The organism is Embleya sp. AB8 (assembly GCF_049739465.1).
In the GTDB taxonomy this organism is placed as follows: domain Bacteria; phylum Actinomycetota; class Actinomycetes; order Streptomycetales; family Streptomycetaceae; genus Embleya.
In genome coordinates this window covers 1-40,615 of the sequence record NZ_JBMHHY010000051.1, presented here as the reverse complement: position 1 = coordinate 40,615, position 40,615 = coordinate 1, and the positions used below count along the sequence as shown (strand labels likewise).

General features: G+C 72.7%; 29 protein-coding genes. 9 read left to right on the top strand and 20 right to left on the bottom strand.

The window, feature by feature from the left end:
* Positions 1-367 precede the first annotated feature (367 nt).
* The 6 genes from ABIA38_RS43830 to ABIA38_RS43805 all read right to left on the bottom strand — a co-directional run bounded on the left by ABIA38_RS43830 (position 368) and on the right by ABIA38_RS43805 (position 9,419).
* A complete protein-coding gene (locus ABIA38_RS43830; RefSeq protein ID WP_424644641.1) occupies positions 368-2,596 on the bottom strand; it encodes a HelD family protein in 2,229 nt (742 codons plus the stop codon).
* Positions 2,597-2,920: 324 nt separating this feature from the next.
* Positions 2,921-4,492: a putative Ig domain-containing protein gene (locus ABIA38_RS43825; protein WP_424644640.1), complete on the bottom strand. Its 1,572-nt coding sequence runs from the start codon at positions 4,490-4,492 to the stop codon at positions 2,921-2,923.
* 898 nt (positions 4,493-5,390) lie between these two features.
* Positions 5,391-6,407, bottom strand: a complete 1,017-nt coding sequence (locus tag ABIA38_RS43820; protein ID WP_424644639.1) for a TIGR03617 family F420-dependent LLM class oxidoreductase — start codon at positions 6,405-6,407, stop codon at positions 5,391-5,393.
* On the bottom strand, positions 6,404-7,309 hold the full coding sequence (locus ABIA38_RS43815) for an SDR family NAD(P)-dependent oxidoreductase (protein ID WP_424644638.1): 906 nt from the start codon (positions 7,307-7,309) through the stop codon (positions 6,404-6,406). The genes ABIA38_RS43820 and ABIA38_RS43815 overlap by 4 nt, the downstream gene beginning before the upstream one ends.
* 167 nt (positions 7,310-7,476) lie before the next feature.
* A complete protein-coding gene (locus tag ABIA38_RS43810; protein WP_424644637.1) occupies positions 7,477-8,109 on the bottom strand; it encodes a response regulator in 633 nt (210 codons plus the stop codon).
* Positions 8,106-9,419 (bottom strand): sensor histidine kinase, encoded by a 1,314-nt coding sequence (locus tag ABIA38_RS43805; RefSeq protein ID WP_424644636.1) that lies wholly within the window; start codon positions 9,417-9,419, stop codon positions 8,106-8,108. The genes ABIA38_RS43810 and ABIA38_RS43805 overlap by 4 nt, the downstream gene beginning before the upstream one ends.
* A gap of 208 nt (positions 9,420-9,627) precedes the next feature.
* Between ABIA38_RS43805 and ABIA38_RS43800 the strand changes: the two genes are divergently transcribed.
* Complete coding sequence (locus ABIA38_RS43800) at positions 9,628-10,185, top strand: GlcG/HbpS family heme-binding protein (protein WP_424644635.1); 558 nt, start codon at positions 9,628-9,630, stop codon at positions 10,183-10,185.
* A 146-nt stretch (positions 10,186-10,331) separates the two neighbouring features.
* Here ABIA38_RS43800 and ABIA38_RS43795 read toward each other — a convergent pair whose 3' ends face one another.
* Positions 10,332-10,535, bottom strand: a complete 204-nt coding sequence (locus ABIA38_RS43795) for a hypothetical protein (protein ID WP_424644634.1) — start codon at positions 10,533-10,535, stop codon at positions 10,332-10,334.
* A gap of 265 nt (positions 10,536-10,800) precedes the next feature.
* The gene (locus ABIA38_RS43790) at positions 10,801-12,141 is read right to left on the bottom strand and encodes a GH1 family beta-glucosidase (protein WP_424644633.1); all 1,341 of its coding nucleotides are present in this window, start codon (positions 12,139-12,141) and stop codon (positions 10,801-10,803) included.
* Positions 12,142-12,396: 255 nt separating this feature from the next.
* Between ABIA38_RS43790 and ABIA38_RS43785 the strand changes: the two genes are divergently transcribed.
* Entirely contained in the window at positions 12,397-16,275 is a 3,879-nt protein-coding gene (locus ABIA38_RS43785) for an ABC transporter ATP-binding protein (protein WP_424644632.1), read from the top strand.
* Positions 16,276-18,017: 1,742 nt separating this feature from the next.
* Here the strand turns inward: ABIA38_RS43785 and ABIA38_RS43780 are convergent.
* Genes ABIA38_RS43780 through ABIA38_RS43770 form a run of 3 tightly spaced genes read right to left on the bottom strand, consistent with a single transcriptional unit; the run spans position 18,018 to position 22,065 of the window.
* A complete protein-coding gene (locus ABIA38_RS43780) occupies positions 18,018-20,558 on the bottom strand; it encodes an FtsX-like permease family protein (protein ID WP_424644631.1) in 2,541 nt (846 codons plus the stop codon).
* A gap of 5 nt (positions 20,559-20,563) precedes the next feature.
* Positions 20,564-21,382, bottom strand: a complete 819-nt coding sequence (locus tag ABIA38_RS43775) for an ABC transporter ATP-binding protein (RefSeq protein WP_424644630.1) — start codon at positions 21,380-21,382, stop codon at positions 20,564-20,566.
* Entirely contained in the window at positions 21,379-22,065 is a 687-nt protein-coding gene (locus tag ABIA38_RS43770) for a DUF2269 family protein (protein ID WP_424644629.1), read from the bottom strand. The genes ABIA38_RS43775 and ABIA38_RS43770 overlap by 4 nt, the downstream gene beginning before the upstream one ends.
* Before the next feature lie 314 nt (positions 22,066-22,379).
* On the opposite strand from ABIA38_RS43770, the gene ABIA38_RS43765 reads away from it, so the two are divergent.
* Complete coding sequence (locus ABIA38_RS43765; RefSeq protein ID WP_424644628.1) at positions 22,380-23,768, top strand: sensor histidine kinase; 1,389 nt, start codon at positions 22,380-22,382, stop codon at positions 23,766-23,768.
* Entirely contained in the window at positions 23,765-24,439 is a 675-nt protein-coding gene (locus tag ABIA38_RS43760) for a response regulator (protein WP_424644627.1), read from the top strand. Before ABIA38_RS43765 ends, ABIA38_RS43760 begins: the two co-directional genes overlap by 4 nt.
* A 94-nt stretch (positions 24,440-24,533) precedes the next feature.
* Here the strand turns inward: ABIA38_RS43760 and ABIA38_RS43755 are convergent, their stop codons facing one another.
* The 3 genes from ABIA38_RS43755 to ABIA38_RS43745 form a co-directional block, all read right to left on the bottom strand.
* The gene (locus tag ABIA38_RS43755; protein ID WP_424644626.1) at positions 24,534-27,104 is read right to left on the bottom strand and encodes an FtsX-like permease family protein; all 2,571 of its coding nucleotides are present in this window, start codon (positions 27,102-27,104) and stop codon (positions 24,534-24,536) included.
* A gap of 2 nt (positions 27,105-27,106) precedes the next feature.
* Positions 27,107-27,940 (bottom strand): ABC transporter ATP-binding protein, encoded by an 834-nt coding sequence (locus ABIA38_RS43750; protein ID WP_424644625.1) that lies wholly within the window; start codon positions 27,938-27,940, stop codon positions 27,107-27,109.
* Between the two features lie 123 nt (positions 27,941-28,063).
* Positions 28,064-29,542, bottom strand: coding sequence for an MFS transporter (locus ABIA38_RS43745; RefSeq protein ID WP_424644624.1), 1,479 nt, complete (start codon positions 29,540-29,542; stop codon positions 28,064-28,066).
* A gap of 255 nt (positions 29,543-29,797) precedes the next feature.
* Between ABIA38_RS43745 and ABIA38_RS43740 the strand changes: the two genes are divergently transcribed.
* The 3 genes from ABIA38_RS43740 (at position 29,798) to ABIA38_RS43730 (ending at position 32,579) form a co-directional block, all read left to right on the top strand.
* Positions 29,798-30,286 carry a hypothetical protein gene (locus tag ABIA38_RS43740; RefSeq protein WP_424644623.1) on the top strand — a complete coding sequence of 163 codons (489 nt, stop codon included), beginning with the start codon at positions 29,798-29,800 and terminating at the stop codon, positions 30,284-30,286.
* Between the two features lie 98 nt (positions 30,287-30,384).
* Positions 30,385-31,494: an aminotransferase class V-fold PLP-dependent enzyme gene (locus ABIA38_RS43735; RefSeq protein ID WP_424644622.1), complete on the top strand. Its 1,110-nt coding sequence runs from the start codon at positions 30,385-30,387 to the stop codon at positions 31,492-31,494.
* A gap of 224 nt (positions 31,495-31,718) precedes the next feature.
* Positions 31,719-32,579, top strand: a complete 861-nt coding sequence (locus tag ABIA38_RS43730) for an AIM24 family protein (protein WP_424644621.1) — start codon at positions 31,719-31,721, stop codon at positions 32,577-32,579.
* Positions 32,580-32,585: 6 nt separating this feature from the next.
* On the opposite strand, the gene ABIA38_RS43725 is transcribed toward ABIA38_RS43730, so the two are convergent.
* Genes ABIA38_RS43725 through ABIA38_RS43715 form a run of 3 tightly spaced genes read right to left on the bottom strand, consistent with a single transcriptional unit; the run spans position 32,586 to position 34,268 of the window.
* A complete protein-coding gene (locus ABIA38_RS43725) occupies positions 32,586-33,428 on the bottom strand; it encodes a thioesterase family protein (RefSeq protein WP_424644620.1) in 843 nt (280 codons plus the stop codon).
* A 49-nt stretch (positions 33,429-33,477) separates the two neighbouring features.
* Positions 33,478-33,912: a proteasome activator gene (locus ABIA38_RS43720; protein WP_424644619.1), complete on the bottom strand. Its 435-nt coding sequence runs from the start codon at positions 33,910-33,912 to the stop codon at positions 33,478-33,480.
* 44 nt (positions 33,913-33,956) lie between these two features.
* Positions 33,957-34,268, bottom strand: a complete 312-nt coding sequence (locus tag ABIA38_RS43715) for a hypothetical protein (protein WP_424644618.1) — start codon at positions 34,266-34,268, stop codon at positions 33,957-33,959.
* Positions 34,269-34,750: 482 nt separating this feature from the next.
* Here ABIA38_RS43715 and ABIA38_RS43710 point away from each other — a divergent pair, with 482 nt between their 5' ends.
* On the top strand, positions 34,751-35,356 hold the full coding sequence (locus tag ABIA38_RS43710) for a PadR family transcriptional regulator (protein ID WP_424644617.1): 606 nt from the start codon (positions 34,751-34,753) through the stop codon (positions 35,354-35,356).
* A gap of 132 nt (positions 35,357-35,488) precedes the next feature.
* Here the strand turns inward: ABIA38_RS43710 and ABIA38_RS43705 are convergent, their stop codons facing one another.
* The 3 genes from ABIA38_RS43705 to ABIA38_RS43695 form a co-directional block, all read right to left on the bottom strand.
* Complete coding sequence (locus ABIA38_RS43705; RefSeq protein ID WP_424644616.1) at positions 35,489-36,901, bottom strand: SDR family NAD(P)-dependent oxidoreductase; 1,413 nt, start codon at positions 36,899-36,901, stop codon at positions 35,489-35,491.
* A 407-nt stretch (positions 36,902-37,308) separates the two neighbouring features.
* Positions 37,309-38,280 carry a ketopantoate reductase family protein gene (locus tag ABIA38_RS43700; protein WP_424644615.1) on the bottom strand — a complete coding sequence of 324 codons (972 nt, stop codon included), beginning with the start codon at positions 38,278-38,280 and terminating at the stop codon, positions 37,309-37,311.
* A 149-nt stretch (positions 38,281-38,429) separates the two neighbouring features.
* Positions 38,430-38,954, bottom strand: coding sequence for a GNAT family N-acetyltransferase (locus tag ABIA38_RS43695; protein ID WP_424644614.1), 525 nt, complete (start codon positions 38,952-38,954; stop codon positions 38,430-38,432).
* Between the two features lie 295 nt (positions 38,955-39,249).
* On the opposite strand from ABIA38_RS43695, the gene ABIA38_RS43690 reads away from it, so the two are divergent.
* The gene (locus ABIA38_RS43690; protein ID WP_424644642.1) at positions 39,250-40,464 is read left to right on the top strand and encodes a pyridoxal phosphate-dependent aminotransferase; all 1,215 of its coding nucleotides are present in this window, start codon (positions 39,250-39,252) and stop codon (positions 40,462-40,464) included.
* The last annotated feature ends 151 nt before the right edge of the window (positions 40,465-40,615 follow it).

Here is a 40,615-nt window from a genome sequence, read left to right as displayed (position 1 = left end):
TGTCCTCAAACGCCGGACGGGCTGAAGGGACACAACCCAGGTCGCAGGGCACCCGGCCTGCGGCCCGCCTGTCCTCAAACGCCGGACAGGCTGAATCGATCAGATCCCGCTCCGACGCCTCCCGGACACGCCACCGAGAACGCGCACCCTCTTCAGCCGGTCCGGCGCTTGAGGACAAGCGGGCCGCAGGCCGGATGCGAGGCGACGGGGTCACACCCCCTTCAGCCTGTCCGGCGTTTGAGGACAAGCAGGCCGCAGGCCGGATGCGTTGCGACGGCGGCACACCCGACCAGCCCGGCCGGCGATTGAGGACAAAAGCCGGCCGTAGGCCAGGCATCGCCGCCGAGCCCCCCCGCACCACGCGCACCTACCTGGGTTCGATGCCGAGGAGGTCCGCCGTCCAGTCCGGGTCGGCCGTGACCACGCCGAGGAGCCTGGTGGCCCGAGTCAGCGCGACGTAGAGCGTCCGCAGGCCGTTGGGGGATTGTTCGACGATGCCGCGTGGGTCGACGATCACCGCCACGTCGAATTCCAGGCCCTTGGCGTCCAGCGCGTCCATCAGCTGGACGCGCGGGTCCAGGCCCGCCAGGTCCGCGGCCAGTTCGTCGGTCGCGCCGACCGGGGTGACCACCCCGATCGTGCCCTCCACCGTCGCCAGCAGTTCCCGGACCAGCTTGCGCACCACGGGACCCGTCCGCTCCCCCGAGGTCGCGTGCACGGTAGGCCGCTCACCCCCTGTGCGCACCGCCCGAGCCGGCCGCGCCCCCGGCACCGCCCGCACCAGCACGCGCGCCGCGACGTCGGCCACCTCGACCGGGTTGCGGTAGTTCGTGGTCAGTTCGAACTCGTACCGCCCCCGATCGCGCAACGCCGCCGCCATCGCCGCCGCCGACGCCCCCGGGTCCTCCCACGCACTCTGCGCGGGGTCCTCGACGATCGTCCATGTCGCGTGCATCCCGCGCCGCCCGAGCATCCGCCACTGCATCGGGGTCAGGTCCTGCGCCTCGTCGATGACGATGTGCGCGTAGCCGGCCGGCTCGTCCTCGTCCTCGTCGCGCGGCCGACGCGCGCCCCGCCCGGCGGCCATCCGGTCGGCGTAGGTGGTCACCTCGCTGATCTCGTCGGGGACGTCCCGGCCGACCGCCTCGCCGCTGAAGATGTCCCGCCCGTCCACCACGTACGGGTTGTCCTCGTCCGGGTTGCCGTAGGCCACCGTGCGCTTGCGCGGCAGCGGCCCGAGCAGCCCGGTCAGCTCGTCGAGCAGCGCCACGTCGTGGAAGGAGACCTCGCCGGTGCGCGCGGTCCGGGTCCACGAGTTCGCCAGCACGGCCACCTGCTCGGGGGTCAGGTCGCGCTCGTAGCGGCGCAGCCGGTCCGCGTCGGCCAGCCCGGCCAGCACGTCCACGGGCCGCTGCAGCGGCCACCACGCGCGCAGGAACGCGGCGAACTCGTCGCGCGCCGCGACGTCCTCGTGGAAGGCGTCCTTCTCCCCCCGACCGGCGCCGCGCGAGAGCAGCCGGCCCCACAGCTCGGTGAGGAGTTGGCGGGCCACCTGGAGGCGGGCGGTGTTGGGCCCGTTGCGGGTCTTGGCCAGCACCTCGCGGCGAATCCGGCGCAGCGCCTTGTGGTCGAGCACGATCCGGGTGCCCCGGTGCGAGATCACGAACTCGGTCGGCGCGCCGGCCGGCACGTCGGCCACCGCGCGCCGCAGCAGGTCGCTCATCGACGCGGCGCCCTTGAGCCGGGCCGCCGCCGCGTCGTCGTGGTAGGCCGCCTCGACGCCGTCGACCAGGTCGCCGAGCGAGCGCAGCACCGCGCCGCCCTCGCCGAGCGAGGGCAGGACACGTTCGATGTAGGCGGTGAAGCGTGGGTTCGGGCCGACCACGAGCACGCCGCGCGATCCGAAGCGGCGGCGGTGCTGGAACATCAGGTAGGCGACCCGGTGCAGTGCCACCGCCGTCTTGCCGGTGCCCGGTCCGCCGCGCACGATCACCGAGCGGTCGATCGGCGCCCGGATCGCCTCGTCCTGCTCGCGCTGGATGGTGGCCACGATGTCGTGCATCGAGCCGTCCCGGGTGCGTGAGAGCGCGGCCAGGAAGGCGCCGTCGCCGACGATCACCATGTCGCCGGCGGCGTCCGGGTCGAGCAGGTCGTCCTCGAGGTCGACCACCGAGCGGCCCCGGCAGTGCAGCACCCGGCGGCGCACCACACCGCGCGGGTCGTCGGGGGTGGCGCGGTAGAACGCCTCGGCGGCGGGGGCGCGCCAGTCGACGACGAGCACCTCGCTGTCCTCGTCGCGGATGCCGATCCGGCCGATGTGGCGAATCTCGCGGTCGAGCTGGTCGAGCCGGCCGAAGACGAGGCCGTCGTCGGCGGCGTCGAGCGAGCGGGCCCACAGTTCGGCGCGGTAGACCATGACGTCCCGCTCGACCAGCGCCGCGCGCGTGCCGACCTGCGCCTGCCGGTAGCCCTGTCGAAGCAGCGCCTGGGCCTCGTCGCGCATGTGTTCCAGGCGCGTGTAGGAGCGGTCGACGTGGACCTGTTCCGCGGCCAGCTCGTGTTCCTTGGCCTGGGGGTCGCCTGCCGGCGCGGGCATAGTGATGCTCCTTGTGACGTGACACAGGTCTGCGCCCACGGTGGACGAGGCGCCGACGATCGTATGCGTCGCCGGTGCCGTCCCCCGCGGGCCGATCCGCTCACGGGGGTTGCGGCTGGGGTCGGGGGAGGCTCCCCCGAGGGACACAGTATTCGGGACCCGTCCCGGTCTTCGCGACGCCCGTCCCCGGTCGGGCCGATCCCGGGCGACCGAAAACCGGCCGCGCCCGCCGGTCGGGCCCGCCCGTCGGCCAGGTCGGCCCTGCCCGGCGGGCCACCCCGGCCCGGCCCCGCGCACGGCCTCAGCCCTGCCCGGCGGGCAACCTCAGCCCTGCCTGGCACGCAGCTTGCGGACCGCGACGACCACACCGATCAGACCGAGGAACCCGAGTATCCCCCACAACCAGGTCGACGTGTCCGACCCGCCGCCGGCACCGTCGCCGCCCGGGGTGAGTGCGGCCCGGGCGGGTCCGGCGGGCGGCTCGGCGGCGGCCACGGTGATCCCGAAGCGGGCCTTGGCCTCGTGCTTGGTCGGCGCGTTGTCCGAGACGGTGACGCCGAACCCGGTCTCCCCGGGGGCGGTGGGGGTGCCCGAGATCGCCCCGGTGTCCGGGTCCAGGGTCAGGCCCGGCGGCAGCGGGTCGTCGGCGACCCAGTGGTAGGGGGCGGTGCCGCCCTGCGCGGCGAGCTTGGCGGTGTACGGCCGGCCGACGCCGGCCGGGGGCAGTGCGGCGGCGGGCAATACCAGGGCGGCGGCGGGCACGCCGTCGACGGGGGCGGACGGGTCGGATTCGCCGACCGCGTTGGTCGCGGCGACCGCGTACGAGTAGGTCGTGCCGTTGTCCAGGCCCTGGTCGGTGTAGGTCAGGGTGTCGGCGGCGAGCGTGGCCAGCGGCGCCGCCGAGCCGGGTTCGCCGTTCGTCGAGCGGCGGATCACATAGCCGGTGATCGTACTGTCCCCGGTGTCCACCGGCGGCATCCAGGACAGCACCACCTGGCCGGTGCCGGCCGTGGCGGCCAGGCCGCCGGGGGCGCCCGGCTTGCCGCTGCCCACGCCGGACAGCGTGACGGTACGGCTGCCGCCGGGGATGTTGCCGGTCAGCGTGAGCTTGCCGACGGCGGGGCCGCGCTTGGTCGGGGTGAACCCGATCGCGAACGAACACGAGGACCCGCCGGGCACGTTGGTGTCCGGACCGGACGCGCACGTGGTGCCCGCCGGGTCGATCGCGAACGGGCCCTCGACGGCCGCGGCGGCGATCATGAACGGCACGTCGCCACTCGTGGTGATCGGCAGGTTGCGGACGACCTTCTGCCCGACCGGGGACGGCCCGAAGTCGACGGCCGGCAACAACTCGCCCACCTGGGCGGCCGGCACGGTGAACGACAGCAGCGCGTGGCCGTCGCCGATCCCGCCCGCCGGGGAGGTCTGCGCGCCGGGGAACAGGACCGGGTCGGCGTAGGCCCCGGTGCCGCCGCCGGCAGGGGCGTACAACCAGGGCAGCGGCGCCGTCGCGGCGAAGACGCCGGAGCCGCTGTCGGCGATCCGTACCACCAGCGTCGAACCGGCCTGGAGCGGACCGTTCGCGACGACCGCGGCCGAGCCGGCCACCGACCAGCCCTGGGTGGCGCCGACCGCCTTGCCGTACACGGTCGCGGTCATCGCGGTCGCGCCCACCGGGACGGTCACCCGGTGGTCGCCGGTGCCGGTGACCGTGGTCTGCACCTGGGTGGTGCCGCTCGGCGCGGCCGGTGCGGCGGGCCGCGCCCGCACCGTACTCGGCGCGCCGGTGCGCGCGACGGCCGCCGGCGCGAGTGCGGCGAGCGCGCACACCGCCGCGAGCAGCCCGGCACCGAACGGTCCCGGGCGCGGGATACGACGGCGAATGGCGCTGTGCATGGCGATGGACCCCCGGGTGCGCTGCGGCTGTCGATACCGGACGGCACCGAACGGCCCACCGCGGTCCCCGAGTCACGGGTTCGGCGGCTCCGCGCGCACGGCTGTTCCGGCAGCTCCTCAGCGCGGAGACTAGCGCTCACCGGAAGCGACCGGGAGTGCCCCCCGCGAGAAGATCACCCGTCGGAATTCGCGGGTGCGGGCTGCCCGTACGGGTCCCACCCGGCAAACCTGACCATCCGTCAGATATCCCGCCGGCGGGCGGCGTCGGCGGCTCGTCCGCGGCGGTCCGATCCGACGGACCGACCGCCGCCGGCACCCGCTGCCGCCGAGGCGCGCGCCAGTCCGCGCCGTCGCGTGTGTCGACGCCGAATCGGGGTCCGAGCACGGCGAGGACCACGAGCAACAGGACCAGGGACCACGCGACATACGCGTTCACGACACACTCCCGGCGGCGCGGTGGAATCGGCCTGCCGATCGGGCGGGCCAGTTGCCAGCTTGCGCGGCAACCGGCCTGCCGGCCAAGAGCCAATCACCGACGAGTGGACTGTGTTCGTGCACTCGTGGGGATCGGATATCGCGATCCTCCGGCGCGAAGGAGGGTCGACCCGGCATCGTGTCCTCAGGCTCCCGCCGGGCCCGGGACGGTACCGGCGGGGCAGCCGGCGGCGTGCACCTCCCCCCAGTGCGCCGCCGAGGAAGACGGGCCCGCGGGCATTCCCCCCGCTCGCGGGTCCGTCGCCCCGTACCGGGCCCGCCACCCGGCACCCGATCCGCCGACGCGCCCCGGCGCTCCCGGAGCAGCGCGGGCAGCTCCGGGTACGAGGCCGACGCCACCAACGCGCCTCGCCGGCCTGCACCTCCGCTCCCGGCCGACCACCGCACGCCCGATCCACTCCGCTCAGCGCAGCGCGAGCACGACGTCCCGAATCCGCCCGTCGTCCGCCGGATCCACCGGCAGCGGCACGGTCACCGCATCCGCCAACCCGCCCCAGCGCCCCCGGATCAGCGCGGGCAACCGCGCGTAGGACGCCATCGGCACCAGCGTGTCCAGCACCTCGTCGGTGACGTGTCGGCCCAGCTCGGCCCAGTCGTCCCGGCGGACCATCTCCCGTAACCGGTCCTGGAGTTCGCCCCACCCGTACAGGTCGAGCGTGCCGCGATAGGCGGGCGTCGAGTAGAGGAACGCGAACAGCCGCCGCTGCCGCTCGCGTTCCACCGCCAGTGCGGCAGGGTCGACGGCCGCGATCACCTGCGTGCCGGCCACGAGTTCGAACGCACGCGGGACCGCCGCCCGGGCGCGGCCCTCGGCCAGGGCCGGCCGCGCGACGGTCTCCAGGTAGCGCGGGCCGGAGTTGGTGGGGTGGGTCACCAGACCGTCGGCGAGTTCCCCGGCGAGTGCGCACATCGCCCGGCCGACCCCGCCGAGCAGGATCCGCGGCGCGCTCGTGTCCGGGTCCGGGCCTGGGTTGAAGTACGGCTGCATCCGGGTGAGTCGGTGGTACGGTCCACGATGCGCGGGCGGCTCGCCGGTCCGGAACGCCTCGAACGCGGCCCGCACCGCGCCCACGTAATCGCGCATCCGCGCCACCGGCGCCGACCACGGCATCCCGTACCGGTCCTCGATGTGCTGCTTCACCTGGCTGCCCAGGCCGAGTTGGAATCGCCCGCCGGAGAACGCGGCCAGGTCCCACGCGGCATAGGCGGTGAGCAGCGGGGAGCGGACGAAGGCGAGCGCGACCGAGGTGCGGACCACGATCCGCTCGGTGTGTTCGAGCGCGAGCAGCGCCACCGCGAACGGGTCGTGCACCGTCTCGGCCACGTGCAGCCCGTCGAACCCGGCCGCTTCGGCCCGCCGCGCGTGCGCCGGCACCGCGCGCAGCGGCAGCCTCGGGTCCATCCCGGTGTAGACCCTCACCAGGCGAACTCCGCGCCCACCAGGCCCTCGGACAGCGTCCACAGCCGGCCGGCGTCCGCCGCGTCCAGGGCCCACGGAGCGTGTTCGGTGCTGATCGCGCAGTCGGCGAGGTACACCCCGCCCACGGCGGCGAGTTCGGGCGCGGTCGCCGCCCAGACCTGGGTCGCCGCGCCGTTGGCGACCTGCTTGAGCGGCGGCATCCGGGCGGCGGTGACCTTCTTCGCCAGGTCCCGCCCGGCGGCCGCGGTCATGTGTCGGCCGAGGTTGGTGGCGACCATGCCCGGGTGTACCGCGTAGGACCGCACGCCGCGCCCGCGCAGTCGGCGATCGAGTTCGACGGTGAACAGGATGTTGGCGGTCTTGGCCGCGCCGTACGCCTTCCAGGGGTGGTACTCCTCGGGCGCGCTCGCGTAGTTCGGGTCCGCCCAGCGGATCCCCGACGCGACGTGCCCGGCGGAGCTGAGGTTGACCACCCGCGTGCCCTCGCCGAGGGCGGGTACGAGCAGGTTGGTCCACAGGAAGTGGCCCAGATGGTTGGTGCCGAACTGGAGCTCGAAGCCGTCGGCGGTCCGCCCGAACGGGGTGGCCATCACCCCCGCATTGTTGACCAGCACGGCCAACTCGGGGAAGCGCTCGCGCAGTTCGCCGGCGGCGGCGCGAATCGAGGCGAGCGAGGTCAGGTCGAGCACCACGTGGTCGACCCGCCCCGGCAGTTCGGCGACCACCGCCCGACCCTGCTCCGCGTCGCGCGCGGTCAGCACGACATGCGCGCCGGCCGCGGCGAGGGCGCGTGCGCTCTCCCGGCCCAATCCCGAGGTACCGCCGGTGATCACGATCGTCCGGCCGCTCGGATCGAGGTCGGCGAGGACCTCGTCGGTGGTGGTGTCGGGTCCGAAAGGCATGGCACACTCCGCCCACTAAATGCTTGACTTTGTTTAGCACTATGCGGGGTGGGAGTGGGGTTGGCAAGGCGCCCCGGCCGATTGGTGACGGAGCGTCAGATCAGTCACGCCAATCACGCCAATCAGGTCGATCGGGTCGGTTGGGTCGGTTGGGTCGGTCACCTCGATCAGGTCAGTCGGATCAACCGGCGCTCGGTGGCCACGCTGACCGCGGCGGTCCGGGTGTCCACGCCGAGCTTGGCGTAGATGTGGCCGAGGTGGGTCTTCACCGTGGCCTGCGAGATGAACAGTTCCTTGGCGATCTCCGCGTTGCCGACGCCGCGCGCGAGCAGGTGCAGGATCTCCACCTCGCGCGTGGTCAGCGCGGTGTCCGGGCGGCGCATCCGGTTGAACAGACGCGCGGCCACCTCCGGCGACAGCACGGTCCGGCCCGCCGCGGCATCGCGCACCGCGCGGAACAGGTCCTCGGGGCTGCCCGCCTTGAGCAGGTAGCCGGCCGCGCCCGCCTCGATCGCGCGCGAGACGTCCGCGTCCGTGTCGTACATGGTCAGGACCAGTACGTGTGGCGGCTCGGGCAGCGCGAGCAGTCGCCGGCAGGCCTCGACGCCGTCGATCCCGCCGACCAGTTGCAGGTCCATCAGCACCACGTCCGGGCGCAACGCGGCGGCCAGCCCGACCGCCGCCTCGCCGCTCGCCGCCTCCCCCACCACCTCGATCCCGGCCTCACCCGCGAGCAGCGCGAGCAGCCCGGCGCGCACCACGGCGTGGTCGTCACACACGATCAGGCGAATCGAGGTCACGAGGTGGCTCCCGGGTCGGACTCGGCGGCGGAATCGGCGGAATCGGCGCGGTGGGCAGGGTCGGCGGCGTCGCGGATGGTCGCGGCCAGCGCGGTGCCCTCGCCGGGGGTGCTTTCGACGGCGAGTTCGCCGTGCACCTCGGCGAGCCGGCGGCGCAGCGACGGGAGGCCGTAGCCGCGCAGGTCGGACGCGCCGGTCGGGCCGGGGGTGCGGCCGGGGACGAAGCCCACGCCGTCGTCGCGGATGTCGAGGGCGACCCGGTCCGGGAGGTAGGTGAGGGTCACGTGCACGGCGCGGGCGCGGGCATGCTCGCGGACGTTGGCCAGTGCGCCCTGGGCGGTCCGGGTCAGCGCGGCCTCGATCGGCTCGGCCAGCGGGCGCGGTCGTCCGGCCACGGCCAGCGTGATGCTCGGCCCACCGTCGGCCCGAAAGCGCTCGACGACTCGGGCCAGCCCGCCCGCCAAGCCCGGATCACCGGCCAGTTCGGCGGGCGCCAGGTCGCGAACGAAGCGGCGGATCTCCTCGACGCCGAGCGCGGCCACCCGCTCGGCCCGCCGCACATGCGCCCGGGCGGCGGCGGGGTCGGTGTCCCAACCGCGTTCCGCGGCCTGGAGCAACATCCGCAGACTGGACGTGCCCTGGGCGATGGTGTCGTGGATCTCCCGGGACAACCGCTCGCGTTCGGCCAGGACCCCCGCCCGGCGCTCGCTGACCGCGAGTTCCGCGACCGTCTCGCGCAGCCGTTCCTCGTCGCTGCGCATCCGGGTGAACACCGCGGTGGCGATCGCGGCCACGGCCGGCGGACCGAGGAACAGGCTGGGGTCGACGGTGTCGGCGAGCCGGTACTGGGCGATCACGACGGCCGTGGTGAGCAGCACGACCGTACCGATCGCCGCCCGGGTGGAGAGCACCCGCAGGCCGGTGTACAGGAGCGGTACCGCGCACCACGCGAAGCTCGGCGCCACGGTGACCAGGGCCAGCCACGTGGCGAGCACCGCGGCCAACCAGGCCGGCCGGGCCGGCGAGCGGTCCGGTGGGAGGGCCAGGCCGGCCAGGTAGAGCACGGCGAGCAGCAGGGCCAGGCCGAACACCCATGGGGCTCGGCCGGCGGTGCCGTGCCGGACGAGGTAGCGCCCCAGCGACGCGGCGACCAGGAGCAGGAAGCCGGCGTGGATCACCAGGCCCGCGTGCCGCACCGGCCACGGCTCGGTCCGTTGCCCCGGTCGCCGCTCGGCCCGCTGCTCTGTTCGTTGCTCTGTGCGTTGTCGGGGCACGTCGTACCTGCTCCCGGTCCCGGTCGGCTCGATCACGCGCGGATCGACTCTCCCCTCCACCGTGGACCGGCCGGCACGAGCCCGGATCGGCCGATCGGTTGATCTTCGCACCGCCCGACCGGCGCGCCGGGACCGGCGGCATTGCCGATGGCGGCCGGACCCGCGGCCGGAAGGCTGGAGGCATCGGGGCAACCGCCCGGAACGACGCGAGAGAAACGTGAAGAACGTGAAAGAGGTACGGACGATGGGCAACTTTTCGACGCGCGGTCGGGTGCTGACCGGGGTCTTCTCGCTCGCCGCGGTGGGCGCGATCACCGCCGGGGTCGCCGCGGCCCAGGTGCCCGGCAGCACCGAGGCCAAGCAGGGCGAGCGCCCGGCCTCGGGTCTGGTGTCGGTCCGGACGCTGGGCGTGGACGCCGCGACCAAGGCCGCGCAGGCCGCCCTCGGGGCGGCCGAGAAGGACGGCCAGAAGGTCACCGTGGTCGTGGTGGCCCGGGACGGCTCGACGCGTGTGCTGCTCAAGGGCGACGGCGCCGGCCCGCAGTCCGAGGAGTCGGCCCGGCGCAAGGCCTACACCGCCGTGTCCTGGAACGCGCCGACCTCGGTGCTGGCCCAACGGGTGACCGCGCCGGGCGCCTCGCTCCGGGACATCCCCGGCACGTTGTTCCTGGCCGGCGCGGTCCCGGTCGCCGTGGACGGCGCCCCGATCGTGGGCATCGGGGTGGCCGGTGCCCCCGCCGGCGACTTGGACGAGAAGTACGCCGCCGAGGGCCTCAAGGCGATCGCCGGTCAGCTGAAGTAGCCGACCGCCGGGTGAAGTCGTCGACCGCCGGCGGTGCTCCCGAAGTGGTGGAGCGGAGGTCGCGGCCCGTGCGCCGCGACACCCCGCGCTTCGGGATCACCGCCGGCCGGAGGCAACTCCGGTAGCGAACGGAACCCGGCGCCGGCTCAGCCGAAGAGCATCGAGGCCTGCGTCCTGAACACCGCGCTCTGGAGGGGCAGCAGCAACTGCGCGGGCAGGAAGCTGTCCGGCATCAGCGGCTCGCGGGGCGTCTGCGCGGCGCGTGCCGCGGGGATGTACAGCGAGGCCATCGAACCGAAGATGACCGCCGTGATGATCACGGCCGCCTTGCGAAATCCGTGCTTGACCATGGAACTGCCCTTCACCGGGGACGTCGGGTTATCGAATCGGCGTCCTCCGCGCTCGGGAATTTCCGGGCAGGGCTCCGCCGCACCGCCCGGGGATTTCTTGGCGGCGCGGCAACTCTAAGGTTTTGTCGGCAAAGGAAAAGACACCGTTCGCCCTCCCGGGTGACGTCATCGGTTGGCCCAGGGCTCAGGACACGCAATTTCACTCGGAAGGGTGAGGATTGTGCGCCTGCGCGCTCCCGCACGTGTCCATGTCCCGTGCCGGGCGTTATTCGGGCCGCCCGGCGCCGATTCGTTCGCGCAGCCAGCGATAGGACGCCCTCGGTGTCCGGGTCCCGGTCGCGAAGTCGACATGGACCAGGCCGAACCGTTGGTGATAGCCCTCGGCCCATTCGAAGTTGTCCAGCAGGGACCAGACGAAATAGCCGCGCACGTCGATTCCGGCTTTGTGCGCCGCGCCCACCGCGGCGATATGCCCGGCCAGGAACGCGATGCGCTCCGGATCGTCGTACCCCTCGGCGGTCGAGCACCCGTTCTCGGTGATCCAGATCGGCGGCAGCGCGTCCGCGTAGTACGCGCCGAGTCCGGTGAGCAGCGTGGTCAGCCCCTCGGGCACCACCGGCCAGTCGAACGCGGTCCGCGGCACGCCGGTGATCTCGCCGATCGTGAACGGCAGCGGCGCGTCCGGGGCGCCGGCCGCGATCACCGTCGGGTTGTAGTAGTTGACCCCCAGTCCGGTCAGCGAGCCGCCGATCAGGTCGAGGTCGCCGGGCTCGACGAAGGGCAGCGCGGTGCTGTCGTGGCCGTACGCGCTCAGGTCGGGGTAGCGGCCGAGCAGCAGCGGGTCGGTGAGCAGCCGGTTGTGCAGCGTGTCGTACGCGGCGGCCGCCGCCCGGTCCTCGGCACTGTCGCTCGCGGCACGTACCGGGGTCAGGTTGTTGGCGACCAGGATCCGCTCGGCGCCGGCCGCGCGCAGCACCGGCGCGGCCAGACCGTGACCGAGCAGTTGGTGATGGGCGGCGGGCAGCGCGTCCAGGAGCAGGGTGTGGCCCGGCGCGTGTACACCCAGTGCGTAGCCCCAGGCCATGTGGATGAACGGCTCGTTGAGCGTGATCCAGGTCCGTACCCGATCGCCGAGCCGGGCCGCGACGTGTTCCGCGTAGTCGGCGAAGCGGGCCGCGGTGTCCCGGGCGAGCCAGCCGCCCTCGTCCTCCAGGGCCTGCGGCAGGTCCCAGTGGAACAGCGTCGGAGTGGGCGTGATGCCGCGCTCGATCAGCGCGTCGACCAGGCGGTCGTAGAAGTCCAGGCCGGCCGGGTTGGGCCGGCCCCGACCGGCCGGCTGGATCCGCGACCACGCGATCGAGAAGCGGTAGGCGTCCACGCCGAGGTCGGCCAGCAGTGCGACGTCCTCGGCCCAGCGGTGGTAGTGGTCGCACGCGATCGCACCGGTGTGCCCGTCGCGCACCCGTCCCGGCTCGGCACAGAAGGTGTCCCAGACCGAAGGGCCGCGGCCGTCCTCGGTGACCGCGCCCTCGATCTGGTAGGCGGCGGTGGCGGTCCCCCAGCTGAAGCCGGCGGGCAGGTCCCAGGGGGTGGTGGGGGACGTCATGGCGGCTCCGTGGGGTGGGCGGTGGCGTGGGCAGTGGCGTAGGCGGACCGGGGCGTGGCGGCGGATCGCGGCCCATGATGGCCCGTGGGGTGAGCGGGGTCCAGGGTTCGGCGGAGGGGGTTCGGGGACGGATCGACGATCCGCACGGCCACCCGATCCGCGCGGCTCGACACCGGCCGACACCGGCCGACGCCGGCCGACGCCGACTCGAAATCCGAACATCGTTTCCTGGGTTAACAATTAGAATGGTTGGCTATGACAACCGGATCCGCGCCAGGCCACCCCGAACACGGCTGGCTCCGCCGACTCATGGCGGCCTCGTGGCGGTATCGGAGCGCCGTGCTGATCGCGTTCGGCACCTCCCTCCTGGGGATGGCCGTCACCGCGCTGGTCCCGCTCATCCAGCGCCGGGTGGTCGACGACGCGGTGGCGGGCGAGGTCGGCGGGCTGCTGCCGCTGTCGTTGCTGCTGGTGGGCGCGGCACTGGTGGTCTTCGGCTGTACGTACGCCCGCCGCTATGTCGGCGGAAAGCTCTCCCTCGACGTCCAGTACGACCTGCGTACCCGGATCTTCGACGCGCTGTCCCGGCTGGACGGCGCGCGGCAGGACCAGTTGCAGACCGGACAGATCGTCAGCCGGGGTATCTCCGACGTGACGATGGTCCAGGGTTTCCTGTCGATGATCCCGATGATGACCGGCAACGTGTTGTTGTTCGTCATCTCGCTCGGCGTGATGTTCTGGTTGTCCCCGCTGCTCACGCTGGTCTCGTTGGCGGTCGGTCCGGGGCTGTTCGCCGTCGCCTACCTCTCCCGGAAGCGGCTGTTCCCCGCCACCTGGCAGGCCCAGCAGGACGCCGGCGCGCTGGCCGGGGTGGTGGAGACCTCGGTCACCGGGGTGCGGGTGGTCAAGGGCTTCGGGCAGGAGGAGCAGGAGTTGGACCGGCTGGAGACGGCCGGCCGCAAGTTGTTCGCGTCCCGGCTGCGTTCGGTGCGGTTGAACAGCCGGTACACCCCGACGTTGGCGGCGATCCCGGCAGCCGGTCAGGTCGGCGTACTCGCGCTCGGCGGCTGGTTGGCGGTGCGCGGCGAAATCACCCTCGGCACCTTCCTGGCCTTCTCCACCTATCTCGGCCAATTGGTCGGTCCGGTCCGGATGTTGTCCAGCCTGTTGACCTTCGGCCAGCAGGCGCGGGCCAGCGTGGAGCGGATCTTCGAGGTGATCGACTCGCAGCCGATCGTCACCGAGAAGCCGGACGCCGAGGTGCTGCCCGTGGTGGCCGCCTCGGTCGAACTGGCCGACGTGCGGTTCGGCTATGTCGCGTCCCGGCCGGTGCTCGACGGGCTGTCGCTGCGGGTGGAACCGGGCGAGACGGTGGCCCTGGTGGGCACGTCCGGTTCGGGCAAGTCGACCGTGTCGATGTTGCTCCCGAGGTTCTACGACGTGCAGTCCGGCGCGATCCGGGTGGACGGGCACGATGTGCGGGACCTGACCTTCGACTCGCTGCGGGCCGCGATCGGGTTGGTGATGGAGGACAGTTTCCTGTTCTCCGACACGGTGCGGGCCAACATCGCGTACGGCCGGCCGGACGCGACCGACGAGCAGGTGCTCGCGGCGGCGCGGGCGGCCGAGGCCGACGAGTTCATCCGCGAACTGCCCGCCGGCTACGACACGGTGGTCGGCGAGCAGGGCCTGACCCTGTCCGGTGGGCAGCGGCAACGGGTGGCGCTGGCCCGGGCGTTGATCACCGATCCGCGAATCCTGCTGCTCGACGACGCGACCTCGGCGGTGGACCCCAAGGTCGAGGCGGAGATCCACGCCACGCTGCACCGGGTGATGGCCGGGCGAACCACGATCCTGGTCGCGCACCGCCGCTCGACGCTGCAACTGGCGGACCGGATCGCGGTGTTGGACCGAGGTCGGCTGGTGGACGTGGGCACCCACGACCAGCTGAACGCCCGCTGTCCGCTGTATCGCCTGCTGCTGTCCGGTCCCGGAGACGACGCGGAGGGCGTGGACGCGCACCCGCCACTGTCGCTCGCACCCGTGTCGGTGGCTCCGCCTGCGGCGGCTGCGCCGGGGTCCACGTCCACGATCGTGCCCGCAGTCACGCCCTCGGTCGCGGCCTCGGTCGCGCTCGCCGGCTCCGAGTCGGTCGACGGGGGCGGCGTCACGGCCGCGTTGTGGGACCGGTCGAAGTCGACCGATCGGGTAGTAGTGGCGGCCGCCGCGAGTCCGGTCGCCGGAGGCCGGCCCGGTGGCGGTCCGGGCGGCTGGACGGCGATGCTTCAGGCGACGCCCGAACTGCTCGCCCAGGTGGACAGGTTGCCACCGGCGACCGACGTGCCGAACGTGGACGAGGCCCAGGCCCGCCGCTCGGACCCGGCCTTCGATCTGCGTTCGCTGCTGCGGCCGTTCCGCTGGGCGCTGCTGCTCGCCTTCGTACTGGTGATCCTGGACACCGGCGCCCAGCTCGCACTGCCGGCGCTGATCCGGAACGGTATCGACCGGGGCATCGACCACGGCGCCACCGGCGCGATCATGACGGTGTCCCTGATCGCCGTCGCGATCGTGGTCGCGGACTGGTTCGTCAACGTCGCCCAGGCGATGATCGCGGGCCGCACCGGCGAGCGCTTGTTGTACACCCTGCGCGTGAAGACGTTCGCCCATCTGCAACGGCTCGGACTGGACTACTACGAACGCGAGTTGTCCGGGCGCATCATGACCCGAATGACCACCGACGTCGACGCGCTGTCCACGTTCCTGCAAACCGGACTGATCAGCGCGGTGGTCAGCGTGCTGACCTTCTTCGGGATCATGGTCGCGCTCCTGGTCCTGGACTGGGAGCTCGGGCTGATCGTGATGAGCGTGCTGCCGCTGCTGATCGCCGCGACGGTGGTATTCCGGTCCAAGTCGTCGAAGGCGTATACCGAGGCGCGCGAGAAGGTCAGCGTGGTCAACGCCGATCTCCAGGAGAATGTCGCGGGGTTGCGGGTGTCCCAGGCGTTCCGCCGCGAGGAGCGCAACTCCGAGCGGTTCGCCGAACGCAGCGACGACTACCGTTCGTCCCGGCTGCGGGCCCAGCGCTATATCGCGCTCTATTTCCCGTTCGGCCAGTTCCTGTCCAGCCTCGCGGCGGGCATCGCGCTGATCGTCGGCGCGCATCGGGTGGGCGGCGGGACGCTGTCGGCGGGCGCGCTGATCGCGTACCTGCTCTACATCGACATGTTCTTCTCGCCGATCCAGCAGTTGTCCCAGGTGTTCGACGGCTACCAGCAGGCGGCGGTGGGCCTGCGCCGGATCCGCGACCTGCTGCGCACGCCCACCACGACGCCGCCGCCGGCCGAGCCGGTACCGGTGCCGGCGAGCGGGCTCAAGGGCGCGATCAGCTTCGAGGACGTGCACTTCGCGTACCACGCGCCCGCGCTCGGCGCCGCCGCGCCCGAGGTGTTGTCCGGGGTGACGCTGCACATCGCGCCGGGCGAGACGGTGGCCCTGGTCGGGCAGACCGGCGCGGGCAAGTCGACCCTGGTCAAGCTGGTGGCCCGGTTCTACGACGTGACCTCCGGCGCGGTCCTGGTCGACGGGGTGGACGTGCGCGACTACGACCTCGCGGCCTACCGCCACCGCCTGGGCATCGTCCCGCAGGAGGCCTACCTGGCCCCCGGCACGGTCCGCGACGCCATCGCGTACGGCCGCCCGGAAGCCACCGACGCCGAGGTCGAGTCCGCGGCCCGAGCGGTGGGCGCCCACACCACGATCGCCGACCTGGCCGACGGCTACCTCCACGACGTGGGCGAACGAGGCCGCAACCTGTCGGCGGGCCAACGCCAACTGATCGCCCTGGCCCGCGCCTACCTGGTCGACCCCGACATCCTCCTCCTGGACGAGGCCACCGCCGCCCTCGACCTGGCCACGGAAGCCGCCGTCACCAAAGCCACGGAAGCCCTGACCGGCCGCCGCACCACCCTGGTGGTGGCCCACCGCCTGACCACGGCAGCCCGAGCCGACCGAATCGCGGTAGTCGCCCAGGGCCAAATCATCGAAACCGGCACCCACGAGGACCTCCTCACCAATAACGGCCCGTACGCATCCCTATGGAAGGCCTTCACCGGCAACTCCGAACACGCCGCATAACCCCCACCTCCACCGGCCCACTCCCACGACTCCCACGACGGGAGCCACCGTGCCCCTCACCACACCCGATCCGGCCACCCTGCTCCGGGAGTCGCCGGTCTGCTGCGTGGCTGTTGCTGCCCTGGGCGGCTTGGGTGGTTCGTGGTCGGGGGCGGTCGGCCGCCTTGGCGTCGTGGGGTTGGGCTGGTGTGTGGTTGGTCCCGGGTCCGTTCGGCGGGCCGGGTCGTGGCGGGTGGCCGCCGTCTCGTCGTTGCACGTCCCCTCCGGGGCCGGGGTTTTGCTTGGTGCTTCGCATCCGTTGTTGCCCGTCCACTACGTGGCCGCTGCCGCCCTCGACGGCTTCCCTGACTCGTGGTCGGGGGCGGTTGGCCGCTTGGCGTCGTGTTGTTGAGCTGGTGCGTGGTGGCCCTGGGTCCGTTCGGCGGGGCCGGGTCGTGACGGCTGCCACCGCCTCGTCGTTGCACGTCCCCTCCGGGGCCGGGGTCTTTGCTTGGTGCTCCGCATCCGTTGTTGCCCGTCCACTACGTGGCCGTTACCGCCCTCGTTGGCTTCCTCTGACTCGTGGTCGGGGGCGGTCGGCCGCTTGGCGTCGTGCGGTTGGGCTGGTGCCGTGGTTGGTCCCGGGGCCGTTCGGCGGGGCCGGGTCGTGGGGGTGGCCGCCGTCTCGTCGTTGCACGTCCCCTCCGGGGCCGGGGTCTTTGCTTGGTGCTCCGCATCCGTTGTTGCCCGTCCACTACGTGGCCGTTACCGCCCTGGTCGGCATCCCCCGACTCGCGGTCGGGGGCCGTTGTCCCGGCGGCGGCCCCGAGAGCCGGGGCCAAGCTCGTTCCACAGCCCGCCACGGCTCCCGTCGGGTCCAAAAACCGGATCGCGACGCGACTCCCATGGCTTGGGACTGTCCGTGACCTGCGGCTTTGCCTGGGGCCCGGGCTGCGCAGGCCGGCGAGTGCGGGTTTCGTGCTCCCTGAGCCGAAACCGAGGCACGACAAGGCAGAAAAGGCCGCGCACCACGCTGGAAACCCAAGCACCGGACACACACCTGACCCAAGACCCCGAGCCGGCGCTCCACACGCACACCGCAAGACCTGCGACCCAACCCAGCGAGGCCCGAACGCCTGCGCAGCGGCCGAACCCCCCGACGCCAAGGGACAACGGCCCCCGACCACGAGTCAGAGGAAGCCAACGAGGGCAGTAACGGCCACGTAGTGGACGGGCAACAACGGATGCGAAGCACCAAGCAAAAACCCCGGCCCCGGAGGGGACGAGCAACGACGAGACGGTGGCCACCTGCCACGACCCGGCCCCGCCGAACGGACCCAGGGCCACCGCGCCAGCAGCCCAACACCCCGACGCCCAAGCGGCCGACCGCCCCCGACCACGAGCCAGCAAAGCCGACCAGGGCAGTGACGGCCACGTAGTGGACGGGCAACAACGGATGCGAAGCACCAAGCAAAGACCCCGGCCCCGGAGGGGACGAGCAACGACGAGACGGCGGCCACCCCCACGACCCGGCCCCGCCGAACGAACCCAGGGCAACTGCGGAGAGGGTGCGCCGCACGACGCCAAGCGGCCCACCGCCCCCGACCACGAACCAGCCAAGCCAGCCAGGACGGCAACGGCCACCGGCCAGGACCAGCCCACCGCCACGCCGAGCCACGACGCCGCCCGCCAACCACCAACCACCAACCACCAACCAGACCACGTCGCTTGCGGCCCGCTGGGGGGTCGTGGGTGGTGGTCGGCTACTCCGTTGCTATCGAGCGGAGGATCGGGAGGCGGGCTGCCTTGGCTGCGGGTCTGGCGCCGGCTGCCAGGCCGCCGAGTGCTCCTACCGTCACCAGCACCGCCAGTTGGACCGTGGGCACCGCGAATGGCAGGGTCGCCCCCGTGTTCGCGCCGCCGATGGCCCGGATCGCCACCCAGCCCAGGAACAGGCCCACCGCGAGACCCGCGCCCGCGCCGATCACCGCGACCAGCGTGGACTCCCAGCGCAGGGCCGACCGGATCTGCGCCCGAGCCGCGCCGATCGCCCGCAACAGGCCCAGTTCGCGGGTGCGTTCGTAGGCGGCCAGGGACAGTGTGTTGGCGATCCCGCCCAGCGCGATCACCAGGGCCAGCGCCAGCAGCACGTAGACCACCGCCACCAGCGTCTGCAACATCGCGGCGTTTGCCTCCACAAACCCTTCCCGGTCCCGCACCGGCGGTGCGCCGTAGTCCTTGGCCAGCCGCTGCACCTCGGCCCTGACCGTCCCGGTCGAGACCCCCGGCGCCAACCGCAACACCGCCGCCGAGTCCAGCGCCGCGTCCGCGTGCGGTTCCCACGCGGTCCGGTCGATCAGGTAGTCGCCGACCACCGCCGTGCGGTCGTAGAGCCCGATCACCGTGAACGACGTTCGCGCGCCGTCCGGGAAGGTGACCTCGGCGGTCGAACCGAGCCGCCAGCCGCGGTCCTTGGCGGTGGCCGCCGACACGGCCATGCCGTTCGGACCGAGTCCGGTCACCCGTCCCTCGGTGACATCCAGGTCGAACAACCGGTCCAGCCGGGCCGAGTCGACGGCGAGCAATTGCCGGCTGTGCCCGTCCACGAGCGCGCCCGCGTTGCGGATCCCGGTGGCCGCCTCGACATCGGGCAACTCGGCGGCCCGGCGGGTGAGTTCCGGGCTGTGTCCGCCGCCGGCCCAGGTGCCCGGCGACGAGCCGCCGATCACCAGCTGCCCGGCGATCACCTTCCGGGTCTGGTCGCCCGAACCCTCCTTGAGCGAGGCCGCGAAGACCGCGAACAGCGTGACGATGGCGATCCCGAGCAACATCGCGGTGGCCGCGCCGGCGGTCCGCCGCGGACTGCGCAGCAGGTTGCCCCGAGCCAACGCACCCGGCGCGCCCCGCAGCCGCGGCAGCGGCGCGGTGAGCGGACCGCCGACCGCACGGATCCCCGCCGGCGCGATCAGCAGTACCCCGGCCGACAACACCGGCGCCGCTACGGCCAACCCCACCATGCCACCACCCGCGATACCCACCGCGAGCCCCGCCGCGAGCAGTACCAGGCCCACCACCAGCCGGCGGCGCGGCAGTTCCGTACGCTCGGCGCCGGCCCCGCGCAGCGCCGTCACCGGCGCGACCCGCGAGCCGCGCACGGCGGGCACCAGCGCCGCGAACGCCGTGACCAGGATGCCCACCGGCAGCACGGTCAACGCGGTGGACGCCTTGAACGTCAGCCCGCGCGCGGGCAGCGTGAAGCCGAACCCGGAGAACAACTCCTTGAGCCCGGCGGCCAGTCCGAGTCCCGCGGCCAGCCCGGCCGTCGACGCGATCACGCCGATCACCAGTGCCTCGATCAGCGCCTGCCGCAACATCTGGCTTCGGCTCGCGCCCAGTGCCCGCAACAGCGCGACCTCCCTGGTGCGTTGCGCGGCCACCACGGAGAACGTGTGGTTGATCGAAAAGGCCGCGACGACCAGCGCGATCGCCGCGAACACGGTCAGGAAGGTGCGGAAGATCTTCAGGAAGCCGTCCTCGACGGCGGACACCGCCTCGCTGGTGGCCGCCTTGCCGGGCAACGCCTGGGTATCGGCCGGCAGTGCCCGCTGGATCCGCCCGGCCAACTCCCGCTGATCGGTGCCGGCCACGGCCCGTACCGCGATCGTGCCGATCTTGCCGGGGTCGCGCTGTACGTGCTGCCGCGCGCCGTCGAGACTGAACGCGGTGTACGAGCCGCCGCCGAAGGCGTCCAGGTCACCGAAGGTGGCGATGCCGACGATGGTGACGGGAACCGGTCCGGGGGTCAGTACGGTGACCCGGTCGCCGGGCTTGAGGTGCCCCTGTTTGGCGGTGGCCCGGTCGATCACCACCTCGTCGGGCGTCGCCGGTGCCCGGCCGTCGGCCAGGCGATAGGGCGTCAGCGCCGGGTCCGGTATCCAATTGCCCGCCGTGCGGGGGCCGTTGCCGGTCAGCGCCGTGCCGTCCTTGCCGACCACCTGGCCGTAGCCCTGGATGACCGGTTGGGCGCCCGCGACGCCCGGCACCGCACGGACCCGGTCCACGAGCGCGGCGTCGATCCCGCCGCGCTGGGTGCCGGGCCGGTCGGTGACCGAGGTCGCGTTGCGCACCACCACATCGGTACCCGCGCCGCTGTCGCGGATCAGCCCGCCGATGGAGGAGCTCATCGTGTCGGCGAGTACGAGCGCCCCGGAGAGGAAGGCGGTGCCGAGCAGCACGGCCAGGGCCAGGCCCACGAGCCGACGTTTGCGGGCCCACAGGTTGGCGAGCGAGAGCCGGATCAGCATCGCGGTCACTCCCCTCGGGCGCCGGCACCGGCACCCGCGCCGGCGGCGACTCGATCGAAGGCCTTCATCCGGTCCAGCACACGGTCCGGGGTCGGTGCCTCCATGTGGTCCGCGATCCGCCCGTCGGCGAGGAAGACCACGCCGTCCGCGTAGCCCGCCGCGACCGGGTCGTGGGTGACCATCAGGACGGTCTGGCCGAGTTCGTCCACGGCGTCGCGCAGCAGCGCCAGCACCTCGGCGCCGGAACGCGAGTCGAGGTTGCCGGTCGGCTCGTCCGCCATCACGATCTCCGGCCGCCCGACCAGTGCCCGGGCCACCGCGACCCGCTGTTGCTGACCGCCGGAGAGCTCGCCCGGTCGGTGCCCCAGCCGTTGGCCCAGGTCGACCGCGGTGACCACCTTGTCCAGCCAGTCGAGGTCGGGCTTGCGGCCGGCCAGTGACGCGGGCAGCACGATGTTGTCCAGTGCGGTCATCGTGGGCAGCAGGTTGAACGCCTGGAAGACGAACCCGATCCGGTCCCGGCGCAGCCGGGTGAGCTGCCGGTCGGTCAGCGAGCCGAGTTCGGTCCCACCCAGGTGGACCGCGCCCTCGGTGATGTCGTCGAGCCCGGCCAGGCAGTGCAGCAGCGTGGATTTGCCGGACCCGGAGGGGCCCATCACGGCGGTGAACCTGCCGCGCGGGAAGCCGATCGTGACGTCGTCCAGGGCGCGCACGGTGGTGTCCCCGGCGCCGTGGACGCGGGAGAGGTGCACGGCGCGGGCCGCGTACCGCACGGCGGGATCGGTGCGATCGGTGGGGTCGGTGGAGTCGGTGCTCGTGGTCATGACGATCCTCGTGAGGAGAGCGAGCTTGCGGAAGGAGACGGTTCGGGCTCGGCGGCACGACGGCCGGCGCCGGCGCGCCCACGTGCGGCGGTGGTCGCCGGTTCGGGCCCGCCCGGCGTGGCGGCCGGGTCGCCGACGGCGCCGACGGCGGTGCGGCGCAGCCGGGTTCGGCTCCGGGTGCGGTCACCCGAGGGCTTGAACACGGACAGCGCGGTCGCGGCGATCAGCGCGAGCAGTTGGCAGATCACCACGACCAGGTGCCAGGTCTGCACCGGCGGCAGCGCGTCCGCTTTTCCCCCGGGGGCCGAGTCGGCGATCAGTCGCTCGGCGAACTGGCCGACCACCCCGGCGCCGGCCGCGATCACCGCGAGCAGCAGCACGATCTTGACCTTGATCCACAGGTGCTGCCACAGCCCCCAGGGCGTGAACAGACACAGCAGCACGCCGGTGATCAGGGAGAGCAGCGCGAACGGAACGCCGCCGGCGAAGACGAAGACGCGCATCAGCCGATAGGCGCTGTGCCGCAGCGTGTCGTCGTTGGTCATCCGGGCCAGCACGGCGATCAGCAGCATGACCCATTCGACGCCCAGGAGACCGACGGCGAACACGACGTGTGCGGAGTTGACCGCTCTGCGCACGCGCCTCGAGAAGCGCCGGTTGCCGGTCGTCGGCGACGCGTTCACGGTGTCCTCCTGGGGTGGTTGCGGATCGGACGCGGCATCGGGCGAGGGGCCCGGGCCCGGCCGGCGAGGGGTGGGATCCGGTCGGTTCCGACGCCTCGTCGACGGGTTCAACTCTTCCGATTCGCGGCCCGGCCGGCGTCCGGCCCGGGGATGCACTCCACCTGCTGCCGTGGCAGGTCGGCAGGCCCGCTGACCGGCGCTTTCCTGCTCCCTGGGAAGCAGTCCCCAGGGGGTGATCTGCTCCCCCGGGAGCATCCGACAAGCCCTCGGCCGGCCGACGCGCGAGGCCCTCGACTCCCCCTACCGTTGATCGCATGAAGTGCCCCTCGAATCCGTCGACCCGGCACCCGGGCGCGTGGCCGGGACCGCCGTGGTTGCGGACGTCCCGCCCCGGCGCAAACTGGCTCGCGCACACGCTCGACCCGGTTCCGCGCGTCGTGCGCGACGTCGCGCTCGCGCTGCTGGTGTGCGCGGTGCAACTGGGCGGGATGGTGTTCGCGGCCCGTCATCAGGCGGCCACACCTCGGGGGCTGGACGCGTGGGGCGTCGTGCTGATCGTGCTCGGCCCGCTGGCCCTGATCGTGCGCCGCCGCTACCGCGTCGGGGTGCTGTTGGTCGCGGTCGGCTCGGCGCTGCTCTACGCGATGCTCGACTATCCGCGCGGGCCGATCTTCCTCGCGATGATCATCGCGCTGTGGGGCGCCTTCGCCGCCGGCCTACGCCTCCTGGCGTATGTGGTGCTCGCCGTGGGCTACGCGGGCTTCGTGTGGATCACACCGCTGGTGACCTCCGAGCCCGGCCCCACGCTCGGTCTGGCGTTCGGCATCGCCGCGTGGATGCTGGTGCTCGCGGGGATCGGCGAGCTGGTCCGGTTGCGCCGCGCGTTCAACGCGGCCGAGGCGCAGCGGGCCCGGGTGCAATCGCTCGGCCTCGCCGAGGCCGAGCGGCGCCGGGCGGGGGACGAACGGCTGCGGATCGCCCGCGAGTTGCACGACGTGCTGGCCCACCACATCTCGCTGATGAACGTGCAGGCGTCGGTGGGCCTGGAGTTGATGGACTCCTCGCCGGAGCAGGCCCGCGAGGCGTTGACCGCGGTCAAGTATGCGAGCCGCGAGGCGCTGGGCGAGCTGCGCTCGGTGCTGGACATCCTCAGAGGCGATTCGGTGGACCGCTCGGGTCCGGACGGCGCCCCGCGCGCGCCGACCGCGGGCCTGGATCTGCTCGACGACCTGGTCGCCCGCACCTCGGCGGGCGGGCTGACGGTGCGGGTCGAGCGCTCGGGCAGCACACGACCGCTGACCGCGGCGGTGGATCTGGCGGCCTACCGCATCGTGCAGGAGGCGCTGACGAACACCCTGCGCCACGCCGGGGCGAGCGAGGCGGTGGTCGGCGTGACCTACGGGGCGACCGGTCTGGATCTGGCGATCCGGGACAACGGCCGGGGCGCCGAGACGAAGCCGCCACCGGCCGTGCCGGCGGACGCGTTGACGTCCGGCGGCAACGGACTGCACGGGATGCGCCAGCGGGCCGCCGCGCTCGGGGGGCGGTGCGTCGCGGGGCCGGTGCCCGGGCGCGGTTTCCACGTACAGGCGCATCTGCCCTACGGTGGGCGCGCCGAGGGGCCCGACCACGCGGCGGATCCGCCGGCCGAACCGGCGGCGACCACCGGCCGACCGGCGCGGTCCACCGAGGGGGACGCATGATCAGCTTGGTACTGGCCGACGATCAGGCCCTGGTGCGCGCGGGCTTTCGGGCGCTGCTCACCGCGCAGCCGGACATGGAGGTGGTCGGCGAGGCGGGCGAGGGCGGCGAGGCGGTCCGGCTCACCCGCGAACTGCGCCCCGACGTGGTGCTGATGGACATTCGGATGCCGGGCATGGACGGCCTGGAGGCCGCGCGGGTGATCGCGGCGGATCCGGCCCTGACCGAGGTTCGGGTGGTCATCCTGACCACGTTCGACCTGGACGAATACGTCTTCGAGGCGCTGCGCAACGGCGCGAGCGGCTTCCTGGTCAAGGACACCGAACCGGCCGAACTCCTGCGCGGGGTGCGGGTGGTCGCGGCGGGCGACGCGTTGTTGTCGCCGAACGTGACCCGCCGGCTGATCGAGGAGTACGCGGCGACCGCACTCCGCCCCACCGCCGCGCCGGCCGCCGAACTGGCGCTGCTCACCGAGCGCGAGCGCGAGATCGTGGGCCTGGTCGGGCGCGGTCTGTCCAACGACGAGATCGCCGAGCACCTGGTGCTCAGCCCGCTTACCGCGAAGACGCACGTAAGCCGGGCGATGACCAAGCTCTCCGTCCGCGACCGAGCCCAACTCGTCGTCTTCGCCTACGAAACGGGCCTGGTCACCCCGGGCCGCACCACCCTCTGACAAACCGACCACACGCTCCTTCGAACCCACGCGGCACGCCGGATGGACCGTCTCGGCCCATCCGGCGTGTGCGAATCGAACTTCCGCTACTCCCCTACTCCTTCGCGCCCACCGCGTCGATCGGGGACAGGCGCAGCAGCCGGCGGGTCACCGGAGCGACCGTCAGGGGGGCCAGGAGCAGGGCCGCGACGCTGATCGCCAAGCACAGGGGCAGCGGGATATACGGGGTGCTGTTGTCGTACGCGCCCTTGTTGACCGGTATCAGGGTGGCCACCGTCACCGAGAGGCCCAGGCCCAGGCCGATCACGCCGACCATGACCGCCTCGCGGCGGATCACCGCGCGCACCTGCCCGGAAGTGCTGCCGATCATCCGCATCAGGCCCAGCTCACGGGTCCGGGCCGCCGTGGTGACCGCCATCGTGTTGATCGCGGCGATCGTCGCGAAGCCCGCCAGGATCACCATCATCACGTAGTTCAGCCACTTGTTGGTCTCGCGGTCCTTGTCCACCTGCGTGGCATACCCCGCGCGGTCGGCGACGGAGGCGCCCGGGTGCCGCCCGGTCAGCTCGGTCAGCGCCGCCTCGGTGGCCCGCGAGTCCGCACCGGCGGCGAACTTCACCAACAGCCGCCCGTCCAGCGCCGTCTCCACGTGGTGCTCGACCGCCGCCCGCGGCAGCGTCACCGTGGCGGTGCCGAGCCCACGCTCGTAGATCGCCACCACGACCGGCTTGATCTCGGTCCCGTCGCCGAGCCACATCGACGCCGGACTGCCGACCTTCGCATCCAGCGCCGACGCGGTGGCCCGGTCCAATGCGACCGCGCCGCCCGCCGGTTGCGGCGCGCCGGCCCGCAGCGCGGTGGTGTCGCCCTCGAGCACGTCCAGGTCGAGCGTGCTCGCCAGGTCCCGCGTGGTGCCGCCGATCCCCTGCGCGCTCTGCTTGTTCAGGCTGCCGTCGCGCGCGACCACGACCGAGGTGTTCAGCACCGAGGTCACCGACGCGACGCCGGGCGTGGCGGCCACCTCGGCGGTGGCCTGCGGCGTGAACCCGGGCCCGGTCAGCACCCGGTCCGCGGTCACCGCGTCCCGGGACTGCATCCCGGCGTAGTGGTCCTCGGCGGCGAACATGAAGCTCAGCGTCGCCGCGAAGGCGACCGCGAGCGCAATCGGGGTGATCGCCGACGCCAGCCGCCGGGAGTTGGCCCGCGCGTTGTCGAAGGCGAGCTGCCCGGTGGTGCCGAACAGGCTCCCCACCCAACCGAGTACCGACACCAGCAGGTGCGCCAACATCGGCCCGAGCAGCCCGATCGCGAGCATGAACAGCATGATCACGCCGCCGGCCGCGCTCACCGCCTTGTCTCCGGACGCGTTCAGCGCGACCCGGGTCACCGCGATCCCGCCGCCCAACGCGCCCAGGCCGAGCAGCAGCCGGATCCAGCCGACGAAGGCCTTCTCGGTCGCAGCGTCGCCCAACGCCTCGGTGGGCCGGATCTTGGCACTGCGCCGCGCCGCGAGCAGCCCCGCGCCCAGCGCCGTCAACGTACCCGCGCCGACCGCGACGACCATCGGTATCCAACCCACGGACAGGGTGACCCCGTGCGCGATCAGGTCGCGGTTCTCCATCGCGCCGAACCACCAGCGAGCCAGCAAAACGCCGGGCAGCAACCCCACCACGCCCGCGACCAGCGACACCAGACCGGTCTCGGTCGCGATCATCCGCCGGATCTGCCACGGCGTGGCGCCCACCGCGCGCAACAGCGCGATGTCTCGGCGGCGCTGTCCCACGGACAGCGCGGTCGCACCGGCCACCACGAAGATCGCCACCGTGAGCACGATGCCGCCCAGGCTGCCGCCGATCGCGGTGAGCAGTTCCCGGGTGTCGGCGAGGTCGGTGAACTCGGCCGCCCCGCGCGCGTCTCCCGTGAACACCTTGGCGCCGGTGCCCGCCAGCGCCGCCCGTACGTCCCGGGCCACCTTCGCGGTCTCCGCGCCCGCCGCAGGCAGCACGCCGATCGCGGTGACCGTGCCGGGATGCCCGGCCAGCCGCTGCGCCTCGGCGTCGGCCACGTACAGATGCGCGCCCTTCCCGGGCACCACGCCACTCACCCGCAGCGCGACCTCACCGCCGGGCGTGGCCACCCGCAGTGTGTCGCCGACCTTGACCGAACCGGCCGCAGCCGAACCCGCCGAGCCCGAGCCCGCCGCAGCAGCCGCCGTGGTCATCACGACCTGCCCGGCCCCGGGCGCACTGCCCGAACGGGTGCCCGCCAGCGGCGCCGACGACCATCCGTGCCCGTCCACCACCCCATGCGGCGTCTGCGCCGGGAAGGTCACATCGGGGATGACGCCGGCCACCCCGGGCACCGCCGCGATCCGGCCCGCGAGTCCCGCGTCGACCCGGGGCCGCTCGGGCGTCAGGGTCGACTCGGTGTACTTGCCGTCGCCGTGCCCCATCACCTTGCTGATCTTGCTCGCGCCGCCGACCAGCACGGGAGTGTCGGCGTAGCGCTCGGGTGTGGAGTGCGCACGGATCCCGCTCTCCAGGAACACGCCGCACATCGTGACCAGCATCGAGGCGAGCAGCAGCGCCGCGAACGAGCCGGCGAAGGACGCGGGTCGAAAGCGCACCGAGGTGCGCGCGAGACCGTTGGGTCGGAACAGGGACATGATCAGGCCGCCTGTCCCTGTCGCGCGCCGACCTGGGAGAGGTCGACCATCCGGGCCGCGACCGCCTCCGGCGTCGGCCGGTACAGCTCACCCGCCAGGTTGCCCGCGGCCAGGAAGACGACGCGGTCCGCGTACGACGCGGCGACCGGGTCGTGGGTGACCATCACGATCGTGGCGCCGCTGTCGTCCACGGCCCGGCGCAACAGCGTGAGCACCTCGGCGGCGGTGGTGGTGTCCAGCGCGCCGGTGGGCTCGTCCGCGAACAGCACGTCCGGCCGGGTGACCAGCGCGCGGGCGATCGCGACGCGCTGCTGCTGGCCGCCGGACAACTGCGCGGGTCGGCGACCGGCGTGGTTGTCGAGGCCGACCATGGTCAGCACCTCGGCGGCCCGGCGCCGGTCGGCCCGCTCGCCGGCCAGGCGCAGCGGCAGCAGTACGTTCTTCTCCACGGTCAGTGAAGGCAGCAGGTTGAACGCCTGGAAGACGAAGCCGAGTCGGGTCCGGCGCAGCCGGGTGAGGTCGTTCTCCTTCATCCTGGTCAGGTCGTCGGTGCCGAGCAGCACCCGACCGGCGTCCGGCCGGTCCAGGCCGGCGGCGCAGTGCAGGAAGGTGCTCTTCCCGGAGCCGGACGGGCCCATCACCGCGGTGAACGTACTCCGGGGGATGCTCAGGTCGATGCCGCGCAGCGCGTGCACCGCCGAGTTCCCCCGGCCGTACGTCTTGGTCACCGCGTCCAGCCGTACCGCGCTGTCCACCGCGACGGGCGCCCCGAGGTGCGCGGTGTACCCGGCCTCCTGCTCGGCCTGTCGGCTACCGCGACTGCCTCGCCCGAACATGCTGCCTCCCGTGTCCTGTACCGCCCGTCGAAACCAACAGGTTCGAAGCTACGGATCGGCGGGGGTCCGGCACGATGGGGCGACCATGCGGATCGGGGGTGGGGGTGGCACCACCCCCGTCGTTCAGGCGACCGGGCGGGCGGCGGGCTTGGTTCGGCTGGGGACCACGAAGGTGACGCCGAGCGCGGCGACCGCGGCCACGGCGGCGCAGACGAAGGTCAGCACGAAGCCGCGTTCGGCGGGCAGCCCGCCGGGGCCGGGGTTGGCGGTGAGCAGCGTGGTGGAGATCGCGCTCGCGCAGGACATCCCGACGGTGCGGGCGATCGTGTTGATCCCGGTGGCGATGCCGGTCTGTTCGACCGGGACCGCGCCGACGATCAGGTTGGCCATCGCGGACATCGCCAGGCCGATGCCGATGCCGAAGACGAACATCGCAACCAGGATGTGCCAACCGCTGGTGTGCAGGGTGGCCAGGGACGTGAAGCCCACGGCCATCAGCACGCAGCCCGCGACCATCGCCGCCTTGGAGCCGAAGCGCTTGTCGATCACTCCCGCCATCGGGCCGATCAGCAACATCGCGAAGGCCTGCGGCAGTACGTACAGACCGGACACCGTCACGGTGGTGCCGAAGCCGTAGCCGGTGCTCTCCGGCATCTGCAGGAAGCGCGGTACGAGCAGCATGCCCGCCATCATCGAGAAGCCGACGAGCAGGCCGCCGAGGTTGGTCGCCCACACCCCGCGCAGCCGCATCACCCGCATGTCCACGAGCGGTTCCGCGGCGCGCGACTCGGCCCGCACCCACAGGCCGAGGAAGACGAAGCCGGCCACGAACAGGCCGATCGTGTTCACCGAACCCCAGCCCCAGGACTCGCCCTTGCTCAGCGCGAGCATCACGCCGACCAGGCCGAGCGACATCAGCGCGCCGCCGAGCCAGTGGATCCGGCCCTTGACCCGCACCGGCGAGTCGGGGATCAGGAACCACGACGCGACCGCGGTGACCAGGCACGTCACCATCGGTATCCAGAACAGCCAGTGGTAGGACAGGTGGTCCATGATCGGTCCGGTGACCACGATGCCGATGCCGCCGCCGATGCCCATGATCGCGGACATCAGGCCGATCGCCCCGGCCCGGCGCTCCGGCGGGAACTCGTCGCGGACGATGCCGAAGGACAGCGGGAAGACCGCGCCGCCGAAGCCCTGGATCACCCGGCCGATGATCATCAGGCCGACCGAGTCGGCCAGCGCGCATACCAGCGAGCCGACCGCGAGCATCCCGATGGTGAACACGAACAGGCGCTTCTTGCCGTACATGTCGCCGAGCCGCCCGAGGATGGGCGTGGTCACCGAGGCGCACAGCAGGTAGCCGGTCATCAGCCAAGAGGTCGCGTCGGCGGTCGCGCCGATCTCGGTCTGGATCTGTGGGAGGGCCGGCGCCAGCATCGACTGGAGCAGCGAGTAGGTCAGCGCACCCATGATCAGCACGAGCAGCACGAACCCCGTCCGGCTCACGCCCGCGGGCGCGGTCGCGGTGGGGGTCGTGACGGGGGTTTCGGGTGCGGCGGGCGGGACAGTGGCGGACGGCGCCTGCTGCGCGCTCTTCAAGACGGGTTCCTTACATGTACGGGGCACCGAATGAGACGTTCGGCTCCCCGCGACGGGGTTCATGGTTGGGTGTATCAACCGACTTTATGCGGAGCCCGGAAGACGTGATCACCGACCGAAGGGGCGCGGGGGTAAATTCCCCGTAAGGATTCGGTGCTCAAGGCTCCGTTATCGGCCAAATATCGGGCAAATCCCAAGCGTTGTGATATGTCAAGATCGATCTGACGCATCGTCACTTCCTGGGAGGGCAACCCCGTGGCGGATCGAGAGCCGGAACTGCGCATCACCCACATCTGCGAAACCCCCTGGCATGAGGTCAAGGCCCAGTCGCACGGCGGGCGGCGCGCCTCGGTCTGGGAGAAGTTCCTGGAGTGGTCCCCCGAGCGGTTGGTCATCTACGCCCGCTACGACGCGGGCGTCGTGGTCGAGCGACACGGCCACATGTCCGAGCACTACGTCTTCGTGGTCGCCGGCGAGGTGCTGATCGGCGACCGCCCGTGCCCCGTCGGCACGCACATCACCCTGGAGCGGGGCGCCGCGTTCGGGCCGCTGATCGCCGGTCCCGAGGGCGCGACCCTGTACGAGATCATGTGCGGCGATCCGAGGGCGGTGCCCGCCGACCGGGCCGGCTTCGAACGCCTGTGTGCCGAGCGGGACATCACCCCGCTCCCCAATCCCCCGGTCCCGTGGCCCGCGTGGCTGGCCGACCGCACCGACGGCGACCCGGGCGCCGCCGCGAACTGACCGGGCCGGGACGCGGCGGCTCGCGGTCGGGCAAAATCAGGCCACCTTCGGCGAAGTGGCTCTGTGCCGGCGATCCGCGGGCTGCCTAGTCTCGACACATGGACTCGAAACCGGACCCCAATCCGGCCCCGAAGCCGGACTCGAAGCCGGACCCGAACAGCGGCCCCACCCCGGACCCCGACGCCGGCCTCGCGCACTGGAAGGCGGATCCCGGCTGGCTGAACACCGCGAGCCACGGCCTGCCACCGGACGCCTCGTGGGCGGCGATCGCCCGGGCCCAGGAGTCGTGGCGGCTCGGCCGTACCGACATGGAGGAGTTCCACGCGGCCGGCGAACGGGCGCGGGCGACGTTCGGCCGGCTGGTGCACGCGCCGACCGAGACGATCATGGCCGGCCAGACCACCTCCGGCCTGCTCGCGCCGTTCGCCGCCGGGCTGCCGGAAGGCGGGCGACTGGTGGTGCCCGAGGTCGAGTTCACCTCCAACCTGTTCCCCTGGCTGGTCCAGCGGGCCCGCGGCGTCGAGGTGGTCACCGTGCCGGCGGCCAAGCTGGTGGACACGATCGACGAGCGCACCACGGCGGTCGCGTACAGCCTGGTCCAGTCCGCCGACGGGTCCATCGCCGCCGACGCGGAGCTGGTCGCGGCGGCCCGCGCGTACGGCGCCGACGTCTACGTGGACGGTACGCAGGCGTGCGGGTGGCTGCCGGTGGACGTGACCCGCTACGACCTGTTCGTGGTCAGCGCGTACAAGTGGCTGATGACCCCGCGCGGCGCGGCGTACGGCTACGTGGCGCCGGAGCTGGCCGCCCGCACCCTCCCGCACGCCGCCAACTGGTACGCGGGCGCGCCCGATGTCGACCCCTACTACGGCCCGCCACTGCGGCTGACCGACGCCGCGCGGCGCTTCGACACGTCGCCGGCGTGGTTCTGCCAGGTGGGCGCGGCGCCCTCGCTCGAACTGGTCGAGCGGATCGGCGTCGAGCGGATCCGCACCCACGACGTCGGCCTGGCCAACCGCTTCCTGCGCGGGCTGGGCCTGCCCGAAGGGGACAGTGCGATCGTCGCGGTCGACCAACCCGACGCCGAGGCCCGCCTGGCAGCCGCCGACATCCGCGTCTCGGCCCGGGCCGGCCGTACCCGACTGGCCTTCCACATCCACAACACCGAGGCGGAGGTGGACGCCGCGGTGGCCGCGCTCACCTCCTGACGCACCGTCGGGACCCGGCTCCGCCCCGGCGCCGGGTCCGGTGACGTGGTAGCGGACCCGATTCCGCGCACCCCTACCGACGAGATGGGACGCCCTTGGTTTCCGCCGGAACCATCCGCGCGGAATCATGGTCCGAACAGTGGCCGGTGCCGCAACCCGAGCACCGGCCCATCGAACCAGCCACCAACCGCGCCCACGCCGTTGCCGGATCCGTCGGAGACCTCGTGCAGAGTCCGCTGTTCAACCACTCGGTGAGCCAGTCCGCAGCGCGTTACAGCCTGCAAAGCGCGCACATGCTCCGGGTGTTGCTGGCCCCGGAGGTGGGCACCGAGGTACTGGCCCGCAAGGGCGCGATGGTGGCCTACCAGGGCAACGTGCAGTTCGAGGGCGCCTACCAGACCGCCGCCGAGCTGCGTACCGGCGCGCTCACCGGCGACATGCTGGACCTGATGCGCTGCCACGGCCACGGCACCGTCTACTTCGCCAACCAGGCGCAGAGCATCCACATCCTGAACCTGAACAACGAGGCGCTGATCATCGAGGACGAGAACGTCCTGGCCCTGGACGGCACGCTCAACTGGAGCGTCGTCCAGATCGACGCGAGCTACAACGTGGGCGGGATGGGCGCCTATTCGATGCAGATCGGCGGCACCGGGAAGATCGTGATCACCACGTCCGGCCACCCGCTGGTGCTGCGCGCGTCGCACGACCACGAGGTGTTCGCGGACGCCGACGCGGTGATCGCCTGGACCGCCGGGCTACAGACCAGCCTCCAGGCGCAGACCACGTCCGAGCGGATCTGGCGGCGGCGTCGGCAGACCGGCGAGGGCTGGACGATGGCCTTCCTCGGCGAGGGCTACGTGGTGGTCCAGCCCAGCGAGATCCTGCCCGCGAACCTGACCGCGATGGATGGCAACCGCTGGTTCGGCATGGGCGCCGACGGCTTCCAGAACAACACCTGGGCCGCCCCCGGCGGCCCGCACGGCGCCCCGCCGCCGCACCCGCAGCAGGGCCGGTACGGTCCGCCCGGCCCCTATGGCCCGGGCCCCTACGGTCCCCCCGGACCGTACGGGCCACCGCGCTGACCCCGGCTATCCCGCACGCCGCCGCGGCGCGCGGGCCAACTGCCTGGACTGGGCGACCAGTCGACCCGCCGAATCCCACACCTCGCCGTCCTCCTCCAGGAAACCGCCGGCCAGATTGCGGGTGCTCAGCGCGACCCGCAACCAGCCCGGCGCCGGCCTGGCCCGCACATGCACGGTCAACTCCACCGTCGGCACCCAGCCGCGCAGCCCCAGGTCGAACCCGGTCGGCGGCAGTGCGTCGACCGCAAGCAGCAGGGCCAGCGGATCGGGGGCGCGCCCGTCCGCGAGCCGCCACCACGCGCGGATCTCGCCGCGCCCGGACGGCCGCCCGGTCAACCAGCCGGCGGTCGCCGGGTCGAGCAACTGCTCGCTGCGATCCATGAACGCGGCCCCGCGAAACGACGCCGGGAACGCCGATCGTGCCGCGCACTCCTCCACCGAGGGCAACTCCGGTGGCCGGGCGCTCGTACGTACCTCCGGGTCGAGCGCGGCCAGGTCGCCGTAGGACCCGGTCACGTGTACCCGCGGCACGCCGTCCTGGAGGATGCGCGCGATGCCGCTGCTCAGCGTGCGGCCGGTGCGCAACACTTCGGTACGCACCTCGGCCGGGCCCGGCTGCGACGCGCTCAGGTAGTGCGCGGTGATCGTGAACGGGTCCGGTTGCGTCAGGCTCGCGCCGAGCGCGCGGGCGGCGAGGGCGAGCAGATACCCGCCGTTGAGGCCCATGCCGAACGCCCAGTCCGGCGAGAGGGTGGTGGCGAAGACGCCCGGCTCGTCCGGGCGGGGGACGCACGTGGTGTCCCGATCGAGTTCGTAGCGCGGTTCGGCGGCGGATACCTGTTCGGTCACGGCGAAGACTCCACGGGTGCTCGGCTGACCGGCGATCAGCTCGACACGGTCACAGATACGAGCCGCCGTCCGGCCCATCCGCGTCCGAGAACGGCGACACCGGGGCGATCTCGATGTCGTGACGCAACATCAGGGTCAGCCGGATGCCCGCCCACAACCCTTCCAGCCAGCCGATCAACTGGGCCTGCACGATCCGCAGTTCGGCCGCACTCGGCGCCCCGGGGCCGGCGAACGGGCGGGTCAGGCGCGCCAGTTCGGCGTAGAGGTCGGGGGCGAGCGAACGCCGCAGTTCGGGCAACGAGCGTTCGTAGATCGCCCGGACCCGGGCCCGCCCCGGCTCGTCGGCCGGCGCCGCGCGCAGTTCCGCCAACAACCGGCGGATCATCTCGGCGATCCGCATCACCCGGTCGGGCGCGGGGACCAGTTCGTCCAGTGCGCGCCGATCGTCGCCTTCGGCTGCGCTGTCGATCCGCGGATCCACCATGCGCCGCGCCTACCCCGCGTCGGGGCCGGAAAACGCCATCGTGGTCAGCCTCTTGCCCGCGAGGTGGGCGAACTCGGCGGCAGCGACGGCCCGGAGCCGGTCGACCGCGCCGGCCCGGCGCTCTCGTCGGACACCGGGTGTCCCCGCATCGCGTCGGCATGTGCTTCCGCCGACGGCGCCGCGCGCTCGGGCGCGGGGGCCGGCGCCGGCTCGTCCGCCGCCGACCGCACCCCCAACTCCCCTGCGTCGGCGGCCCGTTCCGCCCGCGAACGAGCCCTGGCCGCGCGCAACAGCACGATCACGCCCGCGAGGAACGCCAGGTATGCGACCACCCCCACCGCCAACCAGGTCCACACAGCCCTCTCCCCACGTCAGCCGATCACCAAGAGCTATCAACCGAAATCTACCCGTAAGCACGACTCGCCCAACACGTCTCGTGCGTCCGCCTCGTGCGGGTTCCGTGGAGAACCTGCGCAGGTCTGCCGCCGGTATCGGCCGGGCATCGAACCCCGCGCCCCGAAGGACGCACGGCGGCCGGCCGGAGTTCCCCGGGGCGACTGCGACCCCTCGCCCGGAGGCGGCTCCGAACCCATGCGTCCCACCCTCGCAGCCGGCCGACCCGCCGAGGCCGATCCACACGACACCCTCACCACGCCCTCACCACCCACACGCCACGTCCACATCGCAGCCACACCGCCACTACATCGAGTGCTTGCGAAAGAAGCACTCCCGATATATCGTTGAGCCATCGCGAACGGTCGCGATAGATGCAAAGAATTGATCCGAAGAGCAGCGGGCCGCCGACGGCCGCCCGCACCACAATCCAGGGAGAAACCCCATGTACCGCAGTAAAGGACGCCCCCAGTGGGGCGAAGCAGAAGGACAGAACCGCCCGGCCTTCGGCCCGTGGGGCCCGCCCGGCCCCGGCCCGTGGGGACGCGGGCACGGCCACGGGCGTGGCGGACCGGACGGGCGCGGCCGGGGCCGAGGGCGCGGAAGGGCCCGACGCGGTGACGTCCGCGCCTCGATCCTGGCCCTGCTCACCGAACGGCCGATGCACGGCTACGAAATGATCCAGGAGATCGGCGAGCGCACCGGCGGCGTGTGGAAGCCCAGCCCCGGCTCGGTCTACCCGACCCTCCAACTCCTGGAGGACGAGGGCGTGATCGAGGGTGTCGAGGGCAGCGGTCGCAAGCTGTTCACCCTCACCGAAGCGGGCCGCACCGAGGCCGCCGCCCAGCCCGAGGGCAGCAACCCGTGGGACGAGGCCAGCCGCGGCGTCGACTTCGAGGCCGTGCACGACCTGCGCTCGGCGATGCACGGCATCGGCGACGCGCTGCGCCAGCTGATGACCAACGGCACCGAGGCGCAACGGGCCAAGGCCCTCGAGGTGGTCAACGACACCCGCAAGCGGCTCTACCTGATCCTGGCCGACGCCGACTGATGTGGGTCGCCCGGATCACCGACCCCCGGCTCCGGTACGGGATCCCTTTCCCGCACTGGAACCGGGTGCTCGCACGGCGGCCCGGCAGTCCCTCGCGACTGCCGGGCCGTCCCGCGCCCGATCACCGGCCCGTCACCAGGGCGCGACCCGATAGTCCTTGAGGAAGCAGCCGTACGGCGGCTCGCCCAGTTCCCCGCGCACGATCGGGTCATAGACCCGAGCCGCGCCGTCGACGACGTCCAACGGCGTCCGAAATCCGCTCCCGGCGACCCGCCGCTTGTCCGGATACGGCTTCTCGTCGGTGATCCAGCCCGTGTCGACGCTGCTCATGTACACCCCCTGGGCGGCCAGGTCCTCGGCGCTGGTGCGGGTGAGCATGTTCAGCGCGGCCTTGGCCATGTTGGTGTGCGGATGCCCGGGCGCCTTGTACGCGCGTCCGAACTGCCCCTCCACGGCCGACACATTGACGATGTAGCGCCGCTCGTGCGCGGCCTCGCGCAGCAGCGGCAGCAGCCGGCTCACCAGCACGAACGGCGCGGTCACATTGACGAGTTGCACCTCCAGGAGCTCCACCGGGTCCACCTCGTCCACCCGCCGGGACCAGGAGTTGACCGACGCCCGGTCCGGGAGCAGCCCCGCCGGATCCGGCACGAGCGCACCGGCGGCCGGGTGCGACGCGGGGAGCCCGAGGGACGCGAAGGATCCGACCGACCCCGCCGACCCGAGGGCCGGCGCCGACCCGGCCCCGGACCGGTCGTCCGCGAACGCCTCGCCGAGCGCGAATTCGACGGCGCCGGCGCCGAGCGCGGCCCGCTCGGCGGCGAGCAGCGGCCCGTACGCCGAGGCGGGTCGGCGGATGGTCTGTGCCGCGTTGTTGACCAGGATGTCCAGCGGTCGTCCCTCGGCCACCAGCCGATCGCACCAGGCCACCAGCCCGCCCAGGTCACGCAGGTCGATCGTGTGCACCCGCAGTCGGTGTGCCCACTCGGCGTGGTCGGGCGCGGCGGCGAACCGCTGCCGCGTGTCGTGTGGGAAGCGCGAGGTGACCAGCACCTCGGCGCCGTCGCGCAGCAGCTTGAGGACGAGTTCGTGGCCGATCTTCACCCGCCCGCCGGTGACCAACGCGCGGCGCCCGGCCAGATCGGTGCGCGCGTGTCGGCGCCGCCGGTTCTCCGCCGCGCACGACGGGCACAGCCGGTGGTAGAAGCCGTCCACGTGTTGGTAGGGCTGCTTGCAGACGTAGCAGCGCAGGCCCATCTCCACCACGCCGACACAGGACGGCAGCCCGGTGTCGTCCAGGGGCAGGTCCTCGACCCGGTCGGCGGCGCCGAGCGCGGTCCGCTCGGTCACCCCGGTCCGCTCCCGGACCCGCAGTTCGCGCTCCTCGGCCCGGCGGCGCCGGCGTCCCGAGCGGCTGAAGGACGCGAGCGCCTGCTCGATCCGGCGCCGCTCGGGCGCGTCGTGGGCGAGGTCGGACAGCGCGCCGAGCACGGCGAGGCAGTCGTCGAGGGACGGGACGGCAGAGCGGGTGTCCGAGTCGTTCATCGTGTGGTCCCCCGGGGACGGCTGTGCCGGCAGCGGCGACCGGCCCTATGGCTCCGCGGCAGCCGCGTGGCGGGCACGCACGGGGGGGCGTCGACGGCTCTCCCATGGGCTGGGGCGTGTCTTCAAGCCCCCGTCGGGCTCCGCGGCGTCCGGTGCCGTGCATCGGCGTGCCGCCGAAGCGCCCGCATAGTGGTTCTATTCGGGCGTTTCGGCGGGGCGGCGAGGTGCGGTGCCGGGCGTCGTGGTGCTCGGCGGGGGCTTGAAGACACGCCCCGGCTCCCCTCGCGGGCGGATCGTGGGCACGGCGCCGAGCGACGTGGGATCGGCGCGTCGGCGCGGCGCCGACGAATGGTCAGATTAGCGAGCGCGCGGGCCCCCGGCCATCGGCTTTCCCCCGGCGCAGCCGGTCAGCGGGCGGCGCCGCGCCCGTCCACCACCGCGCGCAGCAGGTCGAGTTCGGATACCGAGCCGGGCTCGCCGCCGCTCGCCACGAGCCGGTTCGCCGCGTACTGCAGCGCGGCGTTGACCGGGGTCGGCACCCCGTGCAGCCGGCCGAGGCGGACGATCTCGCCGTTGAGGTAGTCGGTCTCGATGCCGCCGGTGCGCCGGTACAGGCTCTGCCAGGACGAGCCGCCGGGCCGCCGCTCGCCGAACACCGGGCGGACCTGGACGAGGGCGCTGACCGGTGCGAACTCGGCGTGGATCCCGGCCGAGAAGAGCACCGTGCGGGCCTCGTCCATGGCCAGCCGGTCCAGGTTCCCGCCGCGCGCGCTCGGGCCGCACAGCGCCTCGACCGCGTTGCCGAGGTTGGTGACGAGCTTGCCGTACTTGTAGGCGGTGATGTCCGCGCGCGCCTCGGAGGCGTAGCCGGCTCCGGACAGGACACGTGACACCTGGACCGCGAACGTGTCCCGACCGTGCGGATATCGGCCGACGTCCAGGACTCCGGTCACCGGCGACGAGTAGGCCCGCACCAGGCCCGGTTCGAGGTAGGCGCTCGGGCAGGCGACGAGCACGCCGTAGACGTTGGCGAACAGGCGCAGCGCGGCGTCCTCGTTGGCCACGCCGTTCTGCGCGCACAGGATCGGCGTCTGGGGGTCGGCGTGCCGGGCCAGTTCGGCCAGCGCGGCGGCGGTGTCCTGCGACTTCACGCACAGCACGACGGCGTCCACCCCGGCCCAGTCCGGTTCGGCGAAGTCGGTGGTCGCGGCGAGCCGCACCACATCCTCACCGTCGGGACTTCGGACACGCAGTCCGTGCGCGCGAATCGCGTCCACGTGCGCCCGCCGATCGACCACGTGCACGTCGTGCCCGGCCTGCGCGAGGCGAGCGCCGAGGACGCCACCGATCGCCCCGGCACCCAGAACCACACATCGCATGGCCGATCCCTCCCCGACGCGAGGCCCCATCCAAACACGTCCCGAGGCCCCCGTGGGGCACCCGAACGCACCGGATTCCCAGCGCCGAACCGGGCCCACCCACCCGACCGTCGGCGCCCTGCGGGCCCGAGCGAGGACGCGGCACTACCTCACGTCGACGCCCAGGCCGGCACGTACCCGCCACCGCGTCGGCCCGAGTCGCCCGCGCCGGACGGCGTCGGGGCCGCTCGGCGCGCCGCCGGGACGTGCTGGATCGAGGTGTGCGCCTCGCCGTCCACCACCGTGCGCCCGCCGCGCTGCTCGAAGCCGCGTCGGGTGAACCAGTCGGCGCTGCGCGCGTACACGTCGGAGATCACCGGCCGCGGGCCGGCCAGGACCAGGGCGTGCCGCACCAGCACGGTGGCGTGCCCCTGGCGTCGATGGGACAACAGCGTGCATACCCGGCCCATCCGCAGCAGGCCGTCTCCCTCCTCGGTCAGCCGCAGGGTGGACACCGCCACGCCGTCCTGTTCCGCCCACAGGTGCGCGGTGCCGGGCTCGATGTCGCGGCCGTCGGGATCGAGCCAGGGCTGCCGGCGTGCGACCACGAATACCCGACTGCGCAGCGACAACAGTCGGTACAGACTCGCGGCGTCGATTTCGCCCGCTGTTCCGTAGAAGTACGACACGTCCATATGCGGCAGGGTGGCACCGCGAGAGCGCCGTCGGGCGACCCCGCTCTGCCTCGCGGGCAACATGCACATGAACTCTTGTGGTCCAACCGGCACGTTACCGGCGGGTGCCGGCGGGATCCCGAGCAGGTGCCCGGTCGTCCGTATGTCGGATATCCCACTGCGAGTCGGCCCCCCGGCGTGGAAGACTCGCCACGTCGCCCGCCCCGGGGTGCCGAGGACCGCGCGGGCGATCGCCCGGCGAGGAGGAGATATCCAGGTGAGCGTCGAAGAGTTGTCGCAGCCACACCATCGTCCGCTGCCCGAACTGCGCCAGTCGGGCAAGCTCGCCGACGTGTGTTACGACATCCGGGGTCCGGTTCTCGACGAGGCCAAACGCCTGGAGGACGAGGGACACCGGATCCTGAAGCTGAACATCGGCAACCCCGCGCCGTTCGGCTTCGAGGCACCCGACGAGATCCTGCACGACATGATCCGCAACCTGCCGGCCGCGCAGGGCTACTCGGACTCCAAGGGTGTGTTGTCCGCACGCCGGGCGGTGGTCCAGCACTACCAGACGCGCGGCATCGAGGGGGTGGACGTCGACGACGTCTACCTGGGCAACGGCGTCTCCGAGCTGATCGTGATGGCCCTGCAGGCGCTGTTGAACAACGGCGACGAGGTGCTCGTGCCGATGCCGGACTACCCGCTGTGGACCGCCGCGGTGAGCCTGTCCGGCGGCACCCCGGTGCACTACCTGTGCGACGAGAGCGCGGACTGGTATCCCGACCTGGACGACATCGCGGCCAGGATCACCGACCGCACCCGGGCGATCGTGGTGATCAATCCGAACAACCCGACCGGCTCGGTCTATCCGCAACCGGTCCTGGAAGGCATCGTCGAGCTCGCCCGGCGGCACGGACTCCTCCTCCTCGCCGACGAGATCTACGACAAGATCCTCTACGACGACGCCGTACACGTACCGCTCGCCTCGCTCGCGCCCGACCTGCTGTGCCTGACCTTCAACGGCCTGTCCAAGGCGTATCGGGTGGCCGGCTTCCGCTCCGGCTGGCTGTTGTTGTCCGGCCCCAAGCGGCACGCGGCCAGCTACATCGAGGGTCTGAACATCCTGGCCAACATGCGACTGTGCGCGAACGTGCCCTCGCAGCACGCGATCGCCACCGCGCTCGGCGGCTACCAGAGCATCAACGACCTGATCCTGCCCGGCGGTCGGCTGCACGCGCAGCGCGACGCCGCGTACGAGGCGCTGACCGCGATCCCCGGGGTGACCTGTGTCAAGCCCAAGGGTGCGCTCTACGCGTTCCCCCGGATCGACCCCGAGGTGTGCAAGATCGTCGACGACGAGAAGTTCGTCCTCGACCTGTTGCAGAGCCAGCGCATCCTGGTCGTCCAGGGCACCGGGTTCAACTGGCACCAGCCGGACCACTTCCGCGTGGTGACCCTGCCCCAGGTCGACGACCTGACCGACGCGATCACCCGGATCGGCGAGTTCATCGGCTCCTACCGCCAGTGACGGCACACCGGCGGTGACGGCACACCGGCCGGGGGCGGGCCCCGCCCCGGGGGGGCCCGCCCGGGGGTGAGGCCGGGAGCCGCCCGAACCCCACCCCCCTGGGCCCCGGCCACCCCCCGAAGGCGAAAAACGCCCCCAGGTAGATGTACAG

Coding starts and splice junctions, on each gene's coding strand:
- ABIA38_RS43760 (WP_424644627.1), top strand. CDS start 23,765: ATGATCAGCTTGGTACTGGCCGACGATCAGGCCCTGGTGCGCGCGGGC.
- ABIA38_RS43800 (WP_424644635.1), top strand. CDS start 9,628: ATGGGCAACTTTTCGACGCGCGGTCGGGTGCTGACCGGGGTCTTCTCG.
- ABIA38_RS43755 (WP_424644626.1), bottom strand. CDS start 27,104: ATGTCCCTGTTCCGACCCAACGGTCTCGCGCGCACCTCGGTGCGCTTT.
- ABIA38_RS43720 (WP_424644619.1), bottom strand. CDS start 33,912: ATGGTGGATCCGCGGATCGACAGCGCAGCCGAAGGCGACGATCGGCGC.
- ABIA38_RS43785 (WP_424644632.1), top strand. CDS start 12,397: ATGACAACCGGATCCGCGCCAGGCCACCCCGAACACGGCTGGCTCCGC.
- ABIA38_RS43815 (WP_424644638.1), bottom strand. CDS start 7,309: ATGCCTTTCGGACCCGACACCACCACCGACGAGGTCCTCGCCGACCTC.
- ABIA38_RS43790 (WP_424644633.1), bottom strand. CDS start 12,141: ATGACGTCCCCCACCACCCCCTGGGACCTGCCCGCCGGCTTCAGCTGG.
- ABIA38_RS43765 (WP_424644628.1), top strand. CDS start 22,380: ATGAAGTGCCCCTCGAATCCGTCGACCCGGCACCCGGGCGCGTGGCCG.
- ABIA38_RS43825 (WP_424644640.1), bottom strand. CDS start 4,492: ATGCACAGCGCCATTCGCCGTCGTATCCCGCGCCCGGGACCGTTCGGT.
- ABIA38_RS43780 (WP_424644631.1), bottom strand. CDS start 20,558: ATGCTGATCCGGCTCTCGCTCGCCAACCTGTGGGCCCGCAAACGTCGG.
- ABIA38_RS43795 (WP_424644634.1), bottom strand. CDS start 10,535: ATGGTCAAGCACGGATTTCGCAAGGCGGCCGTGATCATCACGGCGGTC.
- ABIA38_RS43695 (WP_424644614.1), bottom strand. CDS start 38,954: ATGGACGTGTCGTACTTCTACGGAACAGCGGGCGAAATCGACGCCGCG.
- ABIA38_RS43735 (WP_424644622.1), top strand. CDS start 30,385: ATGGACTCGAAACCGGACCCCAATCCGGCCCCGAAGCCGGACTCGAAG.
- ABIA38_RS43750 (WP_424644625.1), bottom strand. CDS start 27,940: ATGTTCGGGCGAGGCAGTCGCGGTAGCCGACAGGCCGAGCAGGAGGCC.
- ABIA38_RS43830 (WP_424644641.1), bottom strand. CDS start 2,596: ATGCCCGCGCCGGCAGGCGACCCCCAGGCCAAGGAACACGAGCTGGCC.
- ABIA38_RS43700 (WP_424644615.1), bottom strand. CDS start 38,280: ATGCGATGTGTGGTTCTGGGTGCCGGGGCGATCGGTGGCGTCCTCGGC.
- ABIA38_RS43710 (WP_424644617.1), top strand. CDS start 34,751: ATGTACCGCAGTAAAGGACGCCCCCAGTGGGGCGAAGCAGAAGGACAG.
- ABIA38_RS43705 (WP_424644616.1), bottom strand. CDS start 36,901: ATGAACGACTCGGACACCCGCTCTGCCGTCCCGTCCCTCGACGACTGC.
- ABIA38_RS43775 (WP_424644630.1), bottom strand. CDS start 21,382: ATGACCACGAGCACCGACTCCACCGACCCCACCGATCGCACCGATCCC.